General features: G+C 38.2%; 64 protein-coding genes, 1 tRNA gene and 2 riboswitches (2 of these 67 running past the window's edge). Of the genes, 10 read left to right on the forward strand and 55 right to left on the reverse strand.

The window, feature by feature from the left end; all coding sequences use genetic code 11:
• The 12 genes from PYW42_RS11530 to PYW42_RS11585 form a co-directional block, all read right to left on the reverse strand.
• A protein-coding gene (locus tag PYW42_RS11530) for an ABC transporter ATP-binding protein (RefSeq protein WP_002356375.1) crosses the window boundary here: on the reverse strand, positions 1 to 144 show its 5' end (the start). The gene continues 519 nt to the left of window position 1, outside the view; the window shows 144 of its 663 coding nt (coding positions 1-144); it begins with the start codon at positions 142 to 144; the stop codon falls past the left edge of the window.
• Positions 145 to 158: 14 nt separating this feature from the next.
• A complete protein-coding gene (rsmI, locus tag PYW42_RS11535; RefSeq protein WP_002362495.1) occupies positions 159 to 1031 on the reverse strand; it encodes a 16S rRNA (cytidine(1402)-2'-O)-methyltransferase in 873 nt (290 codons plus the stop codon).
• 111 nt (positions 1032 to 1142) lie between these two features.
• Positions 1143 to 1490, reverse strand: coding sequence for a DNA replication initiation control protein YabA (locus tag PYW42_RS11540; RefSeq protein ID WP_002356372.1), 348 nt, complete (start codon positions 1488 to 1490; stop codon positions 1143 to 1145).
• Entirely contained in the window at positions 1483 to 2322 is an 840-nt protein-coding gene (locus PYW42_RS11545) for a PSP1 domain-containing protein (RefSeq protein ID WP_002356371.1), read from the reverse strand. The genes PYW42_RS11540 and PYW42_RS11545 overlap by 8 nt, the downstream gene beginning before the upstream one ends.
• Before the next feature lie 116 nt (positions 2323 to 2438).
• Positions 2439 to 3389: a DNA polymerase III subunit delta' gene (holB, locus tag PYW42_RS11550; RefSeq protein WP_002400976.1), complete on the reverse strand. Its 951-nt coding sequence runs from the start codon at positions 3387 to 3389 to the stop codon at positions 2439 to 2441.
• 1 nt (position 3390) lies between these two features.
• Positions 3391 to 3720, reverse strand: coding sequence for a cyclic-di-AMP receptor (locus PYW42_RS11555; protein WP_002356367.1), 330 nt, complete (start codon positions 3718 to 3720; stop codon positions 3391 to 3393).
• A gap of 19 nt (positions 3721 to 3739) precedes the next feature.
• Positions 3740 to 4378, reverse strand: coding sequence for a dTMP kinase (tmk, locus tag PYW42_RS11560; RefSeq protein ID WP_002362492.1), 639 nt, complete (start codon positions 4376 to 4378; stop codon positions 3740 to 3742).
• A gap of 208 nt (positions 4379 to 4586) precedes the next feature.
• Entirely contained in the window at positions 4587 to 5183 is a 597-nt protein-coding gene (recR, locus tag PYW42_RS11565; protein ID WP_002356363.1) for a recombination mediator RecR, read from the reverse strand.
• A 175-nt stretch (positions 5184 to 5358) separates the two neighbouring features.
• Positions 5359 to 6021: a thiaminase II gene (gene tenA, locus PYW42_RS11570; RefSeq protein WP_002356360.1), complete on the reverse strand. Its 663-nt coding sequence runs from the start codon at positions 6019 to 6021 to the stop codon at positions 5359 to 5361.
• A gap of 11 nt (positions 6022 to 6032) precedes the next feature.
• On the reverse strand, positions 6033 to 6686 hold the full coding sequence (locus PYW42_RS11575) for a CbiQ family ECF transporter T component (protein WP_002362491.1): 654 nt from the start codon (positions 6684 to 6686) through the stop codon (positions 6033 to 6035).
• On the reverse strand, positions 6677 to 8035 hold the full coding sequence (locus PYW42_RS11580) for an ABC transporter ATP-binding protein (RefSeq protein ID WP_002411316.1): 1359 nt from the start codon (positions 8033 to 8035) through the stop codon (positions 6677 to 6679). The genes PYW42_RS11575 and PYW42_RS11580 overlap by 10 nt, the downstream gene beginning before the upstream one ends.
• Positions 8032 to 8595 (reverse strand): ECF transporter S component, encoded by a 564-nt coding sequence (locus PYW42_RS11585; RefSeq protein WP_002359429.1) that lies wholly within the window; start codon positions 8593 to 8595, stop codon positions 8032 to 8034. Before PYW42_RS11585 ends, PYW42_RS11580 begins: the two co-directional genes overlap by 4 nt.
• A gap of 104 nt (positions 8596 to 8699) precedes the next feature.
• Positions 8700 to 8790, reverse strand: a riboswitch (TPP riboswitch).
• A gap of 179 nt (positions 8791 to 8969) precedes the next feature.
• On the opposite strand from PYW42_RS11585, the gene PYW42_RS11590 reads away from it, so the two are divergent.
• Together PYW42_RS11590 and PYW42_RS11595 are read left to right on the forward strand one after the other, a co-directional pair.
• Complete coding sequence (locus tag PYW42_RS11590) at positions 8970 to 9755, forward strand: TraX family protein (protein WP_002362333.1); 786 nt, start codon at positions 8970 to 8972, stop codon at positions 9753 to 9755.
• 163 nt (positions 9756 to 9918) lie between these two features.
• Positions 9919 to 11280: an MFS transporter gene (locus PYW42_RS11595; protein WP_002382490.1), complete on the forward strand. Its 1362-nt coding sequence runs from the start codon at positions 9919 to 9921 to the stop codon at positions 11278 to 11280.
• A gap of 50 nt (positions 11281 to 11330) precedes the next feature.
• Here the strand turns inward: PYW42_RS11595 and PYW42_RS11600 are convergent, their stop codons facing one another.
• Entirely contained in the window at positions 11331 to 12521 is a 1191-nt protein-coding gene (locus tag PYW42_RS11600) for an MFS transporter (protein WP_002359426.1), read from the reverse strand.
• Positions 12522 to 12665: 144 nt separating this feature from the next.
• Here PYW42_RS11600 and PYW42_RS11605 point away from each other — a divergent pair, with 144 nt between their 5' ends.
• The gene (locus PYW42_RS11605) at positions 12666 to 13022 is read left to right on the forward strand and encodes a winged helix-turn-helix transcriptional regulator (RefSeq protein WP_002356348.1); all 357 of its coding nucleotides are present in this window, start codon (positions 12666 to 12668) and stop codon (positions 13020 to 13022) included.
• 93 nt (positions 13023 to 13115) lie between these two features.
• Here PYW42_RS11605 and thiD read toward each other — a convergent pair whose 3' ends face one another.
• From thiD to galE, 8 genes are all read right to left on the reverse strand, one after another.
• Positions 13116 to 13946, reverse strand: a complete 831-nt coding sequence (gene thiD / locus PYW42_RS11610) for a bifunctional hydroxymethylpyrimidine kinase/phosphomethylpyrimidine kinase (RefSeq protein ID WP_002411315.1) — start codon at positions 13944 to 13946, stop codon at positions 13116 to 13118.
• Positions 13943 to 14578 (reverse strand): thiamine phosphate synthase, encoded by a 636-nt coding sequence (thiE, locus tag PYW42_RS11615; protein WP_002411314.1) that lies wholly within the window; start codon positions 14576 to 14578, stop codon positions 13943 to 13945. Before thiE ends, thiD begins: the two co-directional genes overlap by 4 nt.
• Complete coding sequence (gene thiM / locus PYW42_RS11620) at positions 14575 to 15393, reverse strand: hydroxyethylthiazole kinase (RefSeq protein WP_002411313.1); 819 nt, start codon at positions 15391 to 15393, stop codon at positions 14575 to 14577. Before thiM ends, thiE begins: the two co-directional genes overlap by 4 nt.
• On the reverse strand, positions 15377 to 15865 hold the full coding sequence (thiW, locus tag PYW42_RS11625) for an energy coupling factor transporter S component ThiW (RefSeq protein ID WP_002356342.1): 489 nt from the start codon (positions 15863 to 15865) through the stop codon (positions 15377 to 15379). The genes thiM and thiW overlap by 17 nt, the downstream gene beginning before the upstream one ends.
• A 140-nt stretch (positions 15866 to 16005) precedes the next feature.
• Positions 16006 to 16094, reverse strand: a riboswitch (TPP riboswitch).
• 147 nt (positions 16095 to 16241) lie between these two features.
• Entirely contained in the window at positions 16242 to 16556 is a 315-nt protein-coding gene (locus tag PYW42_RS11630) for a YbaB/EbfC family nucleoid-associated protein (RefSeq protein WP_002382484.1), read from the reverse strand.
• 20 nt (positions 16557 to 16576) lie between these two features.
• Positions 16577 to 18337: a DNA polymerase III subunit gamma/tau gene (gene dnaX / locus PYW42_RS11635; RefSeq protein ID WP_002356340.1), complete on the reverse strand. Its 1761-nt coding sequence runs from the start codon at positions 18335 to 18337 to the stop codon at positions 16577 to 16579.
• Between the two features lie 71 nt (positions 18338 to 18408).
• The gene (locus PYW42_RS11640; RefSeq protein ID WP_002411312.1) at positions 18409 to 19659 is read right to left on the reverse strand and encodes a UDP-glucose--hexose-1-phosphate uridylyltransferase; all 1251 of its coding nucleotides are present in this window, start codon (positions 19657 to 19659) and stop codon (positions 18409 to 18411) included.
• The gene (gene galE, locus PYW42_RS11645) at positions 19640 to 20632 is read right to left on the reverse strand and encodes a UDP-glucose 4-epimerase GalE (protein WP_002362484.1); all 993 of its coding nucleotides are present in this window, start codon (positions 20630 to 20632) and stop codon (positions 19640 to 19642) included. The genes PYW42_RS11640 and galE overlap by 20 nt, the downstream gene beginning before the upstream one ends.
• A gap of 267 nt (positions 20633 to 20899) precedes the next feature.
• On the opposite strand from galE, the gene PYW42_RS11650 reads away from it, so the two are divergent.
• Positions 20900 to 21067 (forward strand): DUF3042 family protein, encoded by a 168-nt coding sequence (locus PYW42_RS11650; protein WP_002356337.1) that lies wholly within the window; start codon positions 20900 to 20902, stop codon positions 21065 to 21067.
• A 162-nt stretch (positions 21068 to 21229) separates the two neighbouring features.
• Here PYW42_RS11650 and PYW42_RS11655 read toward each other — a convergent pair whose 3' ends face one another.
• The 8 genes from PYW42_RS11655 to PYW42_RS11690 all read right to left on the reverse strand — a co-directional run bounded on the left by PYW42_RS11655 (position 21230) and on the right by PYW42_RS11690 (position 27297).
• Complete coding sequence (locus tag PYW42_RS11655; protein WP_010708906.1) at positions 21230 to 23068, reverse strand: FAD/NAD(P)-binding protein; 1839 nt, start codon at positions 23066 to 23068, stop codon at positions 21230 to 21232.
• A 13-nt stretch (positions 23069 to 23081) separates the two neighbouring features.
• On the reverse strand, positions 23082 to 23432 hold the full coding sequence (locus PYW42_RS11660) for a DUF488 domain-containing protein (protein ID WP_002359411.1): 351 nt from the start codon (positions 23430 to 23432) through the stop codon (positions 23082 to 23084).
• Between the two features lie 121 nt (positions 23433 to 23553).
• The gene (locus PYW42_RS11665; RefSeq protein WP_002356334.1) at positions 23554 to 23952 is read right to left on the reverse strand and encodes a rhodanese-like domain-containing protein; all 399 of its coding nucleotides are present in this window, start codon (positions 23950 to 23952) and stop codon (positions 23554 to 23556) included.
• 15 nt (positions 23953 to 23967) lie between these two features.
• Positions 23968 to 24939, reverse strand: coding sequence for an ROK family glucokinase (locus PYW42_RS11670; RefSeq protein WP_002356333.1), 972 nt, complete (start codon positions 24937 to 24939; stop codon positions 23968 to 23970).
• Complete coding sequence (locus PYW42_RS11675) at positions 24940 to 25158, reverse strand: YqgQ family protein (RefSeq protein ID WP_002410949.1); 219 nt, start codon at positions 25156 to 25158, stop codon at positions 24940 to 24942. It abuts the gene before it with no gap.
• Positions 25159 to 25175: 17 nt separating this feature from the next.
• The gene (locus PYW42_RS11680; RefSeq protein ID WP_002362481.1) at positions 25176 to 25886 is read right to left on the reverse strand and encodes a rhomboid family intramembrane serine protease; all 711 of its coding nucleotides are present in this window, start codon (positions 25884 to 25886) and stop codon (positions 25176 to 25178) included.
• A gap of 10 nt (positions 25887 to 25896) precedes the next feature.
• Positions 25897 to 26439 carry a 5-formyltetrahydrofolate cyclo-ligase gene (locus PYW42_RS11685; protein WP_002384041.1) on the reverse strand — a complete coding sequence of 181 codons (543 nt, stop codon included), beginning with the start codon at positions 26437 to 26439 and terminating at the stop codon, positions 25897 to 25899.
• Between the two features lie 87 nt (positions 26440 to 26526).
• Positions 26527 to 27297 (reverse strand): alpha/beta fold hydrolase, encoded by a 771-nt coding sequence (locus tag PYW42_RS11690; protein ID WP_002410950.1) that lies wholly within the window; start codon positions 27295 to 27297, stop codon positions 26527 to 26529.
• 165 nt (positions 27298 to 27462) lie between these two features.
• On the opposite strand from PYW42_RS11690, the gene PYW42_RS11695 reads away from it, so the two are divergent.
• From PYW42_RS11695 to PYW42_RS11710, 4 genes are all read left to right on the forward strand, one after another.
• The gene (locus tag PYW42_RS11695) at positions 27463 to 28038 is read left to right on the forward strand and encodes a DUF805 domain-containing protein (RefSeq protein WP_002410951.1); all 576 of its coding nucleotides are present in this window, start codon (positions 27463 to 27465) and stop codon (positions 28036 to 28038) included.
• A 90-nt stretch (positions 28039 to 28128) separates the two neighbouring features.
• Complete coding sequence (locus tag PYW42_RS11700) at positions 28129 to 29694, forward strand: glycosyltransferase family protein (protein ID WP_002404588.1); 1566 nt, start codon at positions 28129 to 28131, stop codon at positions 29692 to 29694.
• Between the two features lie 353 nt (positions 29695 to 30047).
• The gene (locus PYW42_RS14190; protein ID WP_411158702.1) at positions 30048 to 30779 is read left to right on the forward strand and encodes a DUF4950 domain-containing protein; all 732 of its coding nucleotides are present in this window, start codon (positions 30048 to 30050) and stop codon (positions 30777 to 30779) included.
• 127 nt (positions 30780 to 30906) lie between these two features.
• Entirely contained in the window at positions 30907 to 31530 is a 624-nt protein-coding gene (locus tag PYW42_RS11710) for a hypothetical protein (protein ID WP_010708907.1), read from the forward strand.
• Between the two features lie 77 nt (positions 31531 to 31607).
• Here PYW42_RS11710 and PYW42_RS11715 read toward each other — a convergent pair whose 3' ends face one another.
• From PYW42_RS11715 to PYW42_RS11755, 9 genes are all read right to left on the reverse strand, one after another.
• Positions 31608 to 32672, reverse strand: a complete 1065-nt coding sequence (locus tag PYW42_RS11715; protein ID WP_002356323.1) for an FUSC family protein — start codon at positions 32670 to 32672, stop codon at positions 31608 to 31610.
• 255 nt (positions 32673 to 32927) lie between these two features.
• Positions 32928 to 33179 carry a hypothetical protein gene (locus PYW42_RS11720; RefSeq protein ID WP_002398678.1) on the reverse strand — a complete coding sequence of 84 codons (252 nt, stop codon included), beginning with the start codon at positions 33177 to 33179 and terminating at the stop codon, positions 32928 to 32930.
• Positions 33180 to 33268: 89 nt separating this feature from the next.
• A tRNA-Ser gene (locus PYW42_RS11725) sits at positions 33269 to 33358 on the reverse strand.
• Between the two features lie 95 nt (positions 33359 to 33453).
• The gene (rpmG, locus tag PYW42_RS11730) at positions 33454 to 33603 is read right to left on the reverse strand and encodes a 50S ribosomal protein L33 (RefSeq protein WP_002356321.1); all 150 of its coding nucleotides are present in this window, start codon (positions 33601 to 33603) and stop codon (positions 33454 to 33456) included.
• A 125-nt stretch (positions 33604 to 33728) separates the two neighbouring features.
• Positions 33729 to 35864, reverse strand: coding sequence for a peptidoglycan D,D-transpeptidase FtsI family protein (locus PYW42_RS11735; protein WP_002362471.1), 2136 nt, complete (start codon positions 35862 to 35864; stop codon positions 33729 to 33731).
• 164 nt (positions 35865 to 36028) lie between these two features.
• Positions 36029 to 37966: a threonine--tRNA ligase gene (gene thrS / locus PYW42_RS11740; protein WP_002359397.1), complete on the reverse strand. Its 1938-nt coding sequence runs from the start codon at positions 37964 to 37966 to the stop codon at positions 36029 to 36031.
• Between the two features lie 396 nt (positions 37967 to 38362).
• Entirely contained in the window at positions 38363 to 38542 is a 180-nt protein-coding gene (locus PYW42_RS11745) for a 2-hydroxymuconate tautomerase (RefSeq protein WP_002356318.1), read from the reverse strand.
• Positions 38543 to 38707: 165 nt separating this feature from the next.
• On the reverse strand, positions 38708 to 40153 hold the full coding sequence (locus tag PYW42_RS11750) for a L,D-transpeptidase family protein (protein WP_010816173.1): 1446 nt from the start codon (positions 40151 to 40153) through the stop codon (positions 38708 to 38710).
• A 146-nt stretch (positions 40154 to 40299) separates the two neighbouring features.
• Positions 40300 to 41163: an aminoglycoside 6-adenylyltransferase gene (locus PYW42_RS11755; protein WP_002381386.1), complete on the reverse strand. Its 864-nt coding sequence runs from the start codon at positions 41161 to 41163 to the stop codon at positions 40300 to 40302.
• Positions 41164 to 41284: 121 nt separating this feature from the next.
• On the opposite strand from PYW42_RS11755, the gene PYW42_RS11760 reads away from it, so the two are divergent.
• Together PYW42_RS11760 and PYW42_RS11765 are read left to right on the forward strand one after the other, a co-directional pair.
• The gene (locus PYW42_RS11760; RefSeq protein ID WP_002362357.1) at positions 41285 to 41866 is read left to right on the forward strand and encodes a YdcF family protein; all 582 of its coding nucleotides are present in this window, start codon (positions 41285 to 41287) and stop codon (positions 41864 to 41866) included.
• Between the two features lie 157 nt (positions 41867 to 42023).
• Complete coding sequence (locus PYW42_RS11765) at positions 42024 to 42968, forward strand: endo-beta-N-acetylglucosaminidase (protein WP_002382461.1); 945 nt, start codon at positions 42024 to 42026, stop codon at positions 42966 to 42968.
• 278 nt (positions 42969 to 43246) lie between these two features.
• Here the strand turns inward: PYW42_RS11765 and PYW42_RS11770 are convergent, their stop codons facing one another.
• The 17 genes from PYW42_RS11770 to fabG all read right to left on the reverse strand — a co-directional run.
• On the reverse strand, positions 43247 to 44077 hold the full coding sequence (locus PYW42_RS11770) for a DUF6287 domain-containing protein (RefSeq protein WP_002410953.1): 831 nt from the start codon (positions 44075 to 44077) through the stop codon (positions 43247 to 43249).
• Between the two features lie 234 nt (positions 44078 to 44311).
• The gene (locus PYW42_RS11775; RefSeq protein WP_002362464.1) at positions 44312 to 45031 is read right to left on the reverse strand and encodes a YebC/PmpR family DNA-binding transcriptional regulator; all 720 of its coding nucleotides are present in this window, start codon (positions 45029 to 45031) and stop codon (positions 44312 to 44314) included.
• A gap of 86 nt (positions 45032 to 45117) precedes the next feature.
• Entirely contained in the window at positions 45118 to 46305 is a 1188-nt protein-coding gene (locus PYW42_RS11780) for a nucleotidyltransferase (RefSeq protein ID WP_002362361.1), read from the reverse strand.
• 80 nt (positions 46306 to 46385) lie between these two features.
• Complete coding sequence (locus tag PYW42_RS11785; RefSeq protein ID WP_002356302.1) at positions 46386 to 47126, reverse strand: class I SAM-dependent DNA methyltransferase; 741 nt, start codon at positions 47124 to 47126, stop codon at positions 46386 to 46388.
• A gap of 1 nt (position 47127) precedes the next feature.
• Positions 47128 to 47466 (reverse strand): ribosome silencing factor, encoded by a 339-nt coding sequence (rsfS, locus tag PYW42_RS11790; protein ID WP_033072556.1) that lies wholly within the window; start codon positions 47464 to 47466, stop codon positions 47128 to 47130.
• A 46-nt stretch (positions 47467 to 47512) separates the two neighbouring features.
• Complete coding sequence (gene yqeK, locus PYW42_RS11795) at positions 47513 to 48103, reverse strand: bis(5'-nucleosyl)-tetraphosphatase (symmetrical) YqeK (RefSeq protein ID WP_002379798.1); 591 nt, start codon at positions 48101 to 48103, stop codon at positions 47513 to 47515.
• Positions 48081 to 48740, reverse strand: coding sequence for a nicotinate-nucleotide adenylyltransferase (locus tag PYW42_RS11800; protein ID WP_002365150.1), 660 nt, complete (start codon positions 48738 to 48740; stop codon positions 48081 to 48083). Before PYW42_RS11800 ends, yqeK begins: the two co-directional genes overlap by 23 nt.
• A gap of 17 nt (positions 48741 to 48757) precedes the next feature.
• Positions 48758 to 49069 carry a ribosome assembly RNA-binding protein YhbY gene (gene yhbY / locus PYW42_RS11805; RefSeq protein WP_002356298.1) on the reverse strand — a complete coding sequence of 104 codons (312 nt, stop codon included), beginning with the start codon at positions 49067 to 49069 and terminating at the stop codon, positions 48758 to 48760.
• A gap of 23 nt (positions 49070 to 49092) precedes the next feature.
• Entirely contained in the window at positions 49093 to 50202 is a 1110-nt protein-coding gene (gene yqeH, locus PYW42_RS11810) for a ribosome biogenesis GTPase YqeH (protein WP_002410954.1), read from the reverse strand.
• Positions 50199 to 50726: a YqeG family HAD IIIA-type phosphatase gene (locus PYW42_RS11815; RefSeq protein ID WP_002356296.1), complete on the reverse strand. Its 528-nt coding sequence runs from the start codon at positions 50724 to 50726 to the stop codon at positions 50199 to 50201. Before PYW42_RS11815 ends, yqeH begins: the two co-directional genes overlap by 4 nt.
• Positions 50727 to 50935: 209 nt before the next feature.
• A complete protein-coding gene (locus PYW42_RS11820; RefSeq protein WP_002356295.1) occupies positions 50936 to 51724 on the reverse strand; it encodes an acetyl-CoA carboxylase carboxyl transferase subunit alpha in 789 nt (262 codons plus the stop codon).
• A gap of 1 nt (position 51725) precedes the next feature.
• Positions 51726 to 52592, reverse strand: coding sequence for an acetyl-CoA carboxylase, carboxyltransferase subunit beta (gene accD / locus PYW42_RS11825; protein ID WP_002356293.1), 867 nt, complete (start codon positions 52590 to 52592; stop codon positions 51726 to 51728).
• Positions 52593 to 52647: 55 nt separating this feature from the next.
• Positions 52648 to 54018 carry an acetyl-CoA carboxylase biotin carboxylase subunit gene (locus tag PYW42_RS11830; RefSeq protein WP_002400784.1) on the reverse strand — a complete coding sequence of 457 codons (1371 nt, stop codon included), beginning with the start codon at positions 54016 to 54018 and terminating at the stop codon, positions 52648 to 52650.
• 7 nt (positions 54019 to 54025) lie between these two features.
• Entirely contained in the window at positions 54026 to 54451 is a 426-nt protein-coding gene (fabZ, locus tag PYW42_RS11835) for a 3-hydroxyacyl-ACP dehydratase FabZ (protein WP_002356286.1), read from the reverse strand.
• Positions 54452 to 54454: 3 nt separating this feature from the next.
• The gene (gene accB / locus PYW42_RS11840) at positions 54455 to 54943 is read right to left on the reverse strand and encodes an acetyl-CoA carboxylase biotin carboxyl carrier protein (protein ID WP_002367304.1); all 489 of its coding nucleotides are present in this window, start codon (positions 54941 to 54943) and stop codon (positions 54455 to 54457) included.
• A gap of 1 nt (position 54944) precedes the next feature.
• Complete coding sequence (fabF, locus tag PYW42_RS11845; protein ID WP_002356284.1) at positions 54945 to 56180, reverse strand: beta-ketoacyl-ACP synthase II; 1236 nt, start codon at positions 56178 to 56180, stop codon at positions 54945 to 54947.
• An 18-nt stretch (positions 56181 to 56198) separates the two neighbouring features.
• On the reverse strand, positions 56199 to 56259 hold the 3' end of the coding sequence (gene fabG, locus PYW42_RS11850) for a 3-oxoacyl-[acyl-carrier-protein] reductase (RefSeq protein WP_002356283.1). Its footprint extends 677 nt past the window's final position; the window shows 61 of its 738 coding nt (coding positions 678-738); its start codon lies beyond the right edge, outside the window; its stop codon occupies positions 56199 to 56201.

Raw genomic sequence — 56259 nt, forward strand, 5'->3', positions numbered from 1 at the left:
TTTTAAAAATGTACTTTTCCCGCTACCTGAAGGACCAACAATTGTTGTATTGCTGCCTGTTTCAAATGACAAATCAATATCAGAAAGAATGCTACGACCATTTACTTGATAAGACACGCCTTCTGCTCGCAATAAATTACTCATGTTTCTCTCCTTTTTTAAATGGAATGATATTCTTTATATACTTCTTGTTTTTTTACATTTCTCAATTTGGCCACTTCTTTGATTGCATCTTTTGAACTCCGTCCCTCTTCCTCCATTAAAACTTGTACATGTTCTTTGAGGGAAATAGCTGGCATTGCGGCTATTGTCTCTTTCTCACCAGTAAATCCGCTAACTAATAAACAACACTCGCCTTTTAGCGTATTTTCTGCTAAATATTCTGTTAGTTCTCCTAAGGTACCTCGTAAATACTCTTCGTGAAGTTTCGTTAATTCCCGACAAATCACAGCGGGGCGTTCTTGACCATAGACTTCAGCAAACGTTGCTACCGTTTTAGCAATCCGATAGGGGGACTCATAAAAAATCTGTGTCGGCCGTTCTTCTTTTAATGCTGATAACACGTCTTTCTGTTCTTTTTTCTTTCTTGGTAAAAAACCATAAAACGTAAATGGCTGTGGTAAAAGACCCGAGGCAATCAAGGCGGTCATTCCTGCCGTAGGTCCTGGCAAGGCAATCACTGCCAGTTCTTCTTCAAGACATGCTGTAACCAATTCATGACCAGGATCACTAATTGAAGGCATACCTGCATCGCTAACTTGGGCAATCGTTTCACCATTCAGCAATCGTGTAATCAGTTGAGGAATTCGCTCTTTGTAATTATGTTCGTGTAAACTAATTTGTGGTGTTGTAATCTCAAAATGATTTAGCAATTTTTGTGTGTTTCTTGTGTCCTCACTAGCAATCACCGTTGCTTCTTTCAATATGTTTAAACAACGAATACTCATATCTTCTAAATTGCCGATCGGTGTTGGGACAAGATACAATTTTCCTTTTGTTGTTTGCTTATCAAAACTTTTCTGTTTTTGCATAGCGCATCCCTCATTTTCCTTTTTCGTTCTATAAATAGATAAAGGTTTGATTTGACAATCGATTGACTGTCAAACCAAACCTTTCCTTTTTATTTGCAGTGTCCACTAGACTTAACGCGTACGTTCCCCATAAATAACATCAAGACAAAAGGCACATTCTTCATCATTTTCACGTCTTGAACCATATAAAATATTGCAGACATGGAAGCCCTCTTCATAAAGTTTTTCCAAATTCATACGTGATTTTGATAGCTCTTGTTTTTCAGTTTCAGTTGTATTTCCTGCTAACTTATTCAGTTCTTGGAGATGCTCCCGTAAGCGTTGGTTTTCGATTTCCAACGTGGTATTTTTTTCTACCAACTCATGGAGTGCTGCTTTAATTTCTCTTAATTGTGTCACGGAACTGTCTAAATCAGTTTCCAACGAATTTAATCCATCATAGAGCGAACGTTTATCCATTTTGATCACCTTTTTCAGCAGCAACTTTCGCAGTAGCTTCTTTGATTTCTTCGTAATCATAATCCGCTGCGATTTCACGACCATGCAGACGAACTTTGACAATCCGACTTAATAGATTCAACCCGACGACTTTGCCTTTGCCATCTGGTGTTATTACTTCTTTTCCATAATCTGGTAATTCTTTTTTAGCGGCTTCATATTCGTCGTTTTCGTATTTCAAACAACACATTAAGCGGCCACATAATCCCGAAATTTTGACAGGATTTAAAGATAACCCTTGATCTTTAGCCATTTTGATTGAAACTGGCATAAAATCTCCTAGAAATGTTGAGCAACATAGTTGTCTGCCACAAGGGCCAATGCCACCTAATATTTTCGCTTCATCTCGGACACCAATTTGACGTAACTCAATTCGCGTCCGGAAAATAGCCGCTAAGTCTTTGACTAATTCACGAAAATCAATTCGCCCATCTGCCGTAAAGTAAAAAATCATTTTGCTACGATCGAAGGTATATTCTACTCGCACTAATTTCATTTTTAAGTCATGAGCTCGAATTTTTTCATTGGCAATGCTTTTGGCAGCTTCTGCATCAGCCAAATTTTTTTGTTCTTTTTCTAAATCATTGGCTGTTGCTTTATTTAAAATGGGTTTTAGGTCCTCTGGTAAATCGTCTGAATCGACTGTTTTTTTAGGAATAGCAACAGTAGCTAATTGTTTTGACTGTTGAGATTCAACGAGTACTTTCTCATTATAAATATACTCAGATTTTCCAGGAGCAAAATAATAGATATGACCGGCTTCACGGAAGCGAACTCCTACTACTTCTACCATTTTATTCCTCCTAATCTAGTTCAAGTGAACGTCGCTTCAATCGGTTAAGGAACTTGCTGAAACAGCTAAGTTCCTACTATATTATGAAACTGAATGCCACTTGGCACTTTTTTCCTTTATGATTTAGGGTGAATCATTTGGATAACTAATTGTTCACAAACATTTTGCCAACTAACATTGGCAGTCCATTTTTGGCGTGCTTTCAAAATTAGCGCCAACCGTTCCGCCTGCTCTTCCGTTACTTTTTTGGCTTGCTGTGTCGAAACACTTTCTTCCAATAATTGACGGTAATAAACCATGAGCAAGTCAAAGCTAAGCGCTTGTTGTTCTTTTTCCTTAAATACTTTGACCATTTTCTTCTGAACGTAGATAAATGCCTGTAAATCATTACTTTTTAGATAATTAAACCATTGCAAAATGATTTCCCTAGCTTCATTAAACCATTCATCTTGAGAGATTTCAACTGCTTTCTCAAAACTATTTGTCAGCTCAGCTAAAAGGGTTGCAGTCTTTTCACCAATCCCCTGTTTGATTAAGCGATCAATTAATGTTTTTTTGACTAATGGTTGAAAATGTAAGGTTTGGCATCGTGATTGAATCGTTGGTAAAATTCGAGAAAGCGAAGTGGTTTCTAAAATAGCTAAAATTTGTCCTTCTGGTTCTTCTAAAAATTTTAAGAGACTATTGGCTGCGCCGGTACTCATTTTATCTGCTTCTTGAATTAAGAAAACTTTTTTAGCAGTCTCAACCCCACTTTTAGAAAACTCCGCTTTTAATTCACGGATTTGGTTCACTTTGATGGTTTGCCCATCTGGCGCAATTCTTAAAACATCTGGATGTTCATTTTCATTAATCCGCACACAATTATGGCATTCGTTACAAGGCTGTTGATTTACTAAATTCGTACAAAAGACATGTTTCGCCATCCATAAGCCAAATTCTTGTTTTCCAGTTCCTGTATCTCCTTCAAAAAGATAAGCATGGGCAAGACGACCATGCTCAAAACTTTTTTGGAGTTGCTTGTACAGCAAAGGTTGCATTTGCTGTAGCTGTTGTGCTTCATTCATCTTAATATTGATGGAATCCTTCAACTGGTAAGACGAAGCAAGTAGCGCCGCCTACTTCAACTTCCACAGGATAAGGAATTTGGCCATCCATTGTGATATCTAAAGTCACAGGTGTTGAAACATATTGTTTTCTTGATTGACATGTTTCTTTAATTAAAGCTAATGTTTCGTCGACACGTTCATCATCAATCCCAATAATAAATGTGCTGTTTCCCGCTTTTAAGAACCCACCTGTTGAGGATAATTTTGTAGCACGAATATTGGCATCAATAAATTCGTTGGCTAATCGGTTACTATCTTTGTCTTGTACAATGGCTAAAATAATCTTCATGGTCTACACCTTCCTATAATTAAAAGTTTTCTGGATAACGTTCAATAATCGCCTGATACGTTGCTTCTACGACAAGTTCTAAACTCATCCGTGCATCAATCTTTTTGATACGTTGTGGATTTTCTTCTGCTAATTTCAAATATTCATGACGAACACGTTGATGAAATTCTAATCCTTCTGAATCTAAGCGATCAATTTGCTGTGTTCGATTTTCTTGAATCCGCCGTAAGCCAGTATCTGAGTCAACGTCTAAATAAATTGTAAAATCTGGTGAGACACCTTCTGTCGCAAACGCATTAATTGAAGCAATGGGGGCAATCCCAATTCTACGCCCAGCGCCTTGGTAGGCTAATGAGCTGTCAACAAAACGATCACATAGGACTAAATGACCCGCTTCCAAAGCTGGAAAGATTTTTTCCACTAAATGTTGACGACGAGCAGCTGCGTAAAGTAAAGCTTCTGTTCGCTCATCCATTCTGTCATTTCTTGGATCTAAAATAACTGTTCGAATCTTTTCGGCAATCGGTATGCCGCCTGGTTCTCTTGTAGTGACAATTTTTCGTTTTGACTCTTTAGCTAATCTTTCAGAAACTTCCTTCAAAACACTGGTTTTACCAGCACCATCTGGACCTTCAAATGTGATAAAAATACCCTGCACGTGCGAAAACTCCAATCAATTTTTACTTGTATCTATTATACTTCATCTTGCTCTATCAGTCTAATTGAAATCCTTATGTCCTATTTAAAGTGATGCATCCGCTGAAAAAAAGAAACTGAAAAAGAAGTACGGAAAAGCTTGAACTGCGACATTTTCTCACAGAAACGACCTACTTCGATTTCAACTTCTTTTTCCAACGATGTTTCTTTTAAATTTCTCGACGTCCTTCGACTGCTTTTAGCAAGGTTATTTCGTCTGCATATTCAATATCGCTGCCGACAGACAAGCCGTGTGCCAAACGAGTAACGGTAATTCCGGCTGGTTTAATGAGCCGTGATAAATACATCGCCGTCGCTTCTCCTTCAGTGGTAGCGTTGGTTGCTATAATGACCTCTTTCACTTCATCATCGTGCAATCGTTTGATCAAAGAGGCAATATTAATATCTTCTGGTCCTGTTCCTTCCATCGGTGAAAGCACCCCGTGGAGTACGTGATACAAGCCTTGATATTCACGCATTTTTTCCATTGCCATAACGTCTTTTGGTTCTTCCACTACTAAAATAATACTACGGTCACGATTTTTATCTTGGCAAATTTCACAAGGATCTTCTTCAGTAATATTTCCGCAAATACTACAGAAATGGAGATCTCTCTTGACACTAATTAGCGCTTTTGCAAAAGCATTAGCATCTTCTTCTTTCATATCAATTGTATAAAAAGCAAGCCGTGTCGCTGTTTTTTGACCAATTCCTGGTAATTTCATATAACTTTCAATCAATTTTGCAATCGGTTCTGGATAATTCATGAGGCTTCTACAGTCCTTTCTTAGCAAGGCGTTTCTGTTATTACTGAGCGAGTTACAACAGATTTTGCGTCACTGAATATCTTATCACGCCCTGTCAAAAAAGCAACTGACAATTACTGCTTTCTAATACAAAAACAAGTCGTTAGTTACGAGCACTAAACGACTTGTTTTTGTATTAACCAATCCAGGTTTCGTGTGTATAGGCCATTTCCCAAAAAGCGTATTCCATCTCACTGCTGATAACAAAAGCGGTGATCATAGCTGCTTGTTCTTGTGGTGAACTTTCTTCATATAATTGGTCTAACAGTTGGCGTTCCTCTTGGACGTGTTGGTACGCTTCCTCCCCAGCATAGGTTTCAATCCAACGTTGGTACAGTGGCTCTGGTGAGTGTTGTTTGACTAACTGTGCACCAATTTCTTGATAGAGCCAAGAACAAGGCAACATACTTGCTGCGGCCGTCTTAGGCGTTCCTTCAATAAGTTGGCGATACATATGAGAAACATAGTGATAAGCGGTTGGTGCAATCGGTGTCGCTGCAACTTCTTCTTCTGTAATCGCTAGTTCTTCAAAAAAAGTTTCACGAATAGCTAATTCGCCCAACGCGAGACTTTCCGCATTTGTTAAGAGTAATTTTTTCAATCGAGGTTGTTGCGTTTGTGCCGCAATCAAGCGATAAAGCTGACTAAAATGTTTTAAATAGTAATGATCTTGAATTAAATAGTAGCGAAAAATCGTTGGACTCAAGGTTCCTTCATGTAACTCTGTGATAAAAGGATGCTGAAAACTTCCTTGCCAAGAAGCTTGCGCTTGTTCTTTGGCTTGTTCTGTAAATGTCATAGGTTTCTCCTTTACGTTAGAAAAATAAACAAATTTGTAAAAATGATGATCAAAATAGCAAGCCCAAGACTGACTTTTGCTGACACAAAATGCTCTTTTCGACTTCTGGTGGCTCCTTCTTCATAGCCATGGGCAGACATTGCTTCCGTATATTTATCTCGCCAAGAAACAGCAACGAGCAGTGTTTTAACATAAAGCATCGGCGACCAAAAATGAAACGTTTTGCCACGGAGTAGGCTTGCTTCTTTTAAATCATTAATTTCTCTTTTCACTTCCGGTAAGGCGTGAACCACCACTAAAATTCCATAAACAAAGTTTGGTGCTAGCCCCTTTTGTTCCAATAACAACAATAATTCTTCAAAATCAACGCCTACAGCAAAAGCTAGTCCTAAACCGGCAAAGGCATACGTTCGACTAAACAAAAGCCAGGCTTGTTGACTACTCGTACCATGCAAATAAATAGACCAAAACGTCCCGATTGCTGGTAAAAGTGGCAAGAAAAATAACCAAAGCAGTAAGCGGGATTTTCGCTGGCCTATTAAAAAAATGACACAACCCATAAAAACCGCCAAATTTGCCAAAATTGACTGAGAAAAAGATAATTCAAAGGTCAAAATAAGAATCAAAGAAGCATAAATTGCTGCATTTGTTTGCTTTATTTGCATGTGGTTCCCTCCTGCCAGATATTCAGTTGTTGCTGCAGCAATTCTATTCGGTAATTGCTCACGCCAGAGAGAGGTTCTAGCCGATGCGTGACGATTAGAAAATCTTGTTGCGCACTTTTTTCTTTGATCCATTCAACAAAATAATTGCATGCTCGCTCATCTAATCCAGCAAAAGGTTCATCTAAAAGTAAACAGTCCAAATCTAAGCTCAGCAAACTAATTAATTGCACCATCTTTTTTTGCCCTTCACTTAGTTGAAAAACACTGTGCTCTAGTTTTTCTTTTAAACCTAAAAAAGTTAAGGCTTCCTCTTGTTTTCTTCTTTTTTCTGCTGTCATGTTCTGACCAAACAAAAGCTCTTCTCGTAAAGTCAACGTGACAAACTGACGATTGGCTTGTTGCACCGCTAATGTCATGTGTTGATACAATTTTTTTGAAGCCCGCAAGCGGCGGCCTGCCAAGAACATTTTCCCTTGATATTTTTGTCTCTGAACGATGGCTTTTAATAAGGTGGATTTTCCCGCCCCATTTGGCCCCGTCAACGTGGTAATTCCTTTAAACAAAAGCGCTTCTTTTTCTTCAAGTAGCACTCGTTTTCCCTGAGACAAACGAAAATTTTTCAATTGGAGCATTGGTTGTTTTACCACAGAAGTTGTAAGCTGAAATGTCTGCGGTTTTGTTTTGATAAACGTCAACGGTTGTTTTTCAAACTGGCCGTTTTTCAACGTGACGACTTGGTCCACAACATCAGCGTAATCGTTGAAATCGTGGTCGCACACCAAAATCGTTTTGCCTGCTTGATGGAGTCTTGCTAAAATTTGAATAAATTGTTTTCGAGAGGTTGGATCAATACTTGCAAAAGGTTCATCTAATAAAAGAATATCTGGGTTCATTGCTAGCAGAACTGTCAACGCCGCTTTTTGTTTTTCACCACCAGATAACGTCGCTAATTCTCGTGTGAATAAGGTTTGAGTCTGAACAAGTTGAAGCGCTGTTTGGATTTTTCGGTTCATTTCTTCAGGCGAGATTCCTAAATTTTCTAAAGCAAAAATCAGTTCTCGTTCCAAGGTTTTCATTGTAAATTGTTGACTGGGGTTTTGAAACAGCATGCCAATTTTTTGCGTCTTTTCACGAGTTGATAATTGTCGGCGTTCCATTCCTTCAATCAAAATTTCTCCTTGGTAATCAAGCGGAGCAAATCCGGCAATCAATCGTAAGAGCGTTGATTTTCCACTACCACTATCGCCAATTAATAAGGAAAACGTTCCTTGAGGAATTGCTAAATTTGTCTTTTCAAACAAGGGTTGTTCTCGTGAAAAGGACACAGCTTTCAATTGGATACTATTCATTTTGCCTTCACAGCTAACCCTTGCGCAGACTGATACATTCGTAAAATAACCTTCGTTAAGAAAATACCAAAGAAACAAATAGAAACGAATCGAACGCTAATTAAAGCAATGTTCATCCCCAGACCGTAATTGCCATAACCAAACTTAAAGTATTCATACACATAACTAAAAATAGTCGTCCCAATCGCACTATAAAATAACGTTAGTGTATCGTACCGTTTGTAGCGTGTCACAAAAAAGCCACTTTCACTACCTAGGCCTTGAATCACACCAGAAATTAATACACTAGGTCCGAAATACGAACCATAAAGCATTTCTGCCAAAGCGGCTAAAACTTCCGCCAAAACAGCACTTCCCGCTCGTGGAATCAGCATCGCTGCAATTGGTGCCACCATGGTCCACATTCCAAATAAAAGCTCATTGGCAAATGGACTCAAGCCTAATGGTAACAGCGCAGCATTCAATAACGCATAGAGGAACCCTGCCCCCATAAAAACACCGCCAAACAAAAAGGCTAAAAAAGCGAGTAAGACGACTTGTTGCAATGACCATTTTTTCAATAAAAAAACTCCTTTCTCTTAACAAAAAGCAAAAGGAGTGACTTAAATAAACCCTGATAAAAGAAAACACACTCATCCTAGGACAGAATGAGTGCGTGAAAAATCAAAGTAAATCGGCATTTCCCTGCGACAGTACTAACTGCATCAGGTTCAATGGGTATCATCTCAGCCATAACAGCACCCCAAATGTTTTTTATTAAAATGTACTTTTACTATAGCATAGAATAACTATAAAAACTAGTCTTGGCACTTTTTTTCTTTCATCAAAAGCTGAAGAAATCAAACAATTTTGTAAGATAACTGTTAGGCAAATAAATGGTTGGTTTTTCTGGACTTTGTTATATTGTTCTTTATGAAAGAGAGGCGTTTATACTATGGGTAAAACATTAACTGGCTTTCACTTGAAAGTCATTGGGGTTATTTCAATGGTCTTTGACCATCTATTGCAATTTTTTAGTTTTTTAGGCGTGCCTGGTTGGTTCGGATGGATTGGACGAATTGCTGCACCTATTTTCTTATTTGAAAGTTCTGAAGGCTTCATTCACACAAGCAATCGGCGAAAATACATGTTCCGGTTATTGTTAGGCTTCTGGATTATGGGGATTCTGAACGGCATTTTAAATGCGTATTTTTCAACAGGTGGCTTAATTATCAATAATATTTTTGGGACGTTATTTTTAGGTACGGTCTACATGCAGTCTATGGACTATTTTAAACAAAAACAAATTGGTAAAGGGCTTCTTTGGTTTATTGTGCCTTTATTAATCAGTGCTCTACCTCTCGTTGTTTTTAGTTCTCCAGACATATTAAGCAACCCTGCTATCTTAATTGGTTTCCAACTTTTCAATCTGATTGTGCCATCACTAATGATGACAGAAGGTGGGTTTTTATTTGTTCTCTTGGCCGTGGCTTTTTATTTATTCCATGGCAAAAAGTGGTTACAAATTTCAGCAATTGGCGTTGTTGCGTTGATTTCAGCAGCCAGCTATAATTTCCAAGAACTATTCGGGGTGAACCACCAATGGATGATGATTTTAGCAGCGATTCCAATTGTTCTTTATAATGGTGAAAAAGGCCGTGGCATGCGGAATTTCTTTTATATTTTCTATCCAGCTCACATTGCTATTTTTGCAATTATTAGTTTCTTCATGCAACGTTAATTATTTTCTGCTTGACGATTGCCTAAAAACTGTTTACAATGCAACATGTAAACAAATCGTACAGATAACACGCAAGTTGCGTGTCGAGAGAGAGGCGGTTTCTATTCTTATAGAAACTGCTTCTATTTTTTTACGAAAAAATGAAAACTATAGAGGTGATTAAATGGAACAAAAAAACGTACGATTATTCCCTGCCGTTTTAGCGACAGGAATTATGTCTTTTGCTGGCGTATTAATTGAAACAGCAATGAATGTAACCTTTCCGACATTAACAAAGGAATTTGGTGTTTCCACCGGTACCGTGCAGTGGGTGACAACGATTTATTTATTAGTTATTTCTATCATGGTGCCCTTATCCAATTATTTATTAAAAACCTATTCGCTAAGACGCTTATTTATCGTTGCGAATCTTTTCTTTTTGATTGGTTTAGCGATTGATGTCTATTCGCCATCTTTCAGTATCTTGTTATTAGGCCGACTCTTCCAAGGGGCTAGCACTGGGATTGCTTTGCCACTGATGTTTCATATTATTTTGAACTTTACCCCGCTGGAAAAACGAGGAACGATGATGGGGGTAGGCACATTGACCACTTCAATTGCTCCAGCCATTGGTCCAACGTATGGTGGAATCTTAACATCTTCCCTGTCTTGGCACGCCATCTTTTTATTCTTAATTCCTATTTTACTACTTTCTTTGTTTATGGGCTTATCTGCTATTCCAGAAATACCTGTTAAAAAAACCACCACTCTTGATTTGGTTAGTTTAATTGGTATTGCCCTGTTATTTAGTGGTTTGTTGATGTTTTTAAGTAAAATTGGCACATTGTTTGGCTGGCTTTCACTTCTGGCAGCCGTTATTGGCTTTGTTATTTTTTATAAACGAGCAACGACGGCTGAACAGCCACTAGTTCGTTTGACAATTTTAAAAAATCCCGCCTTTGTTTTATTTTTATGTGGCTTTTTAGTTTGTCAATTCTTATTGTTAGGTATTTCCTTTGTCTTACCAAACTTTGTTCAAATCGTCCTTGGAAAAAATGCGTTTGTAGCTGGGCTAGTCATGCTGCCAGGTGCTACAGTCGGGGCCATTTTGGCACCACTTTCTGGACGAGTGTTGGATCAATACGGCGCTAAAAAACCTATATTATTTGGCTTAAGTTTGGCGACAATCGGTTGGCTAGCTTTAACAATTTTACTAGAGATGCCTGTTTTATTAGGATTCGTCGCTGGACATGTTACCTATATGATTGGTCTAGGTTTTGCATACAGTAATATGATGACAACTGGTATGAGCTTGTTAGAGGAGAAAGATTTTGGCGACGGCAATACGTTATTTAATACACTTCAACAATTTTCTGGCGCTATTGCGACGGCCATTGTAGCGACGATTATTAATATCGCTCAAGACCACGCAGATAATTTTGCTCAGGGGACAACGATGGGCTCCCTCATTTCTCTGATTTTCTTGTTAACCTTATTAGTAATTGTTTTAATTGCTTGCTGGAATTATTTCCGCAAAAAAGCTTAAAAAAAAGCAGCTGGTCAGTTCCATAGTAACCAGCTGCTTTTTTTAGTTTTCTAAAGATAGTTGTTTTTTTGTTCTTCTTGCTTCCGAATATAAAGTACGAACAAGACAGCAATTAACACGATAAAACCACCAAAAATCGGTGTATATGTTACTGATAAATGATCTGTGACCACCCCACCTGTCATTGAGCCAACGGTAATCCCAATATTAAAGGCTGCAATATTAAAAGCTGAGGCCAAAGTGATATCTTCTGGAACATACTTTTCCGCTAATTCTACAACATATAGTTGTAAACCAGGTACATTCATAAAGGCAAATAGACCCAACATCAAACTTGCTAATAAGCCTAGAAGACTGTTATCCATTAAAACAGTAATAAATAAAAAGACTAAGGACAGAATTAATAAGCTAAACATTTTTACTAACGAATCTAAAGGTTTTTTATTTGCCCAGTGACCACCTACTGTATTGCCAATTGCGACCATTACGCCATAAACAACTAAAATAATCACTACCGCGTTGGCTGAAAAGCCTAAATTTTCCAATAACGGTGACAAGTACGTATATGCAGCAAACGTTCCACCATAACCAAAAGCAGTAATTAGAAAAGAGAAAACGAGGGGTTTGTTCGTAAAAATCCGCGTGATTCCTTTTAAGTCAACCTTCCCTGGTATCGGTAAATTTTTGGGAACTAAAAAATAACTAGCAATCAGTCCCACCAAGCCAATACTGGCTATAAAAAGAAAGGACATATGCCAAGCTGTTTGTTGCCCAATAAACGTCCCTAAAGGTACACCAGTCACTGTTGCAACCGTTAAGCCCGTAAACATAATAGCAATGGCGCTGGCACGACGTGATGGCGGCACAACATCTGCGGCAATGACAGTCGAAACAGACATGAAAATGCCATGCGCCAATGCAGAAAGTATCCGCCCTACCAATAAAATAATAAACGTTGGCGCAAACGCAGCAATTAAATTCCCACTAATGAAAAGAAGCATAATCCCCAGCATTAATGAGCGACGATTCCATTTTCCTGTCAAAATTGTTAATAACGGCGCCCCAATCGTCACACCTAAAGCGTACAAAGAAACAGTCAAACCTGCTTGGGAAAGACTAATATGAAAACTTTTAACAATCATTGGTAATAAACCCACACTAATAAATTCTGTTGAACCGATTGCGAAAGCATTGATAGCTAATGCAAAGAGCGTTAAATTTGGTGAAATTTTCTTTTCCATTCTCTTCCTCCTAAAAAACATTTGAATTTCAACAAAAATTACTATATACTAAGATTGAAATTTTGATAAGTACCTACTTTTTTGTATCATAGGTACCTTTTAGTAACTTTTGGTTATTATCAACCTATTAAGGAGGAATGTTTTTTGGAAACTCGTACATATGCGATTGGTGTCGAAGCAACGATGGATGTTATTGGCGGTAAATGGAAACCAATTATTCTGTGTAATTTACGGCACGGCGCCATGCGCCCCAGCGATTTAAAACGCGGTATTACTGGCATTAGTCAAAAAATGCTGACACAACAATTACGGGAACTCGAAGAAGACAACATTATCGAGCGGAAAGTTTACAACCAAGTTCCACCAAAAGTCGAATATTATTTAAGCGATTATGGTCAAAGCCTCTCTGCTGTCTTAGATAACTTATGTAATTGGGGAGAATCCCACGTGGCTCATTTGCAAGAACAAGGCCAAGAAATTTATTTAAAATGTGAAGACTAGTGAATAAAACGTTTATAAACTATATCAAAAAAGAGCTTTAAGCTATTTAAGAGCCTGGGGAAAAATCTAAAATGATTTTTCCCCAGGCTCTTCTTATGCTTTAATAACTTGAATATCTTGCGTTAATTGGGCCCAATGATTAGTGGGTCCGTGGCCATGTCCAACAGAAATTGCTTGGCTAATGGCCCCTTGTATAAACTGTTTGCCAATCACAATCGCCGCTTCTAACGGCGTACCTTTTGCTAATTCGGCTGCGATACACGCTGAAAAAGTATCTCCTGTTCCATGAGTATTTTTCGTTACAATTCGTGGTGCACTTAGCCAAAAGCTCGAACCGTCTTCCATTAACACATAATCAGCCGCTTGTTGATTTGTGCTATGTCCGCCTTTCATAATAATATTTTTTGTGCCCAATTGCTGTAATTTTTTTGCTGCGGTCTGCATTTCTTGTTCTGTCTTGATGGTCGTCTCTAGTAAAACTTCCGCTTCTGGTAAATTAGGTGTCACGACCGTTGCTAATGGCAACAGTTGCTCTTTAATCGTTTGAACTGCCTCGGCTTCTAACAAATGATGTCCACCTTTAGCCACCATTACAGGATCGACAATCAACGGACCAAAATCAACTTTCTGCAAATTGCGAACAACAGCTTCGACACGCTCACTATCTGCTAACATCCCCGTTTTCGCTGCCCCAATTTTAAAATCATCCGCCAGTGATTGGAATTGTGCATCAATAAATGAACTAGGAATCGGTAAGCTATCTTGCACGCCATACGTATTTTGTGCCGTCAATGCAATGACAATATTTAAGCCAAATGCCTGCCGTGCTTGAAATGTTTTTAAATCTGCTTGCATGCCAGCTCCCCCACCAGAATCAGAACCAGCAATCGTGACTACTTGTGGGGTCAAATTATATTCGGTCATTTTCTCGCCTCCAACATTCGCTCCGTTACACGCATCAACCCTTGAACTTTCTCGGTTATCTGTTCAGCCAGCATAATTTCACTGACCAGTGAAACACCAGCCACTCCCGTTCCCATAAGTTGTTCTATATTTTCTTCTTTGATCCCACCAATCGCCACAACAGGAATCGTGACTGCTGCAGCAATTTCAGAAAGTGTCTGCAAAGAAGTTAACGGACTGTCCTTAGTCATTGTGGGGAAAATTGCGCCCACGCCTAAATAATCGACGCCCTCGTTTTCCGCTTCAACTCCTCGTGCCACCGTTTTGGCTGAAACACCTACGATTTTTGTGGACCCAACCAGTTTTCGCACAAGAGCAACCGGTAATTCATCATCCCCTATATGCACACCTGCCGCATCCACTGCCAAGCAAATATCGACACGATCATTAATAATCAACGGAATCTGATACGCATCTGTTACCGCTTTAACTTTCACTGCTAATTCGTAAAAGCGCCGTGTTGACACTTCCTTTTCGCGCAGTTGGACCAATGTCACTCCACTGCGACAAGCAGTTTCAATTCGGTTTAAAAATTCAGTATCACTAAAATCATACCGACCTGTCACCAAATAAACTTTCAATTGCTCTCTCATAGCACTCGTCCTTTCACCGCCTCAAACCAATCCTTCTCCTTCATTAAAAGAGATAACTGATTTAACGTATTTTGGCGAAAATCGGCCAGCCCTTGGCTCTTAGTCTTGGCTTTTTCTCCGCAAAGATTAAAATAGCTCACTGCGGCTACTGCCGCAGTCATTGGCGCGTTGCCTTCACCTAATAAAGCGGCAACTAATGCGCCGACTAAATCGCCCGTGCCAGTGAAACAATCCAACTCAGGCACGCCATTTTGTAAGACAATCACTTGCTCTTGGTTAACCAAAACATCTTGAATCCCTGTTGCTAAAAATACCGTCTGGGGAAACTTTTGCGTTTGTTGACGTAAAGCCTGAATCAGTTCCTCAATTGCTTCTTCACTTTGATCCAAAGGGCTGCCATCCACTCCTCTGCCATGACTCACCAACTGGCAAAAAGTCCGCATTTCTGAAAGATTTCCTTTCACAACGGTTGGCTGATTGTGCACCAGCTTTTCCCCGACTTCATTTCGAATATCACTGGCGCCATAACCGACTAAATCGACTACGGTCAGTTTATTCACTTGCCGAGCATAATCACTAGCTGCTAACAAGCTTTGCTCTCGTTCTTGTGATAAATGGCCTAAATTCAAAACCAAAGCACTGGTTTGCTGAAACAACTGCGGAAATTCCCGGGGATCATCTGCCATAATGGGCTTAGCATCAATATAAAGTAATGCATTCGCCATAGACTCACACGTAATTTCATTCGTAATGCACTGAATTAATGGTGCCGTTGTCAGTGGAAAAATCGTTTCAAACTTAACGCTTGTTTTCATAAAAGTACCCTCCTAAAAATAATTCCTGTGTTTGTTTAAATACCCGAGTTTCTTTCAGTTTTACTAAGACAAGCCAAGCAATCACTGAACCAATCAGTGTGGCACCAATAAATCGTGGTGTATAAATGAACCAATAAAAATTCTGCTTACTGCCAGTAAACCAAACCATTACAGGATAGGACAATAACGAGCCAATGATGCCTGTCCCAAAAATTTCCCCTAGCATCGACCAGCCTAATTTTTGTCCCCATTGATAAAATAAACCAGCAAAAAACGCGCCAAAAACGGCACCTGTTAACGCTAATGGCGGAATACCTAAGAATGTCATACGGATTAAGCCGCAGACAAGTGCCATGAGCGTTCCGTAAAGAGGACCTAATAAAACTCCGGCAATAATGTTCATGACACTGGACATAGGGGCCATTCCCTCAATTCGCATTAACGGCGATAATACAACGTCCATCGCAATCATTAAAGCCAGTAACGTAACTCTGTGGATTCGATTTTTTTCCACGTAAAAAAACTCCTTTCTGCGAGAAGCAAAAGGAGGCGCGACTGAAAAAGACAGAAAAACCCAACCACAAATAAACGTAGTTGGGTGCAATAATCGGTCAAAATTTCAAGACATTTCCCTGCGCCAGTCCTAACTGTTTCAGGTTCCATGGGTATAATCTCAGCTAATAGCACCCCAAATGTTTCTCTTCAATTGGCTTTAGTATAGCATAGTTTTTTGGAAGCGACTACTAAAATTGCCAAAGAGTTTTCCCACAAAAACAGAAAAAACGTCATGCCCAAAAAGTTCGATTTTTTGGGCATGACGTTTTTCATACTTTCGTTTGTCTTATTTTTTAGAATCCTGGCATTCCTTTGGTGTATTTACCTAAAGTTGCTTCGGTTTCTTTTTCAATTTTTACTAACGCATCGTTGACAGCCATAATGACTAAATCTTGTAACATATCAACGTCTTCAGGATCAACCACGTCTTCTTTAATGGTCAAATCTTTCATTGTGCGATCACCAGTAAAGGTCGCTGTCACAAGTTGATTGGTTGCCTCACCGATAAATTCTTTTTCATTTAGCGCTTCTTGCGCTTTGGCCATTTCTTTTTGCATTTTTTGTACTTGTTTCATCATGCCTTGCATGTTGCCCATTCCTCGCATCATAATTCCTCGACTCCTTCATATTAATCATCTAGTACTTCGACAAGCTCTTCACCAAACATAGCGATTGCTTCATCTACTACTGGATTTTCTTGTGAATGTTCATTTGTTACAGGCGGTTCGTCCGCTAGACGAGCCATTTCATTTTCAGGTTCAGAATGATTCAAACTGCCCTGATTTTGGTTAATAAAACTTTGTCTTAGTTTTGGCCAGCTTTCTCTAGTAATGCAGACCATCTCTGGTGTATAGTCCATCAAACGGCTTAAATTATTATTGAAAGCTAACTGCATCTCTTCATCGTCTGTTGCACGAGCACAAACAATCTCATAGTCAAATGCCACCACGATGCCCTTAGGACTCGCTGCGACAGGTTCACTAGCCTTTAGCATCGCTCGTTGAGTCACAGATAATGTTTGCAGTAAGTCTTCCCAGACATTTTTCACATTCATTAAATGTGTTCTAGTCGCTTCGTTTAAGACTTGATATACCCGTTCTGTGGGTACACGGAACGAACTTTTTGGCGCTTGTGGTCGTGCTTGTTGACGTGGCGCATCTGCTTCTTTAGCAGCTACACCGTGTTTCTTTAATTCAGCCAGTTCTTTCTTCAGTTGCCCGATTTGATTTTGTAAATCTGCTAATTCTGGATTTCCCTCTGCACTACCATCTTGATTAGCTGTTTCTGGCGTGTTGTGTTTATTGGGTTGCACCGTTTTAGCTAATTTGACAGTGGCTACTTCCAGATAGATATTCGCATTGTTGGTAAAGCGGATCTCATTTTGTGTGTCACTTAAAATTTGGATTAGTTGGTAGATTTTTTCAGCAGGTGTTTGTGTAGCTAGTTCCTTAAATGCTTCTGTCAAAGTTCCTGCTTTTTCTGCTAATAACTTCGGTGCTTGCTGATACATCAGTAAATCTCGACAATATAATAACAAATCTTCTAAGAAACGGCGCGCTTCTTTGCCTTCGCCTAAAATACTTTCCAAGCCTTCTAATGCTCGTTCAACATCACCGGCGACACAACACTGAATATAATGATCCATCATTTCATAGGTTAGGCTGCCTGTCACTTGCATTGCATCTTCCAGTGTTACTTTTTCATCACTAAATGAAATCGTTTGATCCAAGATACTCAAGGCATCTCGCATCCCACCTTCCGCAGCACGCCCAATCACATAAAGGGCTTGTTCCTCATAATCGAGAGCCATTTCCTGCATGATATGGGCCATATGATCGACGATATCTTGCGTACTAATTCGCTTAAAATCAAAGCGTTGCGTCCGTGAGATAATCGTTAACGGAATCTTGTGTGGTTCAGTCGTTGCTAAGATAAAAATAACATTTTGTGGTGGTTCTTCCAAGGTTTTTAAAAGTGCATTGAACGCGCCAGTTGATAGCATATGAACTTCATCAATAATATAAACTTTGTACTCTGCTTGTGTCGGTGCATACTTTGCTTTATCACGAATATCACGGATTTCTTCCACGCCATTATTACTCGCCGCATCAATTTCAATGACATCATTTAAACGACCTTCCGTAATGGCTACACAGGTTTCACAAACATTACAAGGTTCACCATCTTGACTATGTTTACAGTTAATCGCTTTAGCAAAAATTTTTGCGGCACTGGTTTTACCTGTACCACGAGGGCCAGTAAATAAATAGGCATGAGATGTTTTCTTTTGCACTATCGCATTTTTCAGTGTCTGAGTAATTGCTTTTTGTCCTACTACGTCATCGAAACGTTGTGAACGCCAGACCCGATAAAGTGCTTGATAAGCCATTTTTTACCCTCCCTTATTTTTCATTCTTATCTATTATACGTGATTTTTAGTCATTCGGCATCTTTTTTCTTTTAATGAGTCACTGGCGCAACCATTGCTAAAAAAGCCGCTTTTCCTTCACTTGTTTCTGCAAACGCACTGGCTTCTTTTAATCGCTGTTGATACGCTGAAGCGATAGTTTCAAGTGCCTGCGTTTTCTGGTTGTTCCAAGTCGTTAAACCTTGGACTTCTGCTAACGTTAACGAAGGCTTTGCTTGAGGTCGACTAAAAATTAAGTCCATGACATATAAAAGTTCTTTTCGTCGGGCAACGATTTGTATCTCATCCGTTGGCAGTTTTAGCATTTGCCATTGCTCAAAAATATCATTTGCGGCTTGGGCAACTTCTAACGCATTCGGTCCCTCTAGGCGAAATGTCGCAACTGGCCAATTCACCATTCCTGCGTTGATTAAAGGATAGTTAGCTAACTCAACATATTCTGAAATGCTCGCTTCGGCTAATGGAAATTGTTGCAAACCCGTTTGATAATAGACATGCTCATTTTGTTCAAAGTCAGCATCAATCCCAGCAAAATAATGAGGAAAGACCTCAACAATTTTCAACAATTGCTGAAAAGTCTTAATTGAACGTTTCGCTGCCTGATGTTTTTCAAACGCAATCACACCTTGTTGCTGATATTGTGCCTGTTTTACAAAGGAAAACCCCCAGCTTTCGCCATCTAAGTTCATTCGAATCACTCGATGGTTCGTAGTCGCAGGAAATTGCTGACTTCCCTGGTAGCCTTCTGTTGCCATGCACCATTCACAGCGGGGATAGCTTTGTGCAGAGAGCGTTGCTTTTGGCGCCTCACTGTGGACCTTATTTGCTAAAAAATCACCATAGACTGTTGAAAAAACAACAGGTTCTTCCTGTTCAATGACCGTACCGTTTTTTTGACAAAGTTGGTAAAAATACTCGGTAGCCTCTTGTGGCTCTTTGGCATAATGTTGTGCAAAAAAAGCATTAACCACAGAAGGTGGCGGTGTCAACAAATCCATCAATTGCACCATGAACTGTTCTTTTTGTTGCTCTGTTTTTACAAGTTGGTTGGCACTCGCAATTTGACACAATTGTTCCGCCAAATCAGCGGCGGGTGTTGCCACAGGCCGTATGTCTACTTCGCCTAATTCTTGTTCACCAATCATTGATAATAAACGGTTCTGAAGATATAAGCGATCCAACTCCATCCAACCACCTGCTTGAATAGCAAGTGTGGTAAAATCGGCAATCATTTGACTCGTGGTCATCGATTCATTCCTCCTATTACTTTTCTTGATATCCATGTGGATGAGCTTGGTGCCATTGCCAAGCGGTGGCGATAATGTCCTTGACCTCAGTTACTTCTGGTTGCCAGCCTAAAACTCGTTTGGCTTTTTCACTAGAAGCAATTAACGTACTAGGATCCCCTGCTCGGCGTGGCGCGATTGTTGCAGGAATTTCTTGGCCTGTCACTTCGCGAGCAGCATCTAACATTTCTTTAACAGAATAGCCGTTGTTGCTTCCCAGGTTAAAGACGTCACTTTCGCCGCCATTTTTCAAGTATTCTAAAGCCAAAATATGTGCTGCAATCAAGTCTTCAATGTAAACATAATCTCGAATGCACGTGCCATCTGGTGTATCATAATCATCCCCAAAAATACTTAGCTCTGCTCGTTGGCCTAATGCCACTTGTAAAATAATTGGCACAATATGCGTTTCTGGCGTGTGATCCTCACCAATTGAGGCATCTTTTTTTGCTCCTGCAACATTAAAATAACGCAAAGCAACATATTTCATTTCATAAGCGTTGTCGCACCATTTCATGATTTTTTCCATCATTAATTTACTTTCCCCATACGGATTTTTAGGATTCGTTGGGGTTTCTTCTGTAATAGGCATTGCTTTTGGTTCGCCATAAGTGGCCGCTGTGGAAGAAAAAACAATGTGTTTCACCCCGAATTCTTGCATGACTTCCAACGCAATTTGAGTGCCGTGAACATTGTTATTGAAATACATTAACGGTTTCTCCACGGATTCTCCTACTAAAGAATTGGCCGCAAAGTGCAACACCCCTTCAATTGATTCCTTTTCAAAGACGCTACGTAAAAAAGCTTTATCACGAATATCGCCTTCATAGAAAGTCGCTTGTTCATGAACTGCTGAACGATGTCCCGTTAATAAATTATCAACAACAATAACGGCATATCCTTTTGAAATTAATTGATCGACGGCATGTGAGCCAATGTAGCCTGCGCCACCTAATACTAAAATAGACATAAATACGCTCCTTTTACTCCCTAATTTCTTTTTCTATTGTACCATTAAATAAGGTCTACTTCTGAATTATTTCATTTTGTAAACAGGATTTAATTTGGCCATTTCTCCTTATTCATTTTTCCTATAAAAATACAGAAAAGACTTGGTAAATTTTAACAAATCTCTAAATTAGTCGTAGAGTTTATGAAAAATCATTGTAACTATTGGATTTTTTTGCTTTTTTCCGTCATAATAGAAACAAATACAATTTGAAAGAAGGAATGAACGATGAAAAAATTTGTATCAGGTATGTTAGTCGGTACTGCTATCACAGTTGCTGCTTTAGCCGGTGTGGCTACAACTATTAAAAAAACAGTCATTGATCCAATTGAAGAAAAAGAAGATATGATTGAAGAAAACCGTAAAAAAGCGATGCGTAAGCGTATTGCACGTTAAAAAATAGCTGTGACGTTGAGATAAAAAATCTAACGCCAAGAAATCAACAGAAGCGCTTCTGGCTCTGTTGATTCTCTTAAGCATAACAAGTGGTCATCCATCAAAGCGATGGATGACCACTTGTTATGCTTTCTTTTTTACCAAAGGAGCTGACTATTTTTCTTAACTATTAAAAATAGTGGCAGCAATCCGATCCATATCGCGCATATTCCAAGGATCCACACCAGGACGAGCTGCAGCGGCTGTTAACCAATGAATACCTTCTGTTGGAATACCACAACTAAAAAGGCCTGTCGCCACCTGTCCATCTTTTGTCATGACTTGATTCGTGGCAGGCACAATCAAGAGTGCACCTGTTTTGACTATTTGACCATCGGCTAATGCCAGTTGATGGAGCGTAGCTAGCTTATCGGCTAACAACTGCCTCGTTAAAGGATTCAAACTTTTTTCATTATTGACTTTGGGAATGCGCGCTTCAATTAAAAAGTGACTATTATACCGATTTTCCGGAAACAAATTAGCATAAGTAATAAATTGACCCGCTTTCATTTCGACACGCATTTCTGGCCCCAGAATCGTGACTAATCCCAGTTCAACTAACGCCTGTAGCTCTTCTGTTCTTTCAACAGAAGGTCCCACTGACAAAAAGGTATACAACGGGGTAAACCAATGCCACAACCACTTTTGACTCTCGTCATTCGTTAATAATCCTTCATCCAAAACAAAGCGAATCTGATCTCTTAAATCTTTTAAACTGTCTAAAGCAGTGGTCAAAGGACCGCTAAGATTGCCTTTCTCTGCTTCTTGAATATCCCATTTTAAATACTCTAGTAAAAACGAACGAAAACTTTCATGAGTAGTTTTCTTTGTTTCAGGATGTTCTAACGCTTGCCAATCAAACCAATCTTGTTTTTCAAAGTGGGCTAGGCTTTCCGGCGCTCCCTTGGTTTGAATAAACAGCTGTTGAAAGGCCTCTTTAGAAAGATGCGGATATTTTTCTTCGATTAAGCAAGTGTAATACACATATTCCACTTCTTTTTTTAAATACCCAAAAAACTCTGCGCCTGTAACCTGTCCTTTTTTACGACATTCAGCTAAATACGTTTCGGTTAAAAAAACAGGCTGATAGGTTTCCCCGTAGCCTTTTTGATTATTCCCTCGAGGATGAGAAGGAAAACCGCGACCAGAACCAGCAATAATAATAGGCTCTCTTCCAGAAGGTTCATAACGTAAGCGGCCATTTTGACGAGAAAAAACACCCCCGCGGCCAATCGTCAAGGCAGATAAATAGTCAAAAAATGCCAAACCTAAGCCTTTTAACACAACGGGTTGTTTTGCAGGTATATTGGCAAGTGCCAATAAAGCATCCGCCGCATTTTTAGGAGAAGAATAAAACAAACGATGCTCCTTGGCGTAGTCCGCAAGCTCTTGTTCAACAGTCGTTAATTCATTTTCTTGGTGACCCAAAGCTAAAATTACTTTGTCTGCCGTAAACTCAATGGATTGAGTATACACATAATAGTTATCCTCTCCTGCCCGCACAGCAGTTACTGGCTCTTTAAAAAACGTCAGCGATGTTTGTTCGTTACACCTCGTGGCTAAATACGTATAAAACCATTTTTGGTACATGCCATAAAAAGCCCTCGAGCAGTGATCATTCGGTCCAAGGCGATGACATTCTTTCAACAACTCAAGATAATTATAGGGTTGTTGCTGTTGAATGTACTGCGCAGCTTCTGTTTGGGTCCATTCATAGAGAGTGGGGCCCTTGACAATTGGTCCTTCGCCACTAAAAGATTCATCTGTAAATAAAGTGACTTGACTAATCACGGTGTTCATTAATAAATAATTAGGTTGCTCTGCTCGCCAAATTTTCCCACCTGGACCGTATGGATCAAACAACGTGAGCTGAACATTTATTTCCGTTTTACGAGCCCATTCAATGACTCGTTCTGCAGCTGATAAGCCTCTGGGTCCAGCACCTACAATTGCAATTTTCATCCAATCACCTACTCTATTTTTCTAATAATTCTTTTAAGACAACCGCTTGATTATGCACTGTATCTTTCGCCCCATAGACCAGCGTGACTACTGGCTGATTTTTTACAATCGTCTGTAACTGCTTAAACGCTGTGGCAGTTGGCTCATGTTTCAATTCTTCTTGGTATTTTTGTTTAAACTCGGGATATTTATTTGCTTCATGATTAAACCATTTCCGTAGCTCTGTACTTGGGGCCACTTCTTTGAGCCATTCATCTAACTTTTCAGATTCCTTGGATTTTCCTCGTGGCCAAATACGGTCAACTAAAACACGGTAGCCATCTTGCTCTGTCGGTGCTTCATATGCTCGCTTGATTTGAATCATCTGCCTTCACCTCTTCTCTTTATTGTAGCTCAAAAAGTGAGGACTGACAAAAAGCAACATCTCTATTAAGCTTTCCTATACAAAAAGAGTTGGTCTCAATGAAGACCAACTCTTTTTGTTATTAACTATTTCTCTTTTTCACTTTCCCAGTCCAGCCATCATAGCCGCCTTTTAAAATATAAATATCAGTATAGCCATTTTTGCGTAATAAATTAGCTGCTCGGATACTTAAAGCTTTCTTCTGATCATAAAGATAAACAGGTTGATCCTTACGAAGAGAACCAATTGTTGTTTTTAACATGCTGTATGGCATGCTGCGCGCCCCTAAAATATGCCCAGCATCAAATGTATCTTTCTCACGAACATCAATCACTTGTGCTTTACGCATTGTTTCTTTAAATTCTTCTTCCGTCAGCATTTTTGCTGAACGTTTCACCATAATTTTCAAATATAATTCATTGAATACCATCGCTAGTACAATAACTAGCAAAATGCCATTGATTACCCATAAAATACTCATTCTAAAAAGCCCTCTCTATTTCTCTTTTGAAAATTGTAATGCTAGTGAGGCGGCACCAATGACGCCGGCCTCATTACCTAGCTCTGCTAATTTGATTTTTGTACTATTTCGAACTTGCGGGAAGGTAAATTCTTGGAAATATTTTTCGACACGACTACGTAAAAATTCTCCTGCTGCAGAAACACCTCCACCGATAACCACGCTATCTGGATTTAACGTGTTACCTAAGTTTCCTGTGGCTAAGCCTAAATAGAAACAAACACGATCCACAACCATTAAAGCAAAATGATCGCCTTTTTCGGCAAATTCAAAAACGTCTTTACTCGAAACATCTTGTCCATCATCAATCGCTTGTTTCAGTTCAGAGTCACCTGCAAATTCTTCTGATAAATGACGTGCAACACGAACGACACCAGTGGCACTAGAAACAGTTTCTAAACAGCCACGTTTCCCACAGGTACAGTCAAAGCCGTTAGGATCAACCGTCACATGCCCAACTTCACCAGCACAGCCAGCAACACCGTGGAGCAATTCTCCCGCTGCAACAATGCCTCCGCCGACACCTGTTCCTAAAGTAATAAAAATCACGTCGGGATTGTTTTCCCCCGCGCCCTTCCAACGCTCACCTAAAGCGGCAACATTGGCATCATTATCTAAGGCAAACGGAATTCCTAAAGCAGATTCGATTTGTTCTTTGACAGGCTGTACAGTCGTCCAGTTTAAATTATAGGCACCTACAACAGTTCCTTTTTCAATGTCGACACTTCCTGGTGTTCCCATACCAATTCCCACAAAATCTTCTTTTTTCATATTATAAAGATCTATACGGTGACGAATACTTTCAATAATTGATGGCACAATATGCTTGCCATCTTCTAAAATATTCGTTTCAATACTCCATTTTTGTTGAACAACGCCATCGGTTGTTAAAATAGCAAATTTGATGGTCGTTCCACCTAAATCAATCCCAATAATCTTCTTATCCATTTAGTCGATTCCTTTCTGCTTCTCTCTAGATTCTTCTATTCGATGCTCTCTTTGCAAAATATGCCGGGCCTGTAAATACGTATCTCGGTCTACCAATTGACCTTCATACAATTTTTTTAATTCAATCATCATTAACTCAATATCATAAATCCGTGCACCGACATAAATATACATCCCAAACTGTTTAAAAAGTTGTTGTACATCATATAACGTTTCCATACGAAAACACTTCCTTATTATACAGGTAAACCGTATTTTTTAAAACCCAATAACAGACAAATTACGACAAGAAAAATAAAAATTAACGTGGCCATAATTCGCTCGTGCTTATTAAATGCTTCTTCACGATTTGGAACAGCAAAAGCCGTCGCGACTAATAGTCCACCGATTAGACCGCCAACATGACCCATCATATCTACAGAGCTACTAAACAAGTTAAATAACAAATTAATCACAATAAACATTGAATAGCGTTGCACCATATACATAATCGCTGGATTGTCTCTAAAATGGCGTCCTAAAATAACAAATGCGCCGAACAAACCAAAAAGCGCTGTACTAGCACCCGCTGAGACACTGTTGGGTGTCCCAAAGGCAAAACTGGCGATATTTCCAGCAATCCCACTCAATAAATAAATTCCCAAATAGCGCCAATGCCCATAAATTGCCTCAACCTGTGCGCCGATATAATAAAGAGTAACCATATTCAAAATAATATGCATAAATCCAATGTGAAGAAACATTGGCGTGATAAACCGCCAGTATTCATGATTTTGAGCTACCAGTGGACGAACCATTGCTCCCCAATTAACTAAGTTTAAAATATTTTCTGATCCTCCAGTTAATTCCAATCCAAGGAAAACAATGATTGAAATACCTAAAAGGGCATACGTAATGAACGGCTGATTTTTTAGCCGTTTCAATTTCATTTCTGTTTGATAATTCATTCCATTCCTCCTATTGTATAAATAATTGTTCGATTGGCTGATCAAACGCTTCTGGTTGCCATTGCTCATGGAGTTGTTCACTAAAAACTAAACTACATGAATGGCCCGAAAAATGTTCCAAATAACGATCATAAAAACCACCGCCGAAGCCTATTCGATAGCCAGCACGATTGAAAACAATCCCTGGCACAATCAATAAATCAATCGCTGTAGCTGTTATTTCTGCCGCTGTTAACGGAGGTTCTTCCACGCCAAATGCACTGGTATCATAAACCGTCTCTGGAAAGACTTGATAAAAGTGCATTTTGCCTCCTTTAAATGTTCGCGGCACCGCCACTTGCTTGCTCTCTTGCATGGCCCGTTCGAAAATTGGCTGTGTTGATAATTCTAGCGGTAACGACCGAATCATTCCGATCGTTTGTGCTTGTTGCCATTGCTGACTAGCAAACAACTGTTCATAGAGACTTGATTCTTTATGTTGTTTAATTTCTGGATGTTGTTTTAGCCATTCCAGGGCAGTTAAGCCCACTTTTCTCAACTTGTTTTTCTCCATGTACACCTTCAACCCCTTTTCTGTTAAGTTTATAGAAAGTGTTCTTAAAAAACAAGCTGATTCCCCTTTTCTCTTTGAAAAATCCCGTTATTTTTCTAACGTTTTTGACGCTTCTTTAAAAAAGTCAACAACCAAATCCATTGTTTCTCCTTTCACTAAATGCCGCTCACCGATTTCCGTTATAAATTGCGTATTTCTCGCATACGTTTTCCCAGACACTAATTGTTCAAAATCAGCCATGTCTTCATAGGGAATTTTTTCATCTTCCGTTCCATGCCAAAACAGCATCGGTCGTTCTTGTAGTCTTTCTGGCGTTTGTGATAAATCGTATTGATGCACCCAACTTAGCAACAGTGGCAAGTCTTTAGGTACAAAAATAGCAAATTCTTTCGCCCGTTGAATCACTCGCTGAATATAGCGCGCCGGATAGGGTGTTCCCATTAAGCAAGCAGCAGCTTGAATCTCAGGATGTTGGGTCATAAGAGCGCTGGTAGTAATACCGCCCATGGATACACCACCCACGCCAATCCAATTTTCTTTAATCAACCCTAATTTATGAAAATGATGGATAATTACTGGAAATTCAATTAAATTATATTGAATGCTACTCCAAAATGTAATCGAAGGAATCGTGGAAATAGGTCCTGTTTTTCTTTCTCCATGGTTCATGGCATCTGGTAAAATGATCCGAAACCCCTCGTGTGCTAATTTTCTTGCTTGTGTTAAAGATAATTCTTTAGCTGATTGCCAACCATGATAGTAAACAATTAAAGGTAATGCTTCGTTTCTTTGCTCTTCTGTTGTCACTTCTAATGCTGGAATTTTTGCTATGTAGCGATGTCTAATACTGATTTTCATTCATGATTCCTCCATTATAAAATATCTTCTCTTATTTTACCGTTTTTTGATAAAACCTGCTCTTTATATGATTTATCAAAAAAACCACAAAATATGCGAATTCGCATTTTCCTATTTTATTACTTTCCGTTATAATCATTTTATTAAATACAAAGGGGTGTTTTTATGGTTAAAATTGAGGAAAAAGGTAAAGTAACATTTGGACAAGCTTTTAAAGATTATTTTCGTGGATATGTTGATTTTAAAGGTCGGACCACACGTGCTGGTTATTGGTGGATGACATTGGTATTAAGCATTTTAGCACTTATTTTTTATATTGCCATTGTCGGCAAAGCCGTGTCAGCAATTTTAGCAGCTGAATATTTTGAAACCTATGATTTTGGAAACTTATTACCGTTGATGCTTTTTGCACTTATTTTATGGTTAGCTTTATTATTACCAACGTGGGCAATGTGTGTACGTCGTTATCGTGATGCTGGGATGACAGGTTGGGGCGTGCTTGTTTTATATCTACTTTCTATTGCCTGTAGCTATACACAAGTTTTCTCTGTTATGTCAACTTTTAAATATGACGTTCAAACAGATACTGTGATAACAGGTGGCAGTCCCGTCTTCTTATTTTTCACTCTTGTGATTAGTCTGTTTTTCTTCTTACTAACAGTCTTACCGACAGATAAACTAACAACAACTAGCCAAAATAGCGTCTTACGCTTCTTCTTCCGTTACAAAGAAGTGAAGTAAGGAAAAGTTTTAAGCCTTTCTTTTAAAAGAAGGGCTTTTTTCTTATTTTAAAATCTTTATGATAAAATAAGAACTAGTCTAGCTAAAAAAATGGAAGGAGAAAATATGGCTACTTTTAAACGGATTCTGAATCTAGAAAATTATATTTTTACTTTTTTTATTTTATTTGTCTTTTACGGCGCAATTAACTCTCCCTATTCTCTGGTAAAAATTCTTTGGGAAAAGCCTAAGCACTTGCTTGTTTTACTTCCTCTATTAATTATTCTATTGTTGATTATTTATAAAAACAAAAAATTTCTTTACACTAAGATTCAAGCGCTCTGGCACTTAATAAAAACCCATGATCGTGTGGTTATTATTGGTAGTTTGGTCAGTTTATTTTTACTACAACTTTTACTCCTGACGCAGATTACTGTGCCGATTGGCTGGGATGTTTTTGACAACTTTCATAGTATTACCACTGAAAATAGGGATTATTCAAAAATCGTACTTTCTTTAAACCCCAATAACGAATTTTTCTTTTTCATGATGTATTACCTGAATAAATTTTTGCGTTTCATTGATGTGACAGGGAGCTGGAGCAATACTTGGTTTAGTTGGCAAGTGGTTAATTGCTTGTTTATTAATAGCAGTTTATTTCTCTTTTATCATGCCTCTAAACGTGTCTTTAATCCATTAACGGCCTTCGTTGCTTATAGTTTATTTTTTCTTTCTTTCGGATTGTCTCCATGGTTACTAACGCCTTATACAGATACGGCCGTCTTATTGTTCATCAACCTAGTTTTTTTTGCATATAGCCTTTTTGACCAAGTTTCCCATCCCTTCGTAAAATATTGTTTATTACTGTTTATTGGAATTGGCCTAGCTTGGTGTTTTTTAATGAAACCTTCGTCTATTATCTTTTTTATTGCATTTAGTTGTATAAAAGTGCTGCAACTTCTTTTAGTAAATCGGAACAAACAGTCTATCGTAAAATTAACCGTGGTTGCTCTCTTTTTACTGACTGGTTTCGCCAGCGCATATTATAGTTTTCAATTTTTTGTGGAAAAACAAACGATTACGGAAATCGATAAAGAACAAGCCAAACCTTGGACACTTTTTGTAATGATGGGTTTGACTGGAACTGGCGGTTACAATGATGCAGATACACAAGCAGTAAATCAGTTGCCTACACAAGAAGCCAAAAAAGCTTATACCATAAAAATGATTCAAGACCGTTTAAAAAATAAAGGATTCTTCGGTTATCTTCGTTTTCTGGCTCAAAAAAATCGTCATAATACTGCCAATGGTGATTTTGACTGGGGTTGGGATGGCGGTGATTTAATCCCAGAAACGCCTTCTAAAAATCGTTGGCAAGAACACTTGCGGTCACTGTATTATCCGCAAAATCAAAAAAGTAACTATCTACGAATTTATATGCATTTTTTCTATTTACTCACATTACTAGGTCTATTGTTCAGTATCCCTCTAAAAGATTCAAAAAATAACTACGCGATTTTAAAATTAGCTTTCATTGGAGCTATTCTGTATTTATTGCTCTTTGAAGGCGGCCGCTCTCGCTATTTAATCCAGTTTATGCCGTTTTGGTACTTGTTATCAGCGAGTGGTTGGCTGGGATTGAGAGAGATTCGAAGATACAAAAAAATAGTAAAATAGAAAAGAGGATTGAGTTAAAAATGAAAAAAAGTTTACTGGGGTTGATTGTTTTTTTATCCTTACTGACCCTTACTTCTTGCAGAAATAAAGTGACCACAAAAGAGCTAATGGCAAACGAGTGGGCCGTAAACTCCAACGTTGATGAAGTAGTAATGATTGTATCATTCAGCGAAGATACCGCTACTTTCAAAATCAATACAGATGAACACACATCAACTGCAAAAAATGATTTGGAAAAAGCAGGCGAAGAATTAGGTAAACAAATTGCAAATAAAATAGAATACAAAGTCAAATACCATCTAAAAAACAATCAAATTCGTTGGGAAAATGAAGGAAAAGAAGTAGCTTACAAGATAAAAAAAGAAAAGCAAAATCTACTTTTCACTCCTACTAAGACAAACAATTCTGATAACCAAACAAAACTAGTTTTGAAACCTTACACAAAGAAAAGTATTGATTCTTCCACTCAAAAAGATAAAACGGAAGAAACCAGCTCTAATTATCAAAACGTCTCATCTGAAACAAACCAATCTACCTCTTCATCTACTACTAAAGAACCGCTACCACAAGTTAGCTTAGCTGATTTTATAGGCGGTTGGGGTATTCCTCAAAGTGATAACTTATTTTTTATAAATGCTGACGGAACACTCACTAGCATAACTCAATCGAATGTTCCTCTTCAAAATGTAAGTTTTTCTGTGGATGAGAATGGTAATCAAATAATGACGTTTCTTTTGAATAATACGCCCCGAACAGTAACGAAAAATAATGATGGTACTTTAACTGTTAATGGACAAATATACACTTATCTAGGTAATATTACGTTGGAACAATTAATTGAAAGAAATAATCAAACTCAACAAGTTTTTGAACAATCTGAGCAGCAACCACCACAAAACTCTGATTCTAGTGAACAAATACAAAATTCTAAATCAGACCAACCTATATACGATACGGTACGAAGTGGTGAAGGTGGGCGACAGTTAGCCGAAAGAAATGGTTTAACCTTGGAAGAATTATTAGCATTAAATCCACGCATTGAAACTTCTGTTTTTTATCCTGGTCAGTCATTACGAATTAAATAGAAATTTAGGTATACTAATAGATAATAGTCTATAAAAAAAGAAAAGTCCATGTGGGGACCACGGACTCAAAAAAGTATTTCGAGATTTAGTTTACAAAAATATTATAACAGAAATGAGGAGTTTTCAAATGAAAAAAATGTATTTGTTAAGCATAACATTAATATCTCTTGGTATTTTAGCAGGTTGTTCTAATAATGATTCTACTAAAGTGCAAAAACTAGAAACAACTATTTCTAGTCTAAAAAAAGAAAATGATTCTTTAAAAACAGGAAATACTGATGAAAATAAAAAAAGCCAGGAATCCAAAGTAGATTCCAAACAAAAAAAGGAAGAAAAAAAATATGGTTTAAATGAAGACGTTGATCTATATTCAAATTCTAAAAAAGTTGGAAAAATTAAACTTACGAAAGTTTCTACTAATCAATCTGCATTTCCAGATTATATGATTAATCTAGAAGATTATGATACTAGCAAAATGATGGCAGTGACTTTTGATTATACCAATATTGCTATGGAAGAACCCTTTTTACCCCACTCTAATTATTTCCAAGCATATTCTAAGGATGGAAAAGCTTTACAATCATTTAATCAGCAAAATGGTCAAGATTATGTTTCTCAAGGTAGAACTGGAACATCTACAATTTACTTTGGGATACCAGTTGATGGCAATAGTTTTGACGAAGTGGAACTAGACCTTGTACCTACTGGCTCAGCAAAAATTGCGACATTTGATATAGCAGTTGGTCATTGATTAATAGCATATATGGAATATACACAAAAATGTCTAAGGAGCCTAACATTCTTTCAAGAAAGAATGTTAGGCTCCTTTTATTCAGACAATTTCAGCCACTCCTTGCGATTGCAATAGGACATAGTTTTTACAAAGACAAAATGATAAAGCAAACCGTAAGCTAGCCCCAACATATTTAACAAAATTCTTAAGTAAAGACTTGTTTCTAGCCCAAATATCATAGAAGCTGCCATGATAGCACCAACACAATTAAAAATCGTTTTACTTTTATAAGATGTGCATAAGCCTAAACAAAGTCCTCCTAAAATACCAAGTAGGTTCGTTGGTATATAAAATAACAAGATAGCCGATACTAGAGAACCAATAACGACCCCTATTATTCGTTCTTTTGCTCGTTCAGACAATTTAAACGTATCATACCCAGAAAATAATGACGAACTAGCAAATGTTGCCCACATAAAGCGGTCAATCTGAAGGTGCGTTCCTATAAAAAGTAATAAGCTAATGCCTAAAGCGTAATAACCAAACCAAATATTTCTTTGATTAAAAAAACCATTTTCTGTAACCATCTGTATAAAAGTAATCTCTTGATCCAATTTTTTATGTTTCACATGATAAACAAAAGCTAAAAGTAGATAAGCAAACACTAATACAAAGAAAGTTTGTTCTAATTGCTGAAACGATTGATAGTGAACCGTGCCAACTAAATATAAGTAGGAGAACGTATACAAGCCAGGATTACCCATTTTAGGGTTTTTACCAGTTAAGAAAAACAATGCCAGCAAGCAGATAAAATGAAGGCCCAATTGTAAAAATGATACAGAAATCAGTGAAATTAATGGACTAACACCTAGAATTGTTAACACGATTCCTAAACTAAGCAAGGCCTGTTTTTCCCTGTAGCCATATGAGACGAAACGGATACTCAACAGCAAACAAAATAATACAATTGAAAAAGGCGCTACAGCTTTTCCAAAGAAAAAAGTAATCGTCGACACCCATAAAATCGCAAACGAAACTAATAAGATATCCCTTATTAACAAGGCGCGCCAAAAATATCTCCGCTGTTTTTTAGTATCCGCTTGATGAATTTTTTGTTTTAAAATAAATGGATCTAACTGCAATAATTGATAAAAAGTCACCTAAAATCATCTCCTAAAAATCGACTCTTCTCAATTCATTATTCCAACTTTTCCTTCTATGAAATCAGAAGAAAAGTAGTTGTGACGAACATTTTACTACAACTTTTTTTCTGAATCAATACATGCTTTATTTCTTAATTCAATACCTCTCCCGATACGATTTGCTTACTTCATAAAAAATAAGCCTAGAAAAAATCAAAACGATTAATTCTAGACTCAAAATTAAATAACTGTTGAACAAAAGCTAGCGCTTTTTTACATAAACTTTTCCAACAGATCCATTTCTTTTTCTAATTCTTTTTCATCATACTTGTCATACTTACCAGCTTCGTGTGCAATTTTTTTAATCTCATGAATGGCTTTTTTTTCAACAATCCATTTCTTCATACTATGTTTTTTTGTATCCTCATCTAGCGAGCTCAACTCTTCTAAACTTGCATCCAATTTGTTCAAAACGTCGGCAATTTTTACTAATGCTTGCGCTTCTTTTTCTTCATAGTTTGACATAATAGACACCTCTTCTTAAGTATTTTTCTACTTTAAGTGTACGTCTCTGTCGTTTTATTTGCAACTAATAACTCAACTGCTTCTCAGTACGGAGGATAAGGGATTCGAACCCTTGCACGATGTTACTCGCCTAACGGTTTTCGAGACCGTCCCCTTCAGCCAAACTTGGGTAATCCTCCCTCTACATTCCATCTACAAATGAACATGTAATGAATCAAAAGATAAAAAGCCTAGACCCTTACACAACAAGGATTCTAGGCTCTATCTAAATAAATTATTTAGTTTCACGGTGTAAAGTAACTTTTCTTTCACGTGGGCAATATTTTTGTTTTTCTAAACGATCAGGATTGTTACGTTTATTTTTATTTGTTAAGTAGTTACGTTCTTTACAAGAAGTACACTCTAAAGTGATGTTTACGCGCATGTTTTCCCCTCCTACTAATAATTGATCTTTCCAAGAGATTTCTTAGACTTGAATATCATACCATTTTTTTTGTCATTTGACTACCCTTTTGGGCAAATTTGTAAAGTAGTTCTACTTTACAAATTTTATTTTTTGTACATTTCCATATACGCTTCTAAAACTTCTTTGGCAATCGTTTGATTTGGTTTGGAAGATTCATCATTTAAGTGTGGTAAAACAACGCTAATTGCAATTTCAGGATTTTCGTACGGCGCATAAGCCACCAAGTTACTATTAACCGTTGTATGGTTTACTCCATTAGCATCTGTTGCTTGCGTTTCGGCGGTCCCTGTTTTAGCAGCAATCGAAAACTTGTCTGATTTTAAACCACGTGCAGTTGTAAAAGGACTAGTTCCATTTACTACATTATAGAAACCTTGTTGAAGAATTCCTATCTGGTCTTCAGAAATATTCACCTTATTCAAAACTTTTGGTTCAATTTCTTTTAAAATTTTTCCTAAAGCTCCATTTTCATCATTGCCATAGATTCCTTCTACCACATGGGGTTGCACGCGGATACCATTATTTGCGACAGTGGAAACGTACTGTGCTAATTGTAACGCGCTATAGGTATCATATTGCCCAAAAGATAGGTCAAGAAGATTACCACCTTGTGGCGCAGAAGACGAATCCTTAAAGTCCTTGTTTTGAATTCCTGTTGTTTCTCCTGGTATATCAATTCCAGTTTTCGTTCCCATACCATATTCTGCAAAAGCTTTTCTTAATTCTTTAAAGACAGTGTCATCTCCTACTTCATAAGGGAAAATCATATTGGGATAATAATTCACACCCATCATTTTAAAGACTAATTTCATCATATAAGCATTCGAAGAATATTCTAACGCTTGCTCCGCAGTTAATTGCATGGTTGTTCCGCCAGAAGCATTCCACCAAGAAGCTTTTGGATTACTACCTGCTAGTAAAATAGCTTCATCTGTTAAAACGTCATTGCCTTTAATGACGCCTGTTTCATAACCAGCTGTTAAAGTACCTGCTTTCACAACTGATCCAGGAACTTCAGAATTCAAAATAGGTGCTAAAGGATTAGGTGTGACTTCTCCAGTTGCTAAATCATGATGAAATCCGGACATCGCTAAAATAGCACCTGTTTGAGGGTTCATAGCAACGACATATGCATTTTCTGAGTATGGTCCAATGGTTTTGACTATTTGTGAATAGTTTCGTTGTAAAATTTCATCAACTTTGTTTTGGAAATTTGAATCAATCGTTAATTTTAAGTTGGAGCCTTTTTCCCCTTTGGAAATTGGGGTTTGTGAAACAATCTTTCCGTTATTGTCTAAAACGACTTCTGATTTTGCTTTTTTACCTTGTAGTACGTCTTCATATTGTTTTTCTAAATAGCTAGTCCCGACACGGTCATTTCGTGCATAGCCTTTTTTCAAATATTCATCGACTTCTTCGGCTGGCAATCCTTGTTTTTCAGTTGAAACGGTGCCCAACAGGCTACGTAATGCGCCACTTTGAGAATAATCACGCGTCCAATCAGTCCCTGTTGAAACACCAGATATTTCCGCTGTGTGTTCACCAATTGTCGCAATTTCACCTTCTGTTACCCCTTCATTCTTGATGAAGACCGTGTTCATTTGTGACGCTGCATTCATTCGTTTAAAAATCGTCACTGCTTGTAAGGTTCGGTCATCAAATGCAATTTCTTCAGGGGTGACTTTTTCAACTGCTTTGGCATATAATGTGCCTTCGTCCGTAATTTTGTTGCCTTTTTCATCTTCTTTATCTTGATCGGTTAAACGGCCTTGGGCTGCTTTTAAATTTTCAGGATTCGCTAACCAATAATCTTTTTTATCACGATCCGTTAAGTTTGGATCAACTGGAACGTTAATAAGTTCGTTAACTTTATTCGCAATCGGTAAAATATCTTTTCCTTCAATATTTTTTCCTCGTGTGTAAGTGATTGCTAAATTGGCTTTGTTAGAAACCAAGACTTTTCCTTGTGAATCATAAATTTGTCCTCGAGGGGATGGTGTCGTGATTTGTAGTGAAGAATTGGCAGTGATTTTTTTGTTAAACTCTTCTCCTTCTACAATCTGTAAATATCCTAAACGGACAATTAATGAAACAAATAAAGTGAATATCACAAAAAATAATAAGTTCAATCGAAAAGGAATATGTGGCTTTCTACCTCGTTGACTCTTTGCTGCGGCATCTGTTTTTTTTATTTTATCTATAAATGAGTTTTTCTTCATACCTCTAGTCCCTTCACTAAAAAGTTTCGCATTCTCATTGTAACAAAAAATAGTCAAAAAATCAGGATTATTCCCAGCTCTAAGGAAATATTTAATTATTTTGTTTTTGAAAAAAGTCAAAAGGACTTCTGAATTCAGAAGTCCTTTTGACTTTTTCCCTTTTTTTAACGGCTGTAATTGTGAACTTCAGCAGCCATGCTGTCAATGAAAATTGATAAATCTTCGACAGACGTTTCTTTGCTTCCATAACGACGGACGTTCACCGTTGCGTCTTCCATTTCTTTGTCCCCGACCACTAATTGATAAGGTACTTTTTGGGTTTGAGAGGCCCGAATTTTGTAGCCCATTTTTTCGTTACGATCATCGACTTCAACACGTAAGCCTTGTGCTTGTAAACGTTCTTTGATTTCATAAGCATACTCAGAATGCGCTTCTACAGAAACTGGGATAATAGTTGCTTGAATTGGTGCTAACCAAGTAGGGAAAGCGCCTTTGTAAACTTCTGTTAAGTAAGCCACAAATCGTTCCATTGTTGAGACAATACCACGGTGGATAACAACTGGGCGATGTGTATTTTCACCATCTTCGCCAACATAAGTTAAGTCAAAACGTTCTGGTAATAAGAAGTCTAATTGGATGGTTGATAATGTTTCTTCCATTCCTAAAGCTGTTTTTACTTGAACATCTAACTTCGGACCGTAAAAGGCAGCTTCGCCTTCTGCTTCAAAGTAATCTAATTCTAATTCATCCATGGCAGCTTTTAACATCGCTTGCGCTTTTTCCCACATCGCATCATCATCAAAATATTTGTCTGTATTATTTGGATCACGATAGCTTAAGCGGAAACGATAATCCGTAATGTTAAAGTCAGCATAGACTGCCACCATTAACTCCAAAGTACGTTTAAATTCGTCTTTAATTTGGTCAGGACGAACAAAAGTATGGCCATCGTTTAAAGTCATTTCACGAACACGTTGTAACCCTGATAATGCGCCAGATTTTTCATAGCGGTGCATCATCCCTAATTCAGCGATTCGAATTGGCAATTCGCGGTAACTATGAATGTCATTTTTATAAACCATCATATGGTGTGGACAGTTCATTGGACGTAATACCAGCATTTCGCCATCACCCATATCCATTGGTGGGAACATATCTTCATGGTAATGATCCCAGTGACCAGATGTTTTGTATAATTCCACATCTGCCATAATTGGTGTATACACATGTTGGTAACCTAAGCTAATTTCTTTGTCCACAATATAACGTTCAATTGTACGACGAATGGTTGCGCCTTTTGGTAACCAGAAAGGTAACCCTGAACCAACTTCTTGTGAAACCATAAATAAATCTAATTCTTTTCCTAATTTACGGTGGTCACGTTCTTTGGCTTCCTCGCGCATTTTGATAAATTCTTTTAAATCTTTTTTATCGAAAAAGGCAGTGCCATAAATCCGTTGCATCATGTGATTGTCAGAGTTTCCGCGCCAATAAGCACCAGCTACTGAAAGTAATTTAAAGACTTGAATCCGTCCTGTTGAAGGGACGTGAACACCACGACATAAATCAACAAAATCGCCTTGATCATAGACAGTGATGATTTCATCTTCTGGCAAATCTGTAATTAATTCAACTTTGTAAGGATCATCAGCAAATAATTCTAACGCTTCTGCACGTGAGATTTCTTTACGAACGATTGGGTTATTTTCCTTCACAATTTTCATCATTTCGGCTTCAATTGCAGGTAAATCTTCCGCTGTCACAGGGGATTCCCCATTATCTGTATCATAGTAGAACCCAGAATCAATCGCAGGACCTACGCCAAATTTAATGTTAGGGAAAAGACGGCGTAAGGCATTAGCCATTAAATGAGCTGATGAATGACGTAAAATTCCTAAAGCATCTTCATGATCAGGTGTCACGATTTCAAGCGAACCATCTTCTACGATAGGACGATCTAAATCGATTAAAACACCATTGAATTTACCAGCTAAAGCTTTTTTGGCTAAACTGTTGCTAATACTTTTAGCAACATCAAATGTTGTAACCCCAGAATCAAACGGTTTAACAGCGCCATCTGGAAAAGTAATGTGAATAGACATAATAAAATTCTCTCCTTTTAATTTTTTTGATTTGAAGCGTTTCATTGTGTTCCTGTTTTTCACAATGAAACGAAACAGCCACCTGTTCCCCTTGTTAAAAAACAAAAAGTCCTAGTATTCTAACGAATACTAGGACGAAAATATCGTGGTTCCACCTAATTTTGAACACAAATAATCTGTGTTCCTCTAGCGTGTTAACGGTGCGACCGCCTTTGTTTCAACAAAGGTTTCGAAAGTGGTCATCCCTTGTGCCAATCTGGAAAATTTTCAGCCAAGATTTTCCTCTCTAATAGATCGCGGGCAAGTTCAGTTGTCTTTCTCATCAATCATTTATGCACTTATTTAACCACTTATTTTCAGAAAAAGCAAGTGATTCAACAGAAATTCTCTGAAAACTTATTTTTTCCATTCGCCGCCTTGTGCATAGCGGTCTTTTTTCAATTCATTGACAATCACATGGATATTCTCTTTTGGTGCACCAGCGTTTTTTGACACAGCTTCTGTAATATCTTTGACCATATTAGTTAACTGTTCTTCTGTGCGGCCTTCAATTAATTCTACATGTACAAATGGCATCTTCGTTCCCCCAATTTAAATTGCTTGTTCTGTTTGTATCATAGAGCGGGTTATGACGCTTGTCAATAAAAAATTGGAGACGTCAGTCGTTACGGTTGACGTCTCCAATTTTTATTTTTCAGATACATAGTTGGACCAAAGTGCGGTCTTGCCTAATATCTCTTTTTATACTTCTTCGCCGTAATCTACAGGTTTATCAAATTCACCTGGTGCATCATCATAGATATGTCCGTAAATAATTACCGGCATTCCGTCATAGGATACATCAAAGATTTTTGAAACTTCTGTTCCTGGCGTATTGATACAGCCATTACTACCAGCATCGGTTTTAAAGGCTTCTTTATCGCCATACTTATCCAATTTATGGTCGGAGTCATGAATCCCGATTTGTGTGACAACGCCACCTTGACTTAATAACGGCATCCAATATTTTACTGGCACACTGTATCGAGAACCATCAAGCATTTGACCTTCTAAATTCACATCGGTTGTCCGATATAAAATTGTATGGAATCCTGGTACTGTTGCGGTTCCTTTGTTATATCTGCCAGTAATGATATCTGTGGTGACTATTTTTTTGCCATCAATGAAACAATACATTTTTTGATCTTTTAAATCAATTTCAATGTAATTATTGGCTATTTTACTATTTTCTTTGGTATCGCCAACCAACGGAACAGTGATTGCATTCGTTTGTTCTTGGCTATTCAGCGCGTTTACTAGTAGATCTTGCGTTTTGGCCCCATCAATCGACCAGCCATAACTTCCGTTGTTTTTAAAACGACGTGTCGTGCCGTGAACATCTGTAAATAAAACTGGTTGATTAGCAGAACCATATGTTGTTTCTAATTGTGTCACCCAAGTAGTTAGTTTTTCTTTGTTGATTGTGCCATCATCATTCAGCACGTTTTGAATTTGTGTTTTATCAAAGGCTACTTTTTCACCATTAATATCAACTGTAATTGTTTTATTTAACTTGTTATTGAGCGTTGTCAATGTTGCCTTTAACGTTTGATCCTCTTTTGTAATTTCAGGGGCTTTATAAAAATCTTTGGCATTGTATTGATAGTTGCCTTTTCCCGCTTCAACATCCGCAATAATCTGCTGATTTAAGCGCTGTGTGTCCACTACTGTGCCTTGTTCTTCAGGAACAATTTCAAAAGTGCCATTGCCTCGACGGATACTCGCATTTTTGCTTGGTTTCCCCTCTGGAAAACTTAAAGTCGCTAATTTAGCTTCTAGTTCTTTTTTGAATGCCTCGTTTAACGGTAGCTTCACCTTGCTACTGTGTAAATGGTCTTTTAAAAATTTTTGATCCAATTGGTATTTTTTAGGAAGTTGAATTTTTTCTTCTTTTGTCCCCGTTTGAACCACAACTTCTTCGGTTTGATTAACTTGCGCTAATTTTTCTTCTGCAGCATTTACATTTAACCAGCCTACAGAAACTCCATTTACTTTTGTGGTTGGTAAAAAGTGACTTTGAAAATAAACATAACTGCCCCCAGCAACCAGAGCTAGTCCAACCAAAGAAGTAATAATTACTTTCTTTTTATTATTTTTTCCTGATTTTTGACGACATGTATTACGCATTTGCATTTCTTCTTTTTTCATTTGTTCATCCTTTATATCAATAATTTTAGGTTTATTTCTTAGAGACTAGGCAACAAACAACTGCGGTGATCTACAATCAAAAAAGGTTCCCTTTCTCTCGCAGATTAATTTTTTCAATTATACACTATTTTTATGTTGTTTTCAGCTTATTTTCCTTGTAAATCCTTTAATCTTAAAGAATTTGTATACTCTGTGACTTTTTTTGCTTCTTGTAAATGATACGTAAACTGGGCCATTTTAGCAAAATCCTGAGCGACGACGTCAAAAAAGGCTTGTGTCTTTATTAAGCTGTTCCAACAAGCTTCTTTACTAGAAAAATCCAGCAACGATGCTAATTGATCCATCGTGTCAGGAGTGACATAATTTTTCAGATACTTAAATTGTTTCCCAACAGAAATTGGCTCCGGTTCCTGCCAAGCCGCTTGCCAAGAAAGCAAGCGCAACAGTTCCTGCTGACAATATTCATAGAGATGTGTGACAGCGTAAAATAGTTCATTCCGACAAAGCCCCTTAACTACATACGTACTAACCCACCAAAATTCATTGCAACAATCGTTAAATTGCTGCTGATCCGGAACTGTTACTGTATAATTTTTATCAGATGCTACAGGTAAAGGCGGCAAATTTTCATCTTTGTCTAACAAGATAATTGCTAAAGAATCGCCTTCATGCCAATTATCTTTTTCTGCGAGAGGACACAACGTTAAATCGATACGTTGGCCATCTTCAAATAACATTAAAAATGTTTCCCGCGTCTTCGGTTCTGTGGGAAATAAGGTCATTTCCTTGGGACGTTGCATAATTAATGGTTGTCCAAATTTTGCTATCCACGTTGCTGTTTCAAAAAACTCAGCACATGGTTCTACAATATAAACAATGTCGAAATCTTGAAAACTATCTTTTGGCGCTTTCACATTCGTGCGAGACCCCACCATTCCCACAGCTCGAATGTGTTCTTCCTGTTTTGCTACATCCATAATAAGTTGAAACATTTCTTCTTCTGTACGCATTCACTCGCTCCCTCTCTTCAAAAGTTTCTATTAAAACATAGATTTTTTTATAAGTCTTTTGTTTTCTATCGCTTTTTCTATGGTACTTCGTATACACTAACATTACAAGGAGGGATGTTTCATGCATTGGTTAAAAATAACAAGTTTATCCATTGTCAGTTTTGGCTTTTGTATTCTTTTGATTTTAGGTCTACTTATTTTTACTGGCAAAAATACGCAACCCACCGATAAACCAGATGCTATTTTAATTTTAGGAGCCCGTGTTTTAGGGACGTCTAAAGAAACCGCACTGCCCAGCCGTGTTTTGCAAGCTCGGTTAGATGTGGCTATCCCCTATATTAAAAAACACCCCGAGACACCCGTTATTGTTAGCGGAGGGCAAGGAGCAGATGAGCCGGCTACGGAAGCCGCGGTTATGAAACAATACTTGCTAAATAAAGGTGTTCCAGAAAAACAGATTCTCTTAGAAAATCGTGCCACACGCACCAAAGAAAATATTGTCAATTCACAAAAACTCCTTTCTTTTAAACGGCTAGTGATTGTTACTAGTGACTTTCACATGTACCGCTCGCAACTTTTAGCCAAGCGAGCAGGCATCTCAAATGTTTCAGGCATCACTGCGGCTTCTTCTTTTCCAAAAGATATCAAAAATTTTGGTCGAGAGTTGCTTTCTTTAGGCTATGCCTTACTCTTTGATTGGTAAAAGAGCGTCCTTCGCAAGACCATTTTGCGAAGGACGCTTTTATATTCTGTGGATTTGCTCACTTTTGTTCTCTTCTTCTTGTGTTTAAATTATAAAAATGATAACATATCTTTGTTAGCGCTTACAAATAATATTTATTTTATAGGAGGAGAAAGTTATGGGGCATCAATTGAGCACTCATTTTTTTAACAAGAAAACAGGGATTATTTCAACTTTTTTAAGTTTGATACTTTTAGTCGGTGGGTTATTGTTTGCACTACCTGCATTTGAAGTACAAGCAGCATCAACTGTTACACCTAAAACAGTCATGTATGTAGAAGTAAACAACCACGATTTTAACAATGTGGGAAAATATACTTTAGCTGGAACCAATCAACCTGCTTTTGATATGGGGATTATTTTTGCAGCCAATATTAATTATGATACGGTCAATAAAAAACCTTACTTATATCTAAATGAACGGGTCCAACAAACTTTAAACGAAGCTGAAACACAAATTCGTCCAGTTCAAGCACGCGGCACTAAAGTCCTATTGTCTATTTTAGGCAACCATGAAGGCGCTGGCTTTGCTAACTTCCCAACTTACGAAAGTGCGGATGCCTTTGCAGCTCAATTAGAACAAGTCGTTAATACGTATCATTTAGATGGTATTGATTTTGATGATGAGTATGCTGAATACGGAAAAAATGGGACGCCTCAACCAAATAATTCTTCGTTCATTTGGTTACTTCAAGCCTTAAGAAATCGCTTAGGTAATGATAAATTAATTACTTTTTATAATATTGGACCAGCGGCTGCGAACTCTTCAGCTAATCCTCAAATGAGTTCTTTAATTGATTATGCTTGGAACCCTTATTATAGTACCTGGAATCCGCCACAAATTGCGGGGATGCCTGCTTCTCGTTTAGGTGCTTCTGCCGTTGAAGTTGGTGTCAATCAAAATCTAGCTGCGCAATATGCTAAACGTACAAAAGCGGAGCAATATGGTATTTATCTAATGTATAACCTCCCAGGAAAAGATTCATCTGCGTATATCTCGGCGGCGACACAAGAACTTTATGGTCGAAAAACGAACTATTCACCAACTGTTCCAACACCTTAATATTATCTCGTGTCTACAAGCGCCAACATGTAAAGAGTTAAAAGCCAGCTTACTACAAGCTGGCTTTTTGGTATCTTGAGCGAATAGTTTTACACAAAAAAAGACCCGCCCTTTGGGTAAGGACGGGAAAGGAGTTAAAAATGAAAAAGTGTTTTGTGTTGTTAAGGTTGTTTGTTGATATGCTTATATCTTACAAACTAAATGTGAAGATTTTGTGATCATTTCATTCTTATTTTGCTACTTTTATAGGAATTAAATAGATTGCCACTAGACTATCTTTAGTTGCCTCGTGCATCCGTTATTCTGACTGCTCCTTGTGGTGATACTCTGTAAAAACCGACAGTCCCTGTCCCTCCATTTGCAACCATCTGTTTCGATTGGGCTCTAAAAAAGAAGTCATTTCCATTCATACCCAAAAATCCAAGGTTCGTATCATTATTTTCTGCATCAGTCAGTGTCTTTCTAATATATGTCTCTGCTTTTTCTTGTGTATCGATGATTTTTGCCTCTTCATTTTGGTCTTGATTTTCCTCTTCAGAAGAACGATAGTAATACTCTTCCGCAGGATAATTTCCACTATCTTGAGTAATTAACAATCGCGGTTTCGTCTTATCCGATTGGTCGCCGTTAGGATTTTCAACACCAATTCTATATAATAATAGCGCAGCACCAGTAGGCCCCCACCTAATACTTAAGCTTGTAATTGGTCGCGACTCATCAGTAGGTGAATCCTTCGTAATCATTCCTCCGGTATTTGTACTACCATCAGGATGAATGATCAAACTCTCTCCTTTACCATTTTTCCATGTTCCAACTAAAGTAGTAAAATCGCCAGCATTAATCGCTGTAGTATCTAAATCAGCTACAGTTAGCTGACTGTTGTCTTCATCAGCTGTGGACTCTTCATTTTTCACTGATTCGTTAGACTCGACACTGCTGCTCGCTTGTTCGTTTGTCTTATCAATTGTTTCACTCGTTTTTTCATTCGTCTCTTCAACTTTAGAGGATGCCTCCGTTGAAGCGGTTACTTTCTTTTCTTTTGGTTCCCGACAAGCAGTTAATGATAAAACCGCTAGCACGACAAAAAACGCTAACATTCCCTTTTTCACGCCTATTCACCCCGTTCAATGATCTATCTTACTAGACTATTGTACTATTAATTCAACTGTTTAGACAAATATTTATGGAACAGACAAAAGTTGAACCTGTCATTGAATGCTTTGTGTCACATGGACCTATCAATCAACTTTCTTTTTTCTATGTATTATATGAAAAAAAGTGAGCCATCAGTCAAAATGACCGATGGCTCACTTTCTAAATCTTCAAATAAACGAACAAATGGATTATTCAGGTAAATCTACATTATGATGGACTTTCTGAACATCTTCTAAATCTTCTAAAACGTCTAACATTTTTTCAAAGTTCCCTAAATCGTCGCCTTCTAATGTTACTTCGTTTTGTGGAACCATTTCTAACTCAGTAACCGTGAATTCTTCAATGCCTTTTTCTTTTAACGCTTCTTGTGCATGGTGGAAATCTTCTGGTTCTGTGTAAACGATAATTTGACCGTCTTCTTCAACAACATCGCGAACATCAATGTCTTTTTCCATTAAGTATTCTAAAATTTCATCCGCATCGTCACCAGCAAAGCCAATGATACCTGTATTATCAAACATGTAGGAAACAGCACCGCTGACACCCATGTTTCCGCCGTTTTTACCAAATGCGGCCCGCACATCTGCTGCTGTTCGGTTCACGTTGTTTGTTAAAGCATCAACAATGACCATTGAACCATTTGGCCCAAATCCTTCATAGCGTAATTCAGAATATTGTTCATCTGCTGAACCTTTTGCTTTTTCAATAGCGCGATCAATAATATGTTTTGGTACATTGTATGTTTTGGCGCGTTCGATTACAAACCGTAATTTTTGGTTTGCATGAGGATCAGGGTCTCCTGACTTCGCTGCTACGTAAATTTCAATCCCGAATTTTGCATAAACACGGCTATTGTTTGCGTCTTTGGCAGCTTTTTTCTCTTTAATATTTGCCCATTTACGGCCCATATTCTCACTTCGCTTTCTCTGATTTGTTGTTAGTATCTTATCCCTTGTTTATTATACTGGGGAAACTGATTTTTGTTAAGTATTTTTTAGGTATCTGGCGAAAATCGTAAGGGAAACCGACCAAAATTTTGTTCTTTTAAAGAAGAATCTCCCATTTGGTATAGTTGATTGGCGCGAATATCTAACGAAAGCATTGCGCGGTTTTCTTTAGATACTTTGGAAATTACCGGCAATTGAATCTGTGCTTTGGTTTCTTTTAGATAAGCTTGTCCCTTTGGCGTAAATCCTAGCACATGGAGATAACTGTTTTGCCAAACAGTTTCAACTTCTTCTTTGGTCATATTTAACAATATATAGGTTGCTAATCGTTGCAATCTTGTCCAAGTATAACGCTTCGTTTTCATACGTTCCATTAATTCGTGAAAAGAACCTGCTGCTTGGATTTGATCTTTTAGTCGATATTCAAGTCCTTCCGTCATTTGGTAAATGGCTTGTAACTCTTCTAACGAGGATTGAACAATTTTATACTTTAGGAAGGGCCAATAATTTTCCCATGAAATCATTGTCTGTGTTTGTAAATGTTGTGCGGTTATAGAAGGCACCGTTGGCAGCACTTGCGTTATTTCTTGTTGAAAAACACTTTGCCTAATCGCCGTGGCGCTAGCAACTTTCCCAGAAATCGTTGCATCATGAAAGCCCGCTTGTTTTCTAGCAATTGGGTAGAGCGTCATCGGGGTTGGATACGTGGCATTTTCCTTTGCATAACTCATCCCCAAAATATGATTAGGCGAAGAAAAATCGAACCTGCTTTCAGGATATACTTGACGAAAAACAGCAGTCATTTTTTGTGGATAACTCAATTGTTTGTCTGTCAATGCGTGGAACGTTTGATCAATTAAGGATTGATTTTCTTGGACAAACTGGCCGAAAGCCGCATAATCAATTGCGCTTGTACTATCTGTTCCAAAACATAAGCTCTCACATTGCAACGCCTGCAATAACTTTATACCGCCTTTGGCAAAGTAATCCGCAGACTGTACCGACCAAGCTGTCGGCAATTCAATGACTAAATCCACACCATTTTGCAAAGCTTCTTCTGCTCTGGCCCACTTATCTAGTAAGGCTGGTTCTCCTCTTTGTAAAAAATTTCCACTCATTATAGCAATTACTACTTCAGCTCCGCTTTGTTGGCGAGCTTGTTGGGCATGATAGCGATGTCCATTATGAAAGGGATTATATTCCACGATAATGCCACAGGCTTTCACTCTAGCCACCTCCGTTATAAAAAAATGGACTTATCAGCAAAGAGACAAACGTTTTTAAGCGCTGTCCCAAGCTCATAAGCCAAATCTTATTAATCTCTTTGACAAACAAAGAACCAGCGTTCACTTGTTTCAGTTGGTGCTTCATCTGTAAAGTCTGCATAAACTTTGACGTTCATGAAACCAGCACTTTCTAACATTCGTAAATAGTTATCTAACGAATAGGTTCGTTCTTGATGCAATTCATCATACCGAACAAAGTGCTCATCTGTTTCCTGTTCTTTCACAAAAAATGTTAAGAAATGTTCGATGCTGTGTTCTTTTTCACCAGCGTAACTATCCCATAGAAAAGCAAATTCTTCTGTTTGATAATGATAGCTATATTCTGGAAAAACTGAATCAATTTTGTAAGTAGAATGAACATCAAAAATGAACGTTCCTTCCTCTTCTAACGCTTGATAAACTTCATCGAACACTTGTTGTACTTCTTGGCGATTAGCCATGTAGCATAGTGAATCAGAAAAACAAGTGATGGCTTGGTATTGTCCCACTTCAGATAAATCTAGCATATTTCCCTGAACAAATTGAACTGGCACTTCTTCTTCAAAGGCCCGTTCACTAGCAATCATCAACATTTCTTCTGATAAGTCTAAGGCTGTCACATCGTAACCACTTTTCGCGAAATCAACTGCTAAAGCGCCTGTACCACAAGCCATTTCAAGAATTTGTTGGGTTCCTTGTGGGAGATGACGATTGGAAAAATCCAACCATTTTTGGTATAGGCTTTCGTCCATCACTTCGTCATAGACGAAAGCAAATGTTTCATAGGCCATTTTAGTCGACCCAAGCGCTTAGATCAACCATTGGGGCATCTGACCATAATTTTTCTAAGTTGTAAAAGGCACGTTCTGAAGATTGGAATACATGGACAATAACATCGCCTAAATCGATTAAAATCCATTTTCCGCCTTCTTTACCTTCCACACGCTTGACTTCTACTTGATTTTTGGCTTCTTGTTCGTTAATTTCATCAACAATCGCATTGATTTGACGTTCACTATTGGCTTGGCAAATTAAAAAATAATCTGCTAATAATGAAATCTCTCTTACGTCTAATGCGACAATTTCTTCTGCTCGTTTTGAATCTGCTGCTTTGACAGCAATTTCTAAAATTTTCTGGCTATCTATGATAGTTCCCTCCTAGTAATTCTTTCTTCTTTTATTTTTGATTAACGACCCATTGATTGTAGGTCTCTAACGTTTTTGGATAAATTTTATGTTCTTGTTCAATCAAATGTAACAAGGTATGTTTCGTTTCATAAGCAACCGCTGCATCTAAGTCAACAAGGGCAATTTCACGGGCTTCTTTCACACCTGGAAAATCACGTCCTGGTTCAATGTAATCTGCGACATAAATAATTTTATCTAGCAAGCTCATCTTAGCAGCCCCAGTTGTATGCACACGAATTGCCTGCAAGATTTCTTCGTCATCAATGGCTAATTCCCGTTGGACAATATCCGCCCCAACTAAGCCATGCCAAATTTCATTGCCATAGTTTAATAAAGTCAAATCAAAACCATCTCGGCGAATAATCAACTCGAATTCATCGTTTGGACGTTCTTTGGCGTAATCATGCGTCAAAGCAGCAATACTGGCTTTCGCTTCATCGGCACCATATTTCGCTGCCAAGGCCACAGCTGTTTCCTCGACTCCTAACACATGGCGAAAGCGACGTTCACTCATTTGCATTTGAACTTTTTGCATTAATAATTCACGTTGTGCAGCATCATAATTTGTTATCCAGCTCATCTTGATACAGTCCCTTCTCTTGAATATAGTTTATCACATTCTCTGGAAGAAGATAGCGTGTTGAGCAACCACTTTTGACTTTTTGTCTAATCAAAGTGGAACTAATCGCCATCTGCGGAACATCGACCCAAATAATTGGATAGGTAGATTCCGTTGGATAATTAGGACGCCGAATGCCGACAAATTGAACTAAATGGAGTAAGTCATCAATCCGATGCCATTTAGGCAAGTATTCCACCATATCTCCACCAATTATAAAATAATAATCAGTATCTGGATTGGCTTCTTTTAAAGCTTTCATCGTATCATACGTGTAACTTTTGCCTTTGCGAATTAACTCAATTGGCTCAATATCTAAGCAGGGATTATCAGCCACTGCTAGTTCTAACATCGCTAACCGATGTTCACTGCTAATTGTTTTCTTTTCGTCTACATGTGGTGGTAAGTACGTAGGCATTAAGTAAACTTTGTCCAAACCTAGTTGATTTTGAACTTGATCGGCCATGACAAGATGTGCTAAATGAACGGGATTAAAATTACCACCTAACAAGCCGACTTGCTTTCTTGTTTGAAAACGTAACGGTTCCTCTTGCAAGAGAACGTCCGCTCCTTGACGCGCTTGTCTTTTTTCTCCCATTGTTCATCCCTCCAATATTAAATCTCTTTGACTGCTGCTGAAATTTTTTGATATTTTTCTTTACTTGATGGCTTGAATAAGACCAACACGCGACCAATAATTTGTACCACATCGCAATGAATGGCTGCTGTTAGTTCTTCTGCAACCTCTTCTGCTACTTCATCTGTATTTTGTAATAACGTAATTTTAATCAGTTCACGTTTTTCCAACGCTTCATCAATTTGTGTAATCATTGCGTCATTCAAACCACCTTTGCCTACTTGAAAAATAGGTTGTAAATGGTGTGCCTGACTACGTAAATAACGTTTTTGTTTTCCTCTAAGTTTCAAATTGTTTGCCTTCTCTCTAAAATTTAAATTAATGCTTTTCTACGTAAAACATCGACACCTTTAGGCGCCCAACCAGCGACTACACCAGGTTCTGTGACAGTAATCCAACCTAGACCAGCAAACACAATATCCGTTTTTTCTTTCACGGAAAATTCAAAGCGCACTAATTCAGGAAACTCAGCGACTTCATCGGCACGTGGAGGCTGCAATAAGCCACCAACATGTTTTTCATAAAAAGCATCGGCGGTTGCTGTTTTTGTTCGGTGTAAATTTAAGTCATTGGAAACGTAGGCAATGAAGGAACTTTTAGCACCTTGGACATAATCAAAGCGAGCCAAGCCACCTAAAAACAAGGTTTGTTCAGCATTTAATTGGTAAACTTTCGGTTTGATTTCTTTTTGCGGTGCAATAATTTTCAAGTCTTTTTTACCTAGATAATGTGCCATTTGATGACGGTGAATAATTCCGGGCGTATCGATTAAGAAGTGGCCATCGTCTAATGGAATTTCAATTTTATCTAGCGTTGTTCCAGGAAATTGTGATGTCGTAATCACATCTTGAACACCCACTGTTTGTTGAATGATTTGATTGATTAATGTTGATTTTCCAACATTGGTCACACCTACGACATAAACGTCTCGGCCTTCACGATATTTTTCGATTGTATCTAATAACTCTTGCATTTCTTGTGGTTTCTTGCCACTTGTTAGTAAAACATCAACAGGGCGTAATCCTGCTTCATGGGCCCGTTCTCTCATCCATTGAACCATTTTAGTTTTTTTTAATGATTTAGGCAAAATATCCACTTTATTACCAACTAACAACACAGGATTATCTCCGATAAAACGATGTAGTCCTGGAATAAGAGAGCCATTAAAGTCAAAAATATCCACTACGTTCACAATCAGTGCATCTTCTGTTCCTAAACCATTCAATAAACGTAAAAAGTCATCATCTGTTAATTGGACATCTTGAATGTCATTATAATGTCTTAAGCGAAAACAACGTTGGCAATAAACTTCCCCTGTTTCCATTCCTTTTTCGAAAGCTGTTTTTGGTGTATAGCCTAATTCATGAGGATTTTCCGTTTGGATAATCGCACCACAGCCAATACAATGAATTGCCTCTGTCATTCTAATCCGCCTCTCCATGTCATTTCTGGATGTTTTTTTGATAAGTATTTCATAATTTTCCGTTCAAAGAACCGATTGATTCTAGTATTCCAGCCATCTGTATCGACAATCGGTTGAACTAAAACATTGCGTATACCCGCTGCGTTAGCTCCCCGAATATCTGTCATAATCTGATCGCCGACCATTAACATTTCAGATGGCTTCAAGCCTAATTTTTTTTCTGCTAATTTGAAGCCACGTGCGGTTGGTTTCAAGGCACGTGCTACATAATCTAAGTCAAACTTTTCAACAACGCGTTTAATCCGGCTGTCTTTGTTGTTTGAAACAACGAGGACAGTAATTCCTGCATTTTTCATTTCTAATAACCAAGTTTTTAATTCTTCTGTTCCATCGGGATTATTCCAAGCAATTAACGTATTATCTAAGTCAGTTAGTACTGCCTTAATCCCCAGTTTTTTTAATTGTGCGGGGGTAATTTTATAAATCGCATCAATCATCCATGTCGGTTTATATTTTGAAAACATCGTGACTCCTCTCACTGACACTATGTAGTTTCTTCGATTTTAAGAGACTGAAACATAACTAAACAATTATGCTTCAGTCTCTACCTATTGTATTATACTGCATTTTACTGAAAATTTCTATAAAGGACGGTCGTTCCTTGTAAAAGAACAAGTAAAATAAAAGAAGCCACCCATCAACCCCTGAAAAGTTCGTTGATGAGTAGTAACTTCTAATATTTGCGAAAACGTTGGTATCTTTTTTCTAGTAACGTTTCCGTATCTAATTTAGCTAATTCAGTTAATTTTGAAATGAACGCTTTTTGTAACATGCGATTAATTTTTGCTTGTTCCAGAGGCTGACCGTTCATAACTTCCGGAATTACTTTATCTACAATAGCTAATTCCTTCAGCTCTGTCGCTGTGATTTTCATCAATTCTGCTGCTTCTTTCGCACGACTGCCATCTTTCCACAAAATAGAGGCGAAACCTTCTGGCGAAAGAACCGCATAAATCGTGTGTTCCAACATCCAAACTTCATCTGCGACTGCTAAAGCTAAAGCACCGCCACTACCGCCCTCACCAATGATGACTGAAATGATTGGCACTTTCAAATCAGACATCTCTAACAGGTTTTGCGCAATGGCTTCCCCTTCTCCCCTCTCTTCGGCACCAATTCCACAATAGGCACCAGCAGTGTTCACAAAGGTAATGACTGGGCGATTAAATTTTTCCGCTTGTTTCATTAAACGTAACGCTTTGCGATACCCTTCAGGATTAGGTGAACCAAAATTACGTTCAATATTTTCTGGTAGATTTCGGCCTTTTTGGATACCTATCACCGTAACTGGTTTCCCTTGCAAAGTAGCAACACCACCGACTACAGCTAAATCATCGGCAAAGTAACGATCCCCATGAAATTCTAAAAAGTCCTCAAAAATGGCTTCTATATATTCTAAAGTTGTCAAACGATCTTGGTCTCTTGCCAAGGTAACAACATCATTGGCTGTTTTCTTTTCCATGTTAGCGCCACCCTTCCAAAGAATGTAAACGTAACAAGTCGCTCAATCGTTGACGCAAAAGATTTCTTGGCACAATCTGATCTACAAAACCATGTTCTAAAAGAAACTCGGCCTTTTGAAAATCATCTGGCAACTCTTGACGAATCGTTTGTTCAATTACACGGCGGCCAGCAAAACCGATTAAACTCTGAGGCTCTGCCAAAATAATATCGCCATCCATCGCAAAACTTGCTGTAACACCGCCAGTCGTTGGATCAGTCAATACCGTAAGATACAGCAAGCCTGCTTTGTTATGCCGTTGCAAAGCGGCCGAAATTTTCGCCATTTGCATCAATGAAAAAATTCCTTCTTGCATACGGGCACCACCAGATGCAGTGAAAATCACTACTGGTAAATGCTTTTCTGTCGCCCGCTCAAACAAGCGTGTGATTTTTTCACCAACAATCGTTCCCATACTGCCCATGATAAAATTAGCGTCCATGATTCCAATTGCAACAGCTTGTCCTTCAATTGTTGCTTCTCCCGTTAAGACAGCTTCATCTAGCCCAGTTTTTTCTTGCATTTTTTCAATTTTTTCAAGATAACCAGGAAAATTTAGTGGATCTTTTGTCACTAATTCACTGTCCCAATTGTGGAAACTTTTTTCATCAACGGTTATCGCTAATCGTTCCCATGCACCAATCCGAAAACTATAGCCACAATGCGGACAGATTTTTTCTGCACCCATTTCTTTTGTATACAGTGTTCGCTTACAAGAAGGGCATTTTGCCCACATATTATCTGGAACAGAAGGCTTCTTTGATGCATCATTTGCATCAGCACGATTTGGATTAATGCGAATGTAATTTTTCTTTTTAAATAATGCCATTTGCTTACTCCTCGTATTTTAGCGGCAAGAGCACAGCTCTTGCGGCGTTCTTTCTTTAATGATTGCTTTCTGGCTCCCAATTTGGTAGAAATGTTTCTTGTAAAAAGCTTGTGTCATAGTCACCTGTCAAAACATTGTCATGTGTAATTAAATCTAATTGGAATTCGGCATTCGTAATAATACCTTCTGTTACAATTTCATTTAAAGCCCTTTGCATTTTCATCAAGGCATCAAAACGATTTTCACCATGTACGATGACTTTTGCAATCATTGAATCATAATAAGGCGGAATTGAATACCCTGAATACATAGCGCTGTCTACACGCAAGCCCATTCCACCACTAGGCAACAAGAGATTTTGAATTTTACCTGGTGAAGGAGCAAAATTAAAGGCAGGATTTTCAGCGTTAATTCGGCACTCAATCGCATGCCCAGTCATGGTAACATCCTCTTGGGTATAGCCTAAAGGTTCACCTGAAGCAATTTCTAATTGTGCTTTGACTAAATCAATCCCTGTTACCATTTCCGTAACTGGATGTTCGACTTGGATGCGGGTATTCATTTCCATGAAATAAAAGTCGCCAGCTGGATCCATCAAAAATTCAATGGTTCCGGCATTTTCATAATGCACAGCTTGTGCCGCTCGAACGGCCGTTTCGCCTAACATCTGACGCTTTTCTTCAGAAATAGCAATCGATGGTGATTCTTCTAACACTTTTTGATTATTTCTTTGTAGTGAGCAATCACGTTCTCCTAAGTGAATCACATGCCCATATTGATCACCTAAAATTTGCACTTCGATATGACGTGCTGGATAAATAATTTTTTCTAAATACATATCATCATTACCAAATGCGGCTTTGGCTTCTTGCTGCGCTGAAGTAAAGTGTTTCGGTAACTCTTCTTTTGAAAGAACTTTTCGGATTCCTTTTCCGCCACCACCAGCAGCTGCCTTTAACATCACTGGGTAACCAATTTCTTCAGCAATCGTCAACGCTTCTTCGACAGAATCAATGACGCCATCACTCCCAGGAATAACAGGTACCTTGGCTTTTTGCATCAGTTGACGTGCGTTTATTTTATTGCCCATTGCATCAATCGTTTCTGCTTTAGGACCGATAAAAGTAATGTTACATTCTTCGCACATTGAAGCAAATTGACTATTTTCAGATAAGAAACCAAACCCTGGATGAATCGCTTCAGCATTGGTAACAATCGCTGCACTTAAAACAGCTTGAACATTTAAATAAGAATCAGTTGCTTTCGCCGGTCCAATACAAATGGCTTCATCTGCTAACTGTGTGTGTAACGCTTCTTGATCCGCTTCAGAGTAAACAGCAACTGTTTGAATGCCTAATTCGCGACAGGCACGAATAATACGAACAGCGATTTCTCCGCGGTTTGCGATTAATACTTTCGAAAACATTTTTCACCTATCCAATCATAAAGGTTAATTCAGCCTCGGCAACTTTTTTTCCATTAACTTTTGCCACACCTTTACCCATTCCAGCAGAAGCGCGGACTTTTAAAAGTTCAACCTCTAAAATTAATGTGTCGCCTGGTGTTACCTTTTGTCTAAATTTTGCTTTATCTAATCCACCAAAGTATGCCGTTTTCCCTTTGAATTCAGGCATTGAAAGTAATGCCACGGCGCCTGCTTGAGCCAACGATTCAATAATTAAAACTCCTGGCAAAACAGGATTCCCAGGAAAATGACCTTGAAAAACTTGCTCATTAACCGTTACATTCTTTTTCGCTACAACGCGTTCCCCGGGAATGACTTCTTCAACACTATCTAATAATAAAAAGGGATAGCGATGTGGTAAAATTTCTTGAATTTCTGTAATTGTTAATTTCATGTTTTATTCTCCTTTAGCAACTCGGAATAGCGGCTGACCAAATTCAACCACATCTTCATTGTTGACTAATATTTCAGTAATCACACCGTCAACTGTCGCCGTAATTTCATTCATTAATTTCATCGCTTCAACGATACACACAACGTCACCCGTTTTAACAGTGTCTCCTACTTTGACAAAGTTCTCTTTATCTGGTGCTGGTTGTAAATAAACGATTCCTACAATAGGTGACGTAATTTCTTCTGTCTTTTCATTGGTTGTCGGTGTATTAGTTGGCGTTTCTTCAACGACAGAAACTGTTTCAACAGGCACTGACACACCACTAGCGGCTACTGGTATTTCTTGTGGTTGCGCCACTGGTTCTACGGCACTTCGTCCAGAAACTGTATTTTTATTCATATATAATTCAAACGAGCCTTCTCGTAAATCAAATTCGGTTAAAGTTGATTGATCAAATTGTGTTAATAGTGCTTTTACTTCTTCTAACTGCATGTTAATCCTCCCAGCGTTTTAAGCAAATAACTGCATTGTGGCCACCAAAGCCTAGTGAGTTACTTAAAGCATAATCAAATTTATGCTCTTTGCTTTCGTTTAAAACAACGTTCACCGTAATTGCTTCATCTTGATTTTCCACATTAATGGTTGGCGGAATAAATTGATGTTGTAAAGCATTTAGGGTAGCAATTCCTTCAATTCCACCAGCGGCGCCTAAGAGATGTCCCGTCATACTCTTCGTACTACTTACATATGCCGTTTTTGCGGCATCACCTAAAGCCAATTCAATTGCTTTAGATTCTGCACTGTCATTGGCTTGTGTGCTTGTTCCATGGGCGTTAATATAGCCAATTTTTTCTGGAGAAATCCCAGCTTCTTCCATTGCTAGTACCATGGCTTTCGCTGCGCCGCTCCCATCTGGTGTTGGTGATGTCATATGATAGGCATCGCAATTAGCACCATAGCCAACCACTTCACCTAAAATAGTTGCGCCTCGTTCTAGAGCATGATCTAATGATTCTAAAATAAAGACACCCGCTCCTTCTCCCATCACAAATCCACTACGTTCTTTATCAAAGGGAATTGAGGCTTTTTCTGGATCAGTCGCCTTTGTTAAAGCGGTCAAGGAAGCAAATCCTGAAATACCGATTTCTGTAATAGGCGCTTCTGCTCCACCGGCAATAATGACATCGGAGTAGCCATGTTTGATATTGCGGAACGCTTCCCCAATTGAATGGGTTGCACTAGCACAAGCTGTCACTGTTGAAGTACAAATTCCTTTGGCACCAACACGTAAAGCAATATTTCCCGCCACCATGTTTCCAATCGCCATTGGAATAAATAACGGTGCCACACGTTCAGGTCCTTTGTCGTGCATCCGAATTACTTGATTTTGAATTGTTTCCAAACCACCAATTCCGGAACCCACCATAACGCCAAACCGATCCACATCTAGTTGACTGGTATCCAAGCCACTCATAGCCATTGCTTCTAAGGCCGCATAAATGCCAAATAACGAAAACTTATCCATGCGTTTGCCATCTTTTTTAACAAAATATTTTTCCATTGGAAAGTCTTTCACTTCAGCTGCTAAGGTGACACCTGTTTCACTAACATCAAATTTACTAATCGGTCCGATACCATTTTTCCCTGTTTTCAAACTTTCTAAAAAAGTCTCAGGTTCATTGCCAATCGGCGAGGTGACACCGTAACCGGTAATAACTACTCGATTCATCCTTTTGACTCCTTTCGTTTATCCGTGCATGACTAAGCCGCCATCAACATTCACGACTTGCCCAGTAATATAGGGACTT

The sequence above is a fragment of the Enterococcus faecalis genome, assembly GCF_029024925.1.
In the GTDB taxonomy this organism is placed as follows: Bacteria; Bacillota; Bacilli; order Lactobacillales; family Enterococcaceae; genus Enterococcus; species Enterococcus faecalis.

What these genes read in the sequence shown, in the direction of transcription:
- rsmI (WP_002362495.1), bottom strand. Translation starts at nt 1,031, where the DNA reads ATGCAAAAACAGAAAAGTTTTGATAAGCAAACAACAAAAGGAAAATTG.
- PYW42_RS11540 (WP_002356372.1), bottom strand. Translation starts at nt 1,490, where the DNA reads ATGGATAAACGTTCGCTCTATGATGGATTAAATTCGTTGGAAACTGAT.
- PYW42_RS11545 (WP_002356371.1), bottom strand. Translation starts at nt 2,322, where the DNA reads ATGGTAGAAGTAGTAGGAGTTCGCTTCCGTGAAGCCGGTCATATCTAT.
- holB (WP_002400976.1), bottom strand. Translation starts at nt 3,389, where the DNA reads ATGAATGAAGCACAACAGCTACAGCAAATGCAACCTTTGCTGTACAAG.
- PYW42_RS11555 (WP_002356367.1), bottom strand. Translation starts at nt 3,720, where the DNA reads ATGAAGATTATTTTAGCCATTGTACAAGACAAAGATAGTAACCGATTA.
- recR (WP_002356363.1), bottom strand. Translation starts at nt 5,183, where the DNA reads ATGAATTATCCAGAACCGATTGCAAAATTGATTGAAAGTTATATGAAA.
- tenA (WP_002356360.1), bottom strand. Translation starts at nt 6,021, where the DNA reads ATGACATTTACAGAACAAGCCAAAGAACAAGCGCAAGCTTCTTGGCAA.
- PYW42_RS11575 (WP_002362491.1), bottom strand. Translation starts at nt 6,686, where the DNA reads ATGCAAATAAAGCAAACAAATGCAGCAATTTATGCTTCTTTGATTCTT.
- PYW42_RS11580 (WP_002411316.1), bottom strand. Translation starts at nt 8,035, where the DNA reads ATGAATAGTATCCAATTGAAAGCTGTGTCCTTTTCACGAGAACAACCC.
- PYW42_RS11590 (WP_002362333.1), top strand. Translation starts at nt 8,970, where the DNA reads ATGGGTAAAACATTAACTGGCTTTCACTTGAAAGTCATTGGGGTTATT.
- PYW42_RS11595 (WP_002382490.1), top strand. Translation starts at nt 9,919, where the DNA reads ATGGAACAAAAAAACGTACGATTATTCCCTGCCGTTTTAGCGACAGGA.
- PYW42_RS11600 (WP_002359426.1), bottom strand. Translation starts at nt 12,521, where the DNA reads ATGGAAAAGAAAATTTCACCAAATTTAACGCTCTTTGCATTAGCTATC.
- thiD (WP_002411315.1), bottom strand. Translation starts at nt 13,946, where the DNA reads ATGACCGAATATAATTTGACCCCACAAGTAGTCACGATTGCTGGTTCT.
- thiE (WP_002411314.1), bottom strand. Translation starts at nt 14,578, where the DNA reads ATGAGAGAGCAATTGAAAGTTTATTTGGTGACAGGTCGGTATGATTTT.
- thiM (WP_002411313.1), bottom strand. Translation starts at nt 15,393, where the DNA reads ATGAAAACAAGCGTTAAGTTTGAAACGATTTTTCCACTGACAACGGCA.
- thiW (WP_002356342.1), bottom strand. Translation starts at nt 15,865, where the DNA reads ATGATTGCGATGGACGTTGTATTATCGCCGTTAATGCGAATTGAGGGA.
- PYW42_RS11630 (WP_002382484.1), bottom strand. Translation starts at nt 16,556, where the DNA reads ATGATGCGAGGAATGGGCAACATGCAAGGCATGATGAAACAAGTACAA.
- dnaX (WP_002356340.1), bottom strand. Translation starts at nt 18,337, where the DNA reads ATGGCTTATCAAGCACTTTATCGGGTCTGGCGTTCACAACGTTTCGAT.
- PYW42_RS11640 (WP_002411312.1), bottom strand. Translation starts at nt 19,659, where the DNA reads ATGGATATCAAGAAAAGTAATAGGAGGAATGAATCGATGACCACGAGT.
- galE (WP_002362484.1), bottom strand. Translation starts at nt 20,632, where the DNA reads ATGTCTATTTTAGTATTAGGTGGCGCAGGCTACATTGGCTCACATGCC.
- PYW42_RS11650 (WP_002356337.1), top strand. Translation starts at nt 20,900, where the DNA reads ATGAAAAAATTTGTATCAGGTATGTTAGTCGGTACTGCTATCACAGTT.
- PYW42_RS11655 (WP_010708906.1), bottom strand. Translation starts at nt 23,068, where the DNA reads ATGAAAATTGCAATTGTAGGTGCTGGACCCAGAGGCTTATCAGCTGCA.
- PYW42_RS11660 (WP_002359411.1), bottom strand. Translation starts at nt 23,432, where the DNA reads ATGATTCAAATCAAGCGAGCATATGAAGCACCGACAGAGCAAGATGGC.
- PYW42_RS11665 (WP_002356334.1), bottom strand. Translation starts at nt 23,952, where the DNA reads ATGAGTATTTTATGGGTAATCAATGGCATTTTGCTAGTTATTGTACTA.
- PYW42_RS11670 (WP_002356333.1), bottom strand. Translation starts at nt 24,939, where the DNA reads ATGGATAAGAAGATTATTGGGATTGATTTAGGTGGAACGACCATCAAA.
- PYW42_RS11675 (WP_002410949.1), bottom strand. Translation starts at nt 25,158, where the DNA reads ATGGAAACGTTATATGATGTACAACAACTTTTTAAACAGTTTGGGATG.
- PYW42_RS11680 (WP_002362481.1), bottom strand. Translation starts at nt 25,886, where the DNA reads ATGAATTATCAAACAGAAATGAAATTGAAACGGCTAAAAAATCAGCCG.
- PYW42_RS11685 (WP_002384041.1), bottom strand. Translation starts at nt 26,439, where the DNA reads ATGGAGAAAAACAAGTTGAGAAAAGTGGGCTTAACTGCCCTGGAATGG.
- PYW42_RS11690 (WP_002410950.1), bottom strand. Translation starts at nt 27,297, where the DNA reads ATGAAAATCAGTATTAGACATCGCTACATAGCAAAAATTCCAGCATTA.
- PYW42_RS11695 (WP_002410951.1), top strand. Translation starts at nt 27,463, where the DNA reads ATGGTTAAAATTGAGGAAAAAGGTAAAGTAACATTTGGACAAGCTTTT.
- PYW42_RS11700 (WP_002404588.1), top strand. Translation starts at nt 28,129, where the DNA reads ATGGAAGGAGAAAATATGGCTACTTTTAAACGGATTCTGAATCTAGAA.
- PYW42_RS11710 (WP_010708907.1), top strand. Translation starts at nt 30,907, where the DNA reads ATGAAAAAAATGTATTTGTTAAGCATAACATTAATATCTCTTGGTATT.
- PYW42_RS11720 (WP_002398678.1), bottom strand. Translation starts at nt 33,179, where the DNA reads ATGTCAAACTATGAAGAAAAAGAAGCGCAAGCATTAGTAAAAATTGCC.
- rpmG (WP_002356321.1), bottom strand. Translation starts at nt 33,603, where the DNA reads ATGCGCGTAAACATCACTTTAGAGTGTACTTCTTGTAAAGAACGTAAC.
- PYW42_RS11735 (WP_002362471.1), bottom strand. Translation starts at nt 35,864, where the DNA reads ATGAAGAAAAACTCATTTATAGATAAAATAAAAAAAACAGATGCCGCA.
- thrS (WP_002359397.1), bottom strand. Translation starts at nt 37,966, where the DNA reads ATGTCTATTCACATTACTTTTCCAGATGGCGCTGTTAAACCGTTTGAT.
- PYW42_RS11745 (WP_002356318.1), bottom strand. Translation starts at nt 38,542, where the DNA reads ATGCCATTTGTACATGTAGAATTAATTGAAGGCCGCACAGAAGAACAG.
- PYW42_RS11750 (WP_010816173.1), bottom strand. Translation starts at nt 40,153, where the DNA reads ATGAAAAAAGAAGAAATGCAAATGCGTAATACATGTCGTCAAAAATCA.
- PYW42_RS11755 (WP_002381386.1), bottom strand. Translation starts at nt 41,163, where the DNA reads ATGCGTACAGAAGAAGAAATGTTTCAACTTATTATGGATGTAGCAAAA.
- PYW42_RS11760 (WP_002362357.1), top strand. Translation starts at nt 41,285, where the DNA reads ATGCATTGGTTAAAAATAACAAGTTTATCCATTGTCAGTTTTGGCTTT.
- PYW42_RS11765 (WP_002382461.1), top strand. Translation starts at nt 42,024, where the DNA reads ATGGGGCATCAATTGAGCACTCATTTTTTTAACAAGAAAACAGGGATT.
- PYW42_RS11775 (WP_002362464.1), bottom strand. Translation starts at nt 45,031, where the DNA reads ATGGGCCGTAAATGGGCAAATATTAAAGAGAAAAAAGCTGCCAAAGAC.
- PYW42_RS11785 (WP_002356302.1), bottom strand. Translation starts at nt 47,126, where the DNA reads ATGGCCTATGAAACATTTGCTTTCGTCTATGACGAAGTGATGGACGAA.
- yqeK (WP_002379798.1), bottom strand. Translation starts at nt 48,103, where the DNA reads ATGAGCTGGATAACAAATTATGATGCTGCACAACGTGAATTATTAATG.
- PYW42_RS11800 (WP_002365150.1), bottom strand. Translation starts at nt 48,740, where the DNA reads ATGGGAGAAAAAAGACAAGCGCGTCAAGGAGCGGACGTTCTCTTGCAA.
- yqeH (WP_002410954.1), bottom strand. Translation starts at nt 50,202, where the DNA reads ATGACAGAGGCAATTCATTGTATTGGCTGTGGTGCGATTATCCAAACG.
- PYW42_RS11815 (WP_002356296.1), bottom strand. Translation starts at nt 50,726, where the DNA reads ATGTTTTCAAAATATAAACCGACATGGATGATTGATGCGATTTATAAA.
- PYW42_RS11820 (WP_002356295.1), bottom strand. Translation starts at nt 51,724, where the DNA reads ATGGAAAAGAAAACAGCCAATGATGTTGTTACCTTGGCAAGAGACCAA.
- accD (WP_002356293.1), bottom strand. Translation starts at nt 52,592, where the DNA reads ATGGCATTATTTAAAAAGAAAAATTACATTCGCATTAATCCAAATCGT.
- PYW42_RS11830 (WP_002400784.1), bottom strand. Translation starts at nt 54,018, where the DNA reads ATGTTTTCGAAAGTATTAATCGCAAACCGCGGAGAAATCGCTGTTCGT.
- fabZ (WP_002356286.1), bottom strand. Translation starts at nt 54,451, where the DNA reads ATGAAATTAACAATTACAGAAATTCAAGAAATTTTACCACATCGCTAT.
- accB (WP_002367304.1), bottom strand. Translation starts at nt 54,943, where the DNA reads ATGCAGTTAGAAGAAGTAAAAGCACTATTAACACAATTTGATCAATCA.
- fabF (WP_002356284.1), bottom strand. Translation starts at nt 56,180, where the DNA reads ATGAATCGAGTAGTTATTACCGGTTACGGTGTCACCTCGCCGATTGGC.